The organism is Streptomyces sp. NPDC058457 (assembly GCF_042720695.1).
GTDB lineage: Bacteria > Actinomycetota > Actinomycetes > Streptomycetales > Streptomycetaceae > Streptomyces.
In genome coordinates this window covers 11,526-69,196 of sequence record NZ_JBHXLU010000017.1, presented here as the reverse complement: position 1 = coordinate 69,196, position 57,671 = coordinate 11,526, and the positions used below count along the sequence as shown (strand labels likewise).

Below are 57,671 nucleotides of genomic sequence, written 5' to 3'. Positions count from 1 at the left end.
GGCGCGTACATCTGCGGTGAGGAGACCGCACTGCTGGACTCGCTCGAAGGCCGCCGTGGTCAACCGCGGCTCCGTCCCCCCTTCCCTGCCGTCGAAGGGCTCTACGCCTGCCCGACTGTTGTGAACAACGTCGAGTCCATCGCCTCGGTTCCCGCCATCCTGCACAAGGGCAAGGAATGGTTCAGGTCGATGGGGAGCGAGAAGTCGCCCGGCTTCACGCTGTACTCCCTCAGCGGCCATGTCGCGAGCCCCGGCCAGTACGAGGCGCCGCTCGGCATCACCCTGCGCCAGCTCCTCGACATGAGCGGCGGGATGCGCCCCGGCCACCGTCTGAAGTTCTGGACCCCGGGCGGCTCCTCGACACCGATGTTCACCGACGAGCACCTCGACGTCCCCCTCGACTACGAAGGAGTGGGCGCCGCCGGTTCCATGCTCGGCACCAAAGCACTCCAGTGCTTCGACGAGACCACCTGCGTCGTCCGCGCCGTCACCCGCTGGACCGAGTTCTACGCCCACGAGTCCTGCGGCAAGTGCACCCCCTGCCGCGAAGGCACCTACTGGCTGGTCCAGCTGCTCCGCGACATCGAGGCCGGCAAGGGCGTGATGTCCGACCTCGACAAGCTGAACGACATCGCCGACAACATCAACGGCAAGTCCTTCTGCGCCCTCGGCGACGGCGCAGCGTCCCCGATCTTCTCCTCGCTGAAGTACTTCCGTGAGGAGTACGAACAGCACATCACGGGCCGGGGCTGCCCCTTCGACCCGGCCAAGTCGACGGCCTGGGCGGACCGCCCGGAGGTGAACGCATGACCGTGACCACGAGTTCCCCCTCATCGGGGGGAACGGCGGCGGTCCCGCCGGAGGACCTCGTCACGCTGACGATCGACGGCGTCGAGATCAGCGTGCCCAAGGGCACCCTGGTCATCCGCGCCGCCGAGCAGCTCGGCATCGAGATCCCGCGCTTCTGCGACCACCCCCTGCTGGACCCGGTCGGCGCCTGCCGCCAGTGCATCGTCGAGGTCGAGGGCCAGCGCAAGCCCATGGCCTCCTGCACGATCACCTGTACGGACGGGATGGTGGTGAAGACTCACCTCACCTCACCCGTGGCCGAGAAGGCCCAGCACGGGGTGATGGAGCTGCTGCTCATCAACCACCCGCTGGACTGCCCGGTCTGCGACAAGGGCGGCGAGTGCCCGCTGCAGAACCAGGCGATGTCGCACGGCAACGCCGAGTCCCGCTTCGACGGCCGCAAGCGCACCTACGCGAAGCCGGTCCCGATCTCCACCCAGGTGCTCCTGGACCGCGAGCGGTGCGTGCTGTGCGCGCGCTGCACCCGGTTCTCCGACCAGGTCGCCGGCGACCCGATGATCGAGCTCCTGGAACGCGGCGCACTCCAGCAGGTCGGCACCGGCGAGGGCGACCCGTTCGAGTCGTACTTCTCCGGGAACACCATCCAGATCTGCCCGGTGGGCGCGCTGACCTCGGCGGCGTATCGCTTCCGCTCCCGGCCCTTCGACCTGATCTCCTCGCCGTCGGTGTGCGAGCACTGCTCGGGCGGCTGCGCCACCCGCACCGACCACCGGCGCGGCAAGGTCATGCGGCGGCTCGCCGCCAACGACCCCGAGGTCAACGAGGAGTGGATCTGCGACAAGGGACGCTTCGCGTTCCGGTACACGCAGCAGAAGGACCGCCTGGAGACCCCGCTGGTCCGCAACTCCCTGGGCGTGCTCGAACCCGCCTCCTGGCCGGAGGCCCTCGAAGCGGCCGCCCAGGGCCTGGCCGCCGCCCGCTCCCGGGCCGGCGTCCTCACCGGCGGCCGGCTCACCGTCGAGGACGCCTACGCGTACAGCAAGTTCGCGCGCGTGGCCCTCGACACCAACGACATCGACTTCCGCGCGCGCGTGCACAGCGGTGAGGAGGCCGACTTCCTGGCCGCACAGGTGGCGGGACGCGGCCGAGACCTGGACGGTACGGGCGTCACGCACACCTCCGTGGAGAAGGCACCCGCCGTCCTCCTGGTCGGGTTCGAGTCGGAGGAGGAGGCCCCCGGCGTCTTCCTGCGGCTGCGCAAGGCCTGGCGCAAGCGCAAGCAGCAGGTGTTCTCCCTCGCCACGTACCCCACGCGCGGACTGGAGAAGGCCGGCGGCACGCTGCTGCCGGCCGCTCCCGGCACCGAGACCGAGTGGCTGGACGCCCTCGCGAGCGGCGTCGGCCTGGAGGAGCCCGGCTCCCGGGCCGCCGAAGCGCTGCGTGCCGACGGTGCGGTGATCGTCGTAGGAGAGCGGCTGGCATCGGTCGCCGGCGGGCTCACCGCCGCCGTGCGGGCCGCGACCGCCACCGGCGCCCAGCTGGTGTGGATCCCGCGCCGGGCCGGTGAGCGTGGCGCGGTCGAGGCCGGTGCGCTGCCGTCGCTGCTGCCGGGCGGCCGTCCGGCCACCGACCCACGCGCGCGTGAGGAGGTCGCCGCCGCCTGGGGCGTCTCCGAACTCCCGCTCCGCTACGGTCGCGACACCGGCCAGATCGTCGAGGCCGCCGCCCGCGGCGAAGTCTCCGCCCTGCTGGTCGCGGGCGTCGAGGTCGCCGACCTGCCCGACCCGGCACGCGCGCGTACGGCGCTCGAAGCCGTCGGCTTCCTGGTCTCGCTGGAGCTGCGGCCCAGCGAGGTCACCGAACACGCCGACGTCGTCCTGCCGGTCGCCGCGGTCGCCGAGAAGGCCGGCACCTTCCTCAACTGGGAAGGCCGGGCGCGTCTCTTCGAGGCCGCCCTCAAGCCCGAGCAGATGACCCGGCGGCTCCCGCCCACCGACGCGCGCGTGCTGCAGATGCTCGCCGACGCCATGGACGTCCACCTGGGCCTGCCCGACCTGCGCACCGCGCGGGCGGAGCTGGACCGGCTCGGCGCCTGGGACGGGCCCAAGGCCTCCGACCCGCTGGAGACGGCGGCATCGCTGCCCAGGCCCGCGGCCGGGGAGGCCGTGCTCGCCGGGCACCGGCTCCTCCTCGACCAGGGCGTCCTCCAGGAGGGCGACGAGGCGCTGGCCGGCACCCGGCACGCCGCCCACGCGCGCGTGTCCGCGGCGACCGCCGCCGAGGCGGGCGTCGAGAACGGCGGCCTCATCGCCGTCACCGGAGGCTCCGGCTCCGTCGAACTCCCGCTCCGGATCACCGAGATGCCCGACCGCGTGGTCTGGCTCCCGCTGAACTCGGTCGGCGGCGGCGTCGCCTCCGACACCGGGGCACTGCCCGGCTCACTCGTCCGCATCGGTCCGGCGGCCACCGCCGGCGAGGCCCCCAAGGAGGTGGAGGCATGAGCCCGTACTTCGCCGCTGAAGACCTCTCCATGTTCGGCCGCGACCCCTGGTGGCTGGTCGTCATCAAGGCGGTCTTCTGCTTCGCCTTCCTGATGGTGACCGTGCTGATCTCCATCGTCATGGAGCGCAAGGTCGTCGCCTGGATGCAGCTGCGCGTCGGCCCCAACCGGCACGGCCCCTGGGGCATGCTCCAGTCGCTCGCCGACGGCATCAAGCTGATGCTCAAGGAAGACGTCGTCGTCAAACGCGCGGACAAGGCCGTCTACATCCTCGCGCCGATCGTCGCCGCGATCCCGGCGTTCATGGCCATCGCGGTCATCCCGTTCGGCCCGGCCGACAACGAGATCTCCATCTTCGGCCACCGCACCACGATGCAGCTCACCGACCTGCCGATCGCGATGCTCTACATCCTCGCGGTCGCCTCCGTCGGCATCTACGGCATCGTCCTCGCCGGCTGGAGCTCCGGCTCCACCTACCCGCTCCTCGGCGGCCTGCGCTCCTGCGCCCAGATGATCTCCTACGAGATCGCCATGGGCGCCGCGTTCGCCTCCGTGTTCCTGTACTCCGGGTCGATGTCGACGTCCACGATCGTCGACCAGCAGCAGGGCCGCTGGTACATCCTGCTGCTGCCGGTCTCGTTCATCATCTACGTCGTCACCATGATCGGCGAGACCAACCGGGCCCCCTTCGACATGCCCGAGTCCGAGGGCGACCTGGTCGGCGGCTTCAACACCGAGTACTCGTCGATCAAGTTCGCGATGTTCATGCTCGCCGAGTACGTCAACATGGTGACGGTCTCGGCCGTGTCGACCACCCTGTTCCTCGGCGGCTGGCGGGCCCCGTGGCCGATCAGCACGGTCTGGGCGGGCGCCAACCACGGCTGGTGGCCGATGCTCTGGTTCGTCGCCAAGGTCGTGCTGCTGCTGTTCGGCTTCGTCTGGGTGCGCGGCACGCTCCCGCGCGTGCGCTACGACCAGCTGATGAAGCTCGGCTGGAAGGTCCTCATCCCGGTCTCCGTCGTCTGGCTGATGCTCGTCGCGACCGTCCGGACCCTGCGCAACCAGAACTACGACTTCGCCGACATCGCCCTCTACGTCGGCGGCGGAGTCCTCGCCCTGCTGCTCCTGTCCTTCGTCGTCGACATCTTCCGCGACAAGGGCAGGGAAGCCCCGCAGCCCGCGGCCGAGGAGGCCGCGTTCGACCCGATGGCGGGCGGCTTCCCCGTACCGCCGCTGCCCGGACAGGAACTGCCGCCGGTGCCCCGGCGCAGCCCCCGCCGGGAGCGGGAGCTGATTGTCAGTGGCGGACCCGACACTGTCAGTGACGGACCTTCGGATGGAAAGGAGGCGTCCGATGGCTGAGGAGCCCAAGGAGACCAAACCCGGTTTCCAGAACCCCGTGGCCGGCTTCGGCGTGACCTTCAAGGCCATGTTCAAGAAGCGGCTGACCGAGCAGTACCCGGAGCAGAAGAAGACCACGGCCCCGCGGTTCCACGGACGGCACCAGCTCAACCGCCATCCGGACGGCCTGGAGAAGTGCGTCGGCTGCGAGCTGTGCGCCTGGGCCTGCCCCGCCGACGCCATCTACGTGGAGGGCGCCGACAACACCGACGAGGAGCGCTACTCACCGGGCGAGCGCTACGGGCGCGTCTACCAGATCAACTACGCCCGCTGCATCCTGTGCGGCCTGTGCATCGAGGCGTGCCCCACGCGCGCGCTGACGATGACCAACGAGTTCGAGCTGGCCGACAGCAGCCGCGCCAACCTCATCTACACCAAGGAGCAGCTGCTCGCCGGTCTCGAAGAGGGCATGGTCGACACCCCTCACTCGATCTTCCCGGGGACCGACGAACAGGACTACTACCGGGGCCTGGTCACCGAGGCCGCGCCCGGGACCGTACGCCAGGTGGCCGTCTCCAAGGGCGAGAAGCCCGAGGACCAGGACCAGGGGGTGGAGGCATGAGCCCGCAGCTCGCCGCCTACGCCACCTCCACCGGCGAGGCCTTCCAGTTCTGGGTCCTCGGTACCGTCGCGGTGATCGGCGCCCTGTCCACCGTCTTCATGAAGAAGGCCGTGCACAGCGCGCTGTCGCTCGCCGGAACCATGATCGTCCTGGCGGTGTTCTACCTCGCCAACGGCGCGTACTTCCTCGGAATCGTGCAGATCGTCGTCTACACCGGCGCGATCATGATGCTGTTCCTCTTCGTGGTGATGCTGGTCGGCGTGACCGCCGCCGACTCCCTGCAGGAGACCATCAAGGGCCAGCGCTGGCTCGCCCTTCTCTGCGGGGTCGGCTTCGGCGTCCTGCTCCTCGCGGGCATCGCCAACGCCTCCCTGAAGAACTTCGAAGGCACCGGCCAGGCCAACGCCAACGGCAACGTGGAGGGCCTCGCCGCCCTCATCTTCACCAAGTACGTCTTCGCCTTCGAGATCACCGGCGCCCTGCTCATCACCGCCGCCGTCGGCGCCATGGTGCTCACCCACCGGGAGCGCACCGAGCGCCCCAGGACCCAGCGCGAGCAGTCCGAGCAGCGCGTCCGCGACGGCAAGCACCTGCCGCCGCTGCCCGCCCCCGGCGTCTACGCCCGGCACAACGCCGTGGACATCGCCGGCCTGCTCCCCGACGGCACCCCGTCCGAGCTCACCGTCAGCAAGACGCTCCGCGACCGCGGCCAGCTCCGTGACGTGTCCGCGGAGGCGCTGGGCGACCTGCGGGCCCTGGAACAGCGCTCCGAGGAACGCCTGGAGCGGACCCCGGTCGAGCCCGCGAACTTCAAGCGCAGCGAGGAGGCGTCGAAGTGAACCCCGTCTACTACCTCTACCTCGCCGCCCTGTTGTTCACGATCGGCGCCACCGGTGTGCTGATCAGACGGAACGCGATCGTCGTCTTCATGTGCATCGAGCTGATGCTGAATGCCTGCAACCTCGCGTTCGTCGTCTTCTCCCGGATGCACGGCAATCTCGACGGCCAGATCATCGCCTTCTTCACGATGGTCGTCGCCGCCGCGGAGGTCGTGGTCGGGCTCGCGATCATCGTGTCGCTGTTCCGTACCCGGCACTCGGCCTCGGTCGACGACGCCAGCCTGATGAAGCTGTAAGGGGTCGCTGAATCGTGGAGAACCTGATTGCGCTGCTGATCGCGGCGCCCCTGCTCGGAGCGGCCGTCCTCCTGGTCGGCGGCCGCCGCCTGGACGCCGTAGGACACTGGGTCGGCACGCTCCTGTCGACGACGTCCTTCGTGTTCGGCGTGATCCTCTTCGCCGACCTGCTCGGCAGGAACGCCGACGACCGCACCCTGATGCAGCACCTGTTCACCTGGGTCCCGGTGGCCGGTTTCCAGGCGGACGTCACCTTCCGCCTCGACCAGCTGTCGATGACGTTCGTCCTGCTGATCACCGGCGTCGGTTCGCTCATCCACCTGTACTCGGTCGGGTACATGGAGCACGACGAGCGCCGCCGCTTCTTCGGCTATCTCAACCTGTTCCTCGCGGCGATGCTGCTGCTCGTCCTCGCCGACAACTACCTGCTGCTGTACGTCGGCTGGGAGGGCGTCGGCCTCGCGTCGTACCTGCTGATCGGCTTCTGGCAGCACAAGCCCAGCGCGGCGACGGCGGCCAAGAAGGCCTTCCTCGTCAACCGCGTCGGCGACATGGGCCTGTCGATCGCGATCATGCTGATGTTCACGACGTTCGGCACGTTCGCCTTCGGCCCGGTGCTCAGCCACGCCACCGACGCCTCCGAGGGCAGGCTGACCGCGATCGGCCTGATGCTGCTGCTCGCCGCCTGCGGCAAGTCCGCCCAGGTGCCGCTGCAGTCCTGGCTAGGGGACGCCATGGAGGGCCCGACCCCGGTCTCCGCCCTCATCCACGCGGCGACCATGGTGACCGCGGGTGTCTACCTCATCGTCCGCTCCGGAGCGATCTTCAACGCGGCCCCGGACGCCCAGCTCGTCGTCACCGTCGTCGGCGCCGTCACCCTCCTCTTCGGTGCGATCGTCGGTTGCGCGAAGGACGACATCAAGAAGGCCCTCGCCGGCTCGACCATGTCGCAGATCGGCTACATGGTCCTCGCAGCCGGCCTCGGACCGATCGGCTACGTCTTCGCGATCATGCACCTGGTGACGCACGGCTTCTTCAAGGCCGGGCTGTTCCTCGGCGCCGGCTCGGTCATGCACGGCATGAACGACGAGGTCGACATGCGCAAGTACGGCGGCCTGCGCAAGTACATGCCGGTCACCTTCATCACCTTCGGCCTCGGCTACCTCGCCATCATCGGCTTCCCGGGCCTGTCCGGCTTCTTCTCCAAGGACAAGATCATCGAGGCGGCGTTCGCCAAGGGCGGCACCGAGGGCTGGATCCTCGGCACCTGCGCCCTGGTCGGCGCGGCCATCACCGCGTTCTACATGACGCGCGTGATGCTGATGACCTTCTTCGGCGAGAAGCGCTGGCAGCCCGACGAGCACGGCCACGAGCCGCACCCGCACGAGTCCCCGAAGGTCATGACCATCCCGATGATCGTCCTGGCGATCGGCTCGGTCTTCGCCGGTGGCTTCTTCAGCATCGGCGACCGCTTCCTGCACTGGCTGGAGCCGATCACCGGCCACAGCGAGGGCGACTCCCCGCTCAGCGCGGCGACGGTCACCGGCGCCACCATGGTGTGCCTGATCATCGGCGTCGGCATCGCCTACCTCCAGTACGGCCGCCGTCCCGTCCCCGCCGTCGCCCCGCGCGGTTCGCTGCTCACCCGCGCGGCCCGCCGCGACCTCCTCCAGGACGACTTCAACCACGTCGTCCTGGTCCGTGGCGGCGAACACCTCACCCGCTCCCTTGTATATGTCGACCACACCCTGGTTGACGGGGTCGTCAACGGCACGGCGGCGGGCTTCGGCGGGCTCTCCGGCCGACTGCGCAAGCTGCAGAACGGCTACGCGCGCTCGTACGCGGTCTCGATGTTCGGCGGCGCTGCCCTCCTGGTCGCCGCGACCCTGCTGATGAGGGCGGTCTGATACCGATGTCCTTTCCTCTGCTGACAGCGACGGCGGTCCTCCCGGCCGTCGGCGCGGTCGCCACGGCAGCCGTACCGGCCGCCCGGCGCACCGCCGCCAAGTGGCTCGCACTGCTGGTCTCGCTCGCCACGCTCGCCCTGGCGATCGTCGTCATGGTCCGCTTCGACCCCGGCGGCGCCCGCTACCAGCTCACCGAATCCCACGCCTGGATCAGTGACTTCGGCGTCCGGTACGAACTGGGCGTGGACGGCATCGCGGTCGCCCTGCTCGCCCTGACCGCCCTGCTGATGCCGTTCATCATCCTGGCCGGCTGGCACGACGCCGACCCGCTGGAGACCGGCAGCAAGCGGTGGCGGCCCACCCAGGGCTTCTTCGCCCTGATCCTGGCCGTCGAGGCGATGGTGATCATCTCCTTCGAGGCCACCGACGTCTTCCTCTTCTACATCTTCTTCGAAGCCATGCTCATCCCGATGTACTTCCTCATCGGCGGCTTCGGGGACCGCGCCCACGCGCAGGGCGAGGAAGCGGCGTCGACGCAACGGTCGTACGCCGCAGTGAAGTTCCTCCTCTACAACCTGGTCGGCGGCCTGATCATGCTGGCCGCGGTGATCGGCCTCTACACGGTCGCCGGGAACTTCTCCCTCACCGAGATCGTGCAGGCCCGCGCGAACGGCACGCTGCACATGGCGACCAGCACCGAACGCTGGCTGTTCCTCGGCTTCTTCTTCGCCTTCGCGGTGAAGGCGCCGCTGTGGCCGCTGCACACCTGGCTGCCCAACGCCATGCAGGAGTCCACCGCCCCCGTCGCCGTCCTCATCACCGCGGTCGTCGACAAGGTCGGCACGTTCGCGATGCTCCGCTTCTGCCTCCAGCTCTTCCCGGAGGCGTCGAAGTGGGCGACGCCCACCATCCTCGTGCTCGCCCTGATCAGCATCATCTACGGCGCACTGCTCGCCGTAGGACAGCGCGACATCAAGCGACTGGTCGCCTACGCGTCCATCTCGCACTTCGGGTTCATCATCCTGGGCATCTTCGCGATGACCAGCCAGGGCCAGTCCGGCGCCACCCTCTACATGGTCAACCACGGCATCTCGACCGCCGCGCTGATGCTGGTCGCCGGCTTCCTGATCTCCCGGCGCGGCTCCCGGCTCATCGCCGACTACGGCGGCGTGCAGAAGGTCGCCCCGGTACTCGCCGGCACCTTCCTGATCGGCGGCCTGGCCACCCTGTCCCTGCCCGGACTCGCCCCCTTCGTGAGCGAGTTCCTGGTCCTGGTCGGCACGTTCACGCGCTACCCGGTGATCGGCATCATCGCCACCTTCGGCATCGTCCTCGCCGCGCTCTACACCCTCGTCCTCTACCAGCGGACGATGACGGGCCCGGTGAAACCGGCGGTCTCCTCGATGCCCGACCTGAAGCCACGCGAACTCCTCGTGGTCACCCCGCTGATCGTCCTGCTGATCTTCCTGGGCGTCTATCCGAAGCCCGTCACGGACATCGTCAACCCGGCGGTCAAGCAGACCATGTCGGACGTACACAAGACCGATCCGAAGCCCGCAGTGGAGGCGGCCAAGTGAGCGCAGTAGCCGTCCACAGCCTGTGGACAACCGCGGCCGAGCCGATCTCCAAGATCCCGGCACCGAAGATCGAATACGGACAGTTGTCGCCCACCCTGATCGTCGTCGGCGCGGCGATCGTCGGGGTGCTGGTCGAGGCGTTCGTCCCGCGCAAGTCGCGCTACTACGCCCAGGTGTTCGTCTCCGCCGTGGCCCTGTGCGCCGCCTTCGCGGCAGTCGTCGCCCTGGCCGCCGACGGATACGGCACCACCAAGGCACACATCGCCGCCATGGGCGCCATCGCCGTCGACGGACCGTCCCTGTTCCTGCAGGGAACGATCCTGCTGGCCGGCCTCGTCGGCCTGTTCACCTTCGCCGAACGCCGCCTCGACCCCGAGGCCCACGGCAACCGCGTCGACTCCTTCGCCGCCCAGGCCGCCTCCGTGCCCGGCAGCGACAGCGAGCAGGCCGCGGTGAAGGCCGGCTTCACCACCACAGAGGTCTTCCCGCTCCTGCTCTTCGCCATCGCCGGCATGCTGGTGTTCCCCTCGGCCAACGACCTGCTGACGCTCTTCGTGGCCCTGGAGGTCTTCTCCCTCCCGCTCTACCTGCTGTGCGCCCTGGCCCGCCGCAAGCGCCTCATGTCACAGGAAGCCGCCGTCAAGTACTTCCTGCTCGGCGCCTTCGCCTCCGCGTTCACCCTGTTCGGCATCGCCCTCCTCTACGGCTACGCCGGCTCGGTGTCGTACGCCACCATCGCCCAGGTCGTCGACGGCTCCGTCACCAGCGTCGACCCGGCCCTCGCCGACACCATGGGCAACGACGCGCTGCTCCTGATCGGCGCCGCGATGGTCGTCATGGGCCTGCTCTTCAAGGTCGGCGCCGTCCCCTTCCACATGTGGACACCCGACGTCTACCAGGGCGCGCCCACCCCGGTGACCGGCTTCATGGCGGCCGCCACCAAGGTCGCCGCGTTCGGCGCACTCCTGCGACTGCTGTACGTCGTCCTGCCCGGCATGCGCTGGGACTGGCGGCCGGTCATGTGGGGCGTCGCGATCATCACCATGCTGGGCGGCGCGATCGTCGCGATCACCCAGACCGACATCAAGCGGCTCCTCGCGTACTCGTCGATCGCACACGCCGGATTCATCCTCGCCGGTGTCATCGCGACGTCGAAGGACGGCGTGTCGTCGGTCCTCTTCTACCTGGCCGCCTACTCCTTCGTGACCATCGGAGCGTTCGCCGTCGTCACCCTGGTGCGCGACGCGGGCGGCGAGGCGACCCACCTGTCCAAGTGGGCGGGGCTCGGCCGCCGCTCACCCCTCGTCGCAGCCGTCTTCGCCGTGTTCCTGCTGGCCTTCGCCGGTATCCCACTGACGTCCGGCTTCGCCGGGAAGTTCGCCGTCTTCAAGGCGGCGGCCGAGGGCGGCGCGGTCCCGCTGGTCGTGATCGGTGTGATCTCGTCGGCGATCGCCGCGTTCTTCTACATCCGCGTGATCGTGCTGATGTTCTTCAGCGAGCCCAGGCCCGAGGGCCCGACGGTCGCCGTGCCGTCACCGCTCACCATGGCGGCGATCGGCGTCGGCGTGGCGGTCACCCTGGTGCTCGGTGTGGCACCGCAGTACTTCCTGAACCTGGCGAGCCAGGCGGGAGTGTTCGTGCGCTGACCCGTCGTCCCGTACGGCCGCGGACCCCGGTTCCTCGCGGAGGAGCCGGGGTCCACGCGTGCGTGCCTGACCCGGGACCACGGGCCGGGACCACGGGCCGGGACCACGGCCGGGACTACGGGCACGTCACCGTCGGGTTCCACGGCGCGAACAGACCGCTCGGATTGTCCTTCCAGATCCAGGCGCGCAGCGTGTACACGGGCCCCGTGACACCCGGAACCGTCGTCGGCCCCTGGAACGACTGCCCGAACAGCGTGGGCGCGGTGGTCCCGGTGCCCGCTCGTACGATCCACTCCACCGCGACCAGGGCACGGCCGCCGCCGGCGTCGCTCTCGTAGAGGAGACCCGCGGGCTCGGCCGGGTCCAGACTGCCGAGGCCGGCGGTCCTGACGTAGTGGTAGCCCGCGCCTCCCTTGCCGTTCTGGGTGTCCTTGTCGCAGGTGTCGGACCGGGCGTACCCGTCCGTGACCGCGAACGGCTCGTACTGGTAGTCCGCCGTCGCCGTGTACGTCGGGGTCAGATCCGTCCACACGAACGGGTCGGGATCGGGGACGGGAGCCGCGTCGGCGGGCACCGCGGCCAGAGCGAACGGCACGGCAAGCGCCAGAGCGGCGCCGGCAGTGCGGGACCTGAGAGACATCCTGATGCTCCTTGGGGCGGAAGAGGCACGCGAACGCGGCGCCTCCGTACAACGCGGGCCTCCCCGGTCCCGCCCGTGCAGCATGGCCCGCGCGGCTTCCGGGCCGCCACGCGAAGACCGCCAAAGGGCTGAGGACACCGCCGGACGACAAAGGGCTGAGGACACCGCCGGACGGGGGAACCCCACATCCGCGCCCCTCCCGGGCGGGGGAACCCCGTACCCGTGCCCTCTCCCGGGCGGACAGCCTGTGGATAACTCCGGCGCTGTCGGTCCGGACCCCTATCGTGGTGGCAGTGGTCGACGGACGACGTACGGGGGGCACGACGATGGGCGGGACAGGCGGAACCGACGAGATGCCAGGGACGACCGAGACCCCGGGGGCGCAACAGACGCCCGGACCGGCGGACAGCGAGGCACTGGCCACGCTGCACCGGGTCTTCGGGTACGACGCCTTCCGGGGCGAGCAGCAAGCGATCATCGAGCATGTGGTGGCGGGTGGCGACGCCGTCGTCCTCATGCCGACCGGCGGCGGAAAATCACTGTGCTACCAGATCCCCGCCCTGGTCAGACCCGGTACGGGCATCGTGGTCTCACCGCTCATCGCCCTCATGCAGGACCAGGTGGACGCCCTGCGCGCCCTCGGCGTCAACGCCGGGTTCGTCAACTCCACCCAGGACTTCGACGAGCGGCGCGTGGTGGAGGCCCAGTTCCTCGCGGGCGAACTCGACCTGCTCTATCTCGCCCCCGAGCGGCTCCGGCTGGACTCCACACTCGACCTGCTCACCCGTGGCAAGATCGCCGTCTTCGCCATCGACGAGGCGCACTGCGTCTCCCAGTGGGGCCACGACTTCCGGCCCGACTACCTCGCCCTGTCCCTCCTCGGCGAGCGCTGGCCCGACGTCCCGCGCATCGCGCTCACGGCCACCGCCACCCACGCCACCCACGAGGAGATCACCCAGCGGCTGCACATGCCGGCCGCCCGGCACTTCGTGGCCAGCTTCGACCGGCCCAACATCCAGTACCGCATCGTCCCCAAGGCCGACCCCAAGAAACAGCTCCTCACCTTCCTCCGCCAGGAACACGACGGCGACGCGGGCATCGTCTACTGCCTGTCCCGCAAGTCCGTCGAGTCCACGGCCGAATTCCTGACCCGAAACGGCATCGACGCCGTCCCCTACCACGCCGGCCTCGACGCGGGCACCCGCGCCACCCACCAGTCCCGCTTCCTGCGCGAGGACGGCCTGGTCGTCGTCGCCACCATCGCCTTCGGCATGGGCATCGACAAACCCGACGTCCGCTTCGTCGCCCACCTCGACCTGCCCAAATCCGTCGAGGGCTACTACCAGGAGACCGGCCGCGCCGGCCGCGACAGCCTGCCCTCCACCGCCTGGATGGCCTACGGCCTCAACGACGTCATACAGCAGCGCAAGCTCATCCAGTCCGGCGAGGGGGACGAGGCCTTCCGCCGCCGCGCCCAGGCCCACCTCGACTCCATGCTCGCCCTGTGCGAGACCGCCCAGTGCCGCCGCGGGCAGCTCCTGAACTACTTCGGCCAGGACCCCGACCCGGCGGGCTGCGGCAACTGCGACACCTGCCTCACCCCGCCCGAGACCTGGGACGGCACCGTCGCCGCCCAGAAGGTCCTCTCCACCGTGGTCCGGCTCCAGCGCGAACGCGGACAGAAGTTCGGCGCCGTCCAGATCGTCGACATCCTGCTCGGCAAGCGCACGGCGAAGGTCATCCAGTTCGACCACGACCAGCTGTCAGTCTTCGGCATCGGCACCGACCTCGACGAAGGCGAATGGCGGGGCGTCGTCCGGCAGCTGCTCGCCCAGGGGCTGCTCGCTGTCGAGGGCGAGTACGGCACCCTGGTGCTGACCGAGGCCAGCGGGACGGTACTGCGGCGCGAGCGGGAGGTCCCGCTGCGGAAGGAGCCGGAGAAGCCGGCGGTCTCACGGGCGGCCGGGGGCTCCGGGTCCACCGGGTCCACCGGCAAGGGCAAGGCGAAGGCGGCCGTGGCAGCGCTGCCCGAGGAACTGCTCCCCGCCTTCGAGGCCCTGCGCGCCTGGCGTGCCGAGCAGGCCCGTGAACAGGGCGTACCCGCCTACGTGATCTTCCACGACGCCACCCTGCGGGAGATCGTCAGCCGGTGGCCCGAGTCCATCGCGGAACTCGCCACCGTCGGTGGCGTCGGCGAGAAGAAGCTCATGACGTACGGAGAGGGCGTACTCGGGGCGCTGGCCGCCCTGAAGACACCTACCGCCCCGGCTCCGACCGCCCCGGCTCCGACCGCGCCGGCTCCGACCGCGCCGGCTCCGACCGCCCAGGCTCCGGCGGCGCCGGAGGGCGGGTACGAGGACCACTGGCCCGAGATGGACGCGGAGCCGGAACCGGAGGACTGGATATAGGGCACGCGGTGGCGGGGGAGCCGCTCACGGCCCCCTCGCCGATCCACCCGCAGCGTCCTAACCGAGTGCGGTCAGCCCCGGTGCGAACGCGATCAGGAGCGGCACCAGGGGGACCAGGGCGGCCACCGTCGTCGTCAGGGCCCGCTGGCGGCGCAGCAGCCGCGGTGGCGGTTCCAGCAGGCGGTCGACCCGCTCGCCCAGCAGCCGGCGGCTCGACGCGCAGGACAGGACCCCGCGGTGCTGGTTCAGTTCGATCAGGGCCAGCGCGGTGGTGAGGTGGCCGCAGCGCCGGGACGCCGTGTCGTCCGCGGCGAGTTCGACGAGCCGGTGGGTCTGGTCGCAGAAGTGGGAGAAGAGCGGCACGCGCGGAAAGCCGGTGGCCAGGGCGCTGGACAGGTGGAGCAGCCAGTCGTGGTGGGCGCGGGCGTGGCCCCGTTCATGGGTGAGGACGGCGTCGAGCTGGTGGTCGGTGAGGCGGTGCAGCGCCCCCGTCGTCACGACCAGCTGCGGTGGATGGCCCGGCATCCACCATGCGTCCGGGTACTCGTCCTCGAGCACCAGCATCGGCCCACGTGCCGCGGGCAGCCCCGCCGGCAGTTCGGGTGCCCGCTCGCGCAGGTGTGCGCGGGTCAGGTCGCGGCGCCGCCGGGCCTCGACCAGTTCGCGGGCGAGCATCGCCGTGGTCCACGCAGCCCCGCACGCCAGCAGCACCGTGAGGGCGACCGCCCACAGGGGTGCGACGGAGAGGTCGTAGGCGGCGGTGACCGCGGGTGGCGCCGACGCGAACACCCGGTCGCGCACGGTGTGGAAGACGGCCGCCGCGCCCAGGGTCAGCGCGGCCAGGCAGCACATCAGGACGGTGGCGACCAGGCACTGCCACACCCAGAGCGCGACCACCGGTTCCCGCTCCGGCCACAGGGACTGCACCAGCGCGCGCGGCGCGGGTACGGCGGCCGTCAGGGCGACGACGGTCAGCAGGAGCAGGCAGACGGTCATGCCGGGGCTCCGTTTCCTGATCGGAGAGGTGTGCGGGTGGCGGGTGGTGCGCGGTGATACGCCGTCGCGTGACATGGCGCGTGCGCCGGCGCACGCATCACCTGAGGTGTGCGCCGACGCCTCGCATGGTGCGCGTGCGGGCGCATCGCATGGTGCGTGTCCCGTCAGTATGACGGTGCCGGGTGCCCCGAGTCAGGCGTCGACGACGATCCGGTCGCCCCGCTTCCCGGCCCGGCTGCTCACGGGCCGCCCCCGCTCCCGCGCCGTCCGCCGCGCCGTCCGGTCTTCCCCCTCACCCCGTCCGGTCTTCCCCCTCACCCCGTCACGATCTGCCCCCTGACCTCCCCGAGCCCGACCCGGCTGCCGCCCGGCCCGGGGGCCCACCCCGACAGCGTCACCACGTCGCCGTCCTCCAGGTACGTCCGCTTCCCGTCCGGGAGTTCGAGCGGATCGCGACCGTTCCACGTCAGCTCCAGCAGCGACCCGCGTTCCCCGGGCTCCGCGCCGCTCACCGTGCCGGAGCCGTACAGGTCGCCGGTGCGCAGTGACGCGCCGTTGACCGTCAGGTGGGCGAGTTGCTGGGCGGCGGTCCAGTACATGGTGGAGAACGGCGGCTCGGACACCGTGTGTCCGTTGATCGCGATCGAGATCCGCAGGTCGTAGCCGGCGGGCTCCTCCGTGGCGTCGTCGAGGTACGGCAGCAGCGGGTGCGTCCGCCTCGGCGGGGCGACCCGCGCTTCCTCCAGCGCGTCCAGCGGGGTGATCCACGCCGAGACCGAGGTGGCGAACGACTTGCCGAGGAACGGGCCGAGCGGGACGTACTCCCAGGCCTGGATGTCCCGCGCCGACCAGTCGTTCAGCAGGCACAGGCCGAACACGTGCTCCCTGAAGTCGCCCAGCGCCACCGGACTGCCCTGCTGCGACGGCGTGCCGACGACGAAGCCGACCTCGGCCTCGATGTCCAGCCGTGCCGACGGACCGAACACCGGTGCCGGGTCCGACGGCGCCTTCCGCTGTCCCGAGGGCCGTACGACGTCCGTCCCGGACACCACGACCGTGCCCGCGCGGCCGTGGTAACCGATCGGCAGGTGCTTCCAGTTGGGGGTGAGCGGGTCGGCGGCGTCGGGGCGGAAGATGCGGCCGGCGTTCCGGGCGTGGTTCTCGGAGGCGTAGAAGTCGACGTAGTCGGCGACCTCGAAGGGAAGGTGCAGGGTCACCTCGGGCAGCGGATGCAGGAGGGGAGCGAGTGTCTCGCGGTGCGCGGGCACGGTCACCCAGGCGGTCAGGGCGCGCCGTACGTCCGACCAGGCGGTGCGGCCCGCGGCCAGCAGCGGGTTGAGGGTCGGGCGGGCGAGCAGGGAGGCGTACGGGGAGCCGAGTGCGAGGGCCGCGGCACCGGCGTCGAGTACGTGGTCGCCGAGGCGGACGCCGACCCTCCGTTCCATGCTCCCGGAGGTCGAGAACACGCCATACGGAAGGTTGTGCGAGCCGAAGGGGTCGCCCTCGGGGACCTCGAAGGGGGTCAAGGGGGGCATGGGGTGACTGCCTCGCTCTCATCCGTGCCGCGCGGGGGACGACCATGTGGCGACGTCACTATGGCGTTGCGCGGCATTCCATGTGGTCGCGCCACACGTTACGGGTGAGTTGGCTGTCGTGGCAGTGTCTAAAGAGTTCGCAATGTCCTAATAGCCCTTGTCGGAGGGGGCAATTCCGGCTTAGCGTCCTTTGGGGGACACGGACGGGGTGGGTCCGGTCCGTAGAGGGGGACACGTGGGGGGACCCGTGGCCAGGAATGCCGTCAGCGTGCCGTTCGAGGCGGACCGCGACGTGCCGGGCCTGATCGTCAAGTTCGGCGACTATCCGCTGCATCACGGCGGGGTCGGCGCTATTCGCAGTCTGGGCCGCCTGGGCGTTCCCATGTACGCGATCACGGAGGACGCGTACACGCCGGCGGCCTCGTCGCGGTATCTCAGACGGGCGTTCGTGTGGCCGACAACAGGCGCCGAGGAACCGGACCATCTCGTCGAGGGACTGCTGCGCATCGGCCGCCGTATCGGCCGTCCGACCGTGCTGATCCCCACCGACGAGGAGGCCGCCGTCCTGATCGCGGAGCACCAGGACGCGCTCGGCGACCGCTTCCTCTTCCCACGCGTGGACCCGGAACTGCCCCGCCGGCTGGCGAGCAAGCAGGGCCTGCACGAACTGTGCGTGGAACACGGCATCCCGAGCCCGGCGGCAGCCTTCCCGGACTCGTACGACGAGATCGTCGACTTCGCGGAGAAGGCACGCTTCCCGATCGTGGCCAAGAACCGCGAGGCGTTCGTCCGGCGCAGGCAGCCCGCCGTCAACGGAACGACGCGGATCGCCACCCGGGAGGGACTGCTCACCCTCGCCCGTGACTGGGGCACCCATCCGGGTGTCATCCTCCAGGAGTACCTCCCGAGGGAGGAGGCCGAGGACTGGATCGTGCACGCCTACTTCGACGCCGACTCCAATCCGCGCGCGCTGTTCACCGGCGTCAAGGTCCGCTCCTGGCCGCCGCACGCCGGCATGACCGCGAACGCCTACGTCGTCGACAACCCGGAACTCGCCGACCTCGCCGCGCGTTTCATCAAGCAGATCGGCTTCACCGGCATCATCGATCTCGACCTGCGCTTCGACCGGCGCGACGGGCAGTACAAGCTGCTCGACTTCAACCCGCGCATGGGCGCCCAGTTCCGGCTCTTCGAGAGCGAGTCGGGGGTCGACGTCGTCCGCGCCATGCACCTGGACCTGACCGGACGCCGCGTTCCGGAGGGGGAACAGCGCGCCGGCCACCGGTACGTCGTGGAGAACATCGACCTGCCCGCCCTCCTCGCCTACCGCCGCAGCGGCTATACGACGCCGCACGCGCCGAAGCGGCCGAGCGGGACCGAGCTGGCCTGGCTGGCGGGTGACGACCCGCTGCCGTTCGTCACGATGCTCGCCCGCTTCGTGCGTCCGGGCGCGAAGCACCTCTATCAGCTGTGGCGCACCAACCGCCGCGGCTCCAGCACCGCCACGAAGTAGGGCACCACGTTCCTGGGGAGGGACTTCGTGATCGAGCCGGTAGCAGTCATAGGTGCCGGGCCCTTCGGCCTGTCCACCGCCGCCCATCTGCGGGCGCGCGGCATCCCCGTCCGGGTCTTCGGCGATCCCATGGTCAGCTGGCGCGACCACATGCCGGCCGGGATGATCCTGAAGTCCACCCCGGCCGCCTCCAGCCTGGACTGCCCGCAGCGCGGGCACACCCTCGCCGACTACTGCGACGCGGCGGGCATCCGCCGGCTGGTCACCGACGAGGACATCATCCCGGTGGAGACCTTCATCGGCTACGGCGAGTGGTTCCAGCAGAAACTGGTGCCCGCGCTGGAGCGGGTCCGGGTGGTCTCCGTGGACCGGCACAAGGCCGAAGGCCCGGCGCGCTTCGAACTGAAGCTGGACTCGGGGGAGTCGTTCACGGCCCGCGCGGTCGTCGTCGCCACCGGCCTGTCCGGGCTCGCCCGCCTTCCCGCCGAGCTGGCCGGGGCGGGCGCGGACGGACCGGCGGGGCCGGTCTCGCACAGCTCCCAGCAACACGACCTGACCCGCTTCTCCGGTAGGGAGCTGATCGTCGTCGGTGCCGGGCAGTCCGCGCTGGAGACGGCGGCCCTCGCCGCCGAGGCGGGCGCCCAGGTGCGGGTGGTCTCGCGAGGGCGCGGCCGGGTCGCCTTCGGCGCCCCGCCCTGGGACCAGCCGAAGCTCCGCCCCGAGTCGCCGTTCGGCCGGGCCTGGTCCCTGTGGGCGCTCAGCTACTACCCGCACCCCTACCGCTACCTTCCGGCAGGGGTCCGCCACTACCTGGTCCGCCGGGTGCTCGGCCCGCTCGGCGCCTGGTGGCTGCGCGACCGCTTCGAGGGCAAGGTCCAGGTCCGCGAGGTCGCCGCCGTGACCGGCGCCGACACCTCGGGCGGCGCCCCGGTCCTCGCCGTCCGCACCCACGAAGGCGGCACCGAGCGCCTCACCGCCGACCACGTCATAGCCGCCACCGGCTACCGCGTGGACATCGCCGCGATGGACTTCCTCGGCCCCGGGCTGCGCACCCGCGTCGCGGCCAGCCGAGGTGCCCCGGTACTCGGCGCCGGATACGTCTCCTCCGTACCCGGCCTCTACTTCACAGGGCTCCCGGCGGCGGCGTCGTACGGCCCGGTCATGCGGTTCGTGTGCGGTACGGAGTTCGCCTCACCGCGCCTGGCCGGCCACCTGGCGGCGGCCCACGCCTGACACCCCGGGCCGGGCCGCCACCCGGTCCCGAGGGGCTACGCCTCCTCCTCGGCCGCGCGCTGCCAGGCCAGGAACTCCTCGACCGGCTAGGGCGGGTTGGCCGCCTGCGTGGCCTCGATCTCCCAGCCCGAGCAGTACATGCAGTACATGTCGAAGACCACCACCGGCAGCGGCCGCCCGAGGGCCTTCCCGATCCTGCCGCCGGCGTGCGGGTCCCGGGCCGGCCGGACGCGCACGCCGGCGAAGCGCAGCCCCAACAGCTCGCGCGCCGCGTCCAGTTCGGCGGCGTCGTCGTCCCCGTCGAACCAGAGTCCGAGCCGCCGGACCTCCTCGGCGTACAGCGCACCGTCGGCCGGGTCCTCGGGGCAGTTGCCGAGCATCTCGAAACCGTCCAGGAGCCGGCACGCGTAGTTCCAGCGGGCCTCGCCCGGGTCCTCGGGGCGTCTTTCGGCCTCGTACCGGCTCTCCGTGTTGTAGCCGATCGCCACATATGGTCTGCGGTCGTCGTCGTCCACCCGCCGGATACGGGACGACAACGCGTAGATCTCCGGCCGCAGTTCCTCCGGGAAGCGCTCCAACACCCCGGTCGCCGCCTCCAGCGGATACGCCCGGAAGTCCCCCCGCCCGGCCGTCAAGACCAGCACCCCCGTCGGATCAGTGAAACCGGCTCACCGAAAACGTAACGCCCGCCACTGACAACGGCCCCATCACGGAGGCGGCGGGCGCCACTTGAGGCCGAAACGCACAGTGAGTCCCAGCGGCGTGCTGTCCGTATTCTCTGATCATGGTCGCACCCTCCCCGTACTCACTGATCGCCACCGACCTGGACGGCACGCTGCTGCGCGACGACGACACCCTCTCGGAACGGTCGCTCGCAGCGCTCGCGCGGGCCGGCCGGGCCGGTGCCCGGCACCTCGTGGTGACCGGCCGTCCCGCGCCCAGAGTGCGCCCGCTCCTCGACGACCTCGGCTGCACGGGACTCGCGGTCTGCGGCCAGGGCGCGCAGGTGTACGACGCCGGCGCGGACCGGCTGCTGTGGTCGGTCACCCTGGACCGGGAGCTGGCGGAGACCGCGCTCGGCAAGATCGAGGCCGAGGTCGGCCAGGTGTACGCGGCGGTCGACCAGGACGGCGTGGACGGGCTCACGCTCATCGAGCCGGGCTATCTGATGCCCCACCCCACTCTGCCCGCGCTGCGCGTCGCTCGGCGTGACGACCTGTGGTGCGCGCCCATCAGCAAGGTGCTGCTGCGCCACCACACCCTGTCCGACGACGAACTGGCGACGACCGCCCGCTCGGTGGTCGGGTCGCTGGCGACGGTCACCATGTCGGGACCGGGGACCGTCGAACTCCAGCCCTGCGGGGTGACCAAGGCGACCGGGCTCGCGCTCGCGGCCGACCATCTTGGGCTGAGCCCCGGACAGGCCATCGCCTTCGGCGACATGCCCAACGACATCCCGATGTTCGAGTGGGCTGCCTACGGGGTGGCGATGGCCAACGCCCACCCCGAACTCAAGGCGCTGGCCGACGAGATCACCACGTCGAACGAGGACGACGGCATCGCCGTCGTCCTCGAAAGACTCTTCGACTGACGTGGCACGTCGGTCAGGTCAGTACGCGCCGTGGACGTTGTCGATCGAGCCGTACCGCGCGGCGGCGTAGTTGCAGGCGGCGGTGATGTTCGCGACCGGGTCGTAGATGTCGAACGACGTCCCGGCCACGTGGTAGGCGTTGAACGTCGGGTCGATGACCTGGAGCAGGCCCTTGGACGGGATGCCCTTGGCCGCGTTGGAGTCCCAGAGGTTGATGGCCCGCGGGTTGCCGGAGGACTCCCGCATCAGGTTGCGGTAGATGCCGTTGTAGGTGCCCGGGATTTTCTTCTCCCGCATGATCGCGAGCGACTCGCGGATCCAGCCGTCGAGGTTGTTCGGGTATCCGGCGAGGGTGGTCGAGGCCGTCGTGGTGGAGGACCCGGCGGCGGAGGCGGCGGTCGCCCCGATGAGCGGGAGGGCGAGGACGGCGGCGCCGGTGCCGGCGACGACGAGCGTGCGGATGATGCGGTTACGGCGGGGAGTGCGGTGCTGGGCGGCAGCAAGCATGGCGTTGTTCCTCTCCGTCGCCTGCGAGGTGAGCTGTCGGGTTCGGGCCCGGGGAGTGCCCGGCCGCAGCGCCCGAAGACGATGCGACTTCACCCCATAGCCGTTCCGGAACGACGTCTGTCCGTTGACGTCGGCCGCCCGGTCCGGCGACTTACCTGGGTCCCCCGCTCCTGCCGTGCGAATGAACTCGTCGATGGGTTACGACGGGCGGCGGCAGGATTCGGCGTCCGCCCGGCGAGCGGGAACGTATGCGAGGGCACATGTCCGGAACAAGTACCTGATTCATGCAACACGCCGATTGAGCTTGTAGTGAGGCGTATGGGGTACTTGATCCTTTGCAGCTGCCAACCCTCAACTGGCCCGCAGGGAAAGGGAAGGAAGGGTCGCCTTACGTGCCTTGCGCCACCTGGTGCGCGTGACCTACTTCACGAAATCGCAATAGCGGCAAATCGGGCATGAGGGATTCCTGGAATCCGCCTTTTTCCTGGTTCGACGGAAAACTCTTTCGTTTCTATTCGGATGGATTGCCCCAGTCGAGGGTGGTGGAGTGGGTGCTAATGTGCATGATTTAAACGAGTAGTCCGAATTGTCTGATCGGGTGCCTCTTCGGTGACCGGGCGTCGTCCCGTCGGTCAAGGGGGTGACGGTCGAGTGGGCGCCGATCGGGGGAATGCGGATCGAGGGGGCGCGGAGGTCGTCGTGCGCGGTCTCGCGGCGGGGGTACACCCGGGCAGGTGACGTCGGCCGGAGGGGGCGGGGCTGTTTCCGGGCGGCGGTCGGGTGGGAGGCTTGCCGCCGGTGTGTGACACGGCCTATGCCCTGGTTCGGGACAAGTGCCCGCACTTCCTGTTAAGTCAGTGGATGTCAGGTCGTATCGGCTGATCAAAAACATAACGGTCGTGATCCGATAGCGCCCGGGGTGTAACCGTGGGCGCTATCGGTGATCGAAACCCGACCGGATACGCTGACTTGAGTGAGGGCAGCGACCTATCGACAAACCGCGTAATCGCCAGTAGACACCAGCAGACAGGAGACCCCTCGTGACCGTCGTCGGGCCGTTCGGGCTGAGCGTGCGGGACCAGGCTCTGGAAGCCGATGTCCAGGCCGGATTGACGGCTGTCGAGGAAGGCTTGCTAGAAGCCACCAAGAGCGAGGTCCCGTTCATCACGGAGGCCGCGCAGCACCTCGTGCGGGCCGGGGGGAAGCGGTTCCGCCCGCTGCTGGTGATGCTCGCCGCGCAGTTCGGCGACCCGTACGCGCCCGGTGTCGTGCCGTCGGCCGTCGTCGTCGAGCTCACCCACCTGGCCACGCTGTACCACGACGACGTCATGGACGAGGCGTCCGTGCGGCGCGGTGTCGACAGCGCCAACACCCGCTGGGGCAACTCGCTCGCCGTCCTCACCGGCGACTTCCTCTTCGCCCGCGCCTCCCAGATCCTCGCCGACCTCGGTCCCGAGGCGGTCCGGGTCCAGGCCCTCGCGTTCGAACGGCTGGTGACCGGTCAGATCCTGGAGACGGCCGGCCCGTCGGACGGCCGTGACCCGGTCGACCACTACCTCGACGTGCTCAGCGGCAAGACCGGCTCGCTGGTCGCTGTCTCCTGCCGCTTCGGCGCGATGCTGTCCGGCGCCGACGAGACGGTCGTCGACGTCCTCACCCAGTACGGCGAACGGCTCGGTGTCGCCTTCCAGCTCGCCGACGACGTCCTGGACATCGCCTCCGACTCCCACGAGTCCGGGAAGACTCCGGGGACCGACCTCCGTGAGGGCGTGCCCACGCTGCCCGTGCTGCGGCTGCGGGAGCTGGCCGCCCGGTCGGGGCTGGCCGAGGACATCGCGCTGTGCGAGCTGCTGGACTCCGACCTCACGGACGACGTACGGCACGCGGAGGCCCTGGCGGCGCTGCGGGCGCATCCGGCGCTGGAGCTGGCCCGCCGGGACGCGGTCCGGTACGCGGAGGAGGCGCGGGCCGCGCTGGCTCCGCTGCCGGAGTGCGACCCGAAGGTCGCGCTGGTGGAGCTGTGCGACGCGGTGGTGCACCGAGCCGGATAGTCCGATATGTGACCCAGGTCACATAATTGGACTGAGTCCAATCCGGGACGTGTTCCGTACTCCTCCCCAGAAGCCGACGCAGGGGGCGTCGGCTGACACGGGGGGAGAAAACGGAATCATGGTCATCGACGCAACGCGCCGCAAGAGCCTCGTCGCCGCAGCCATCACCGTCACCGCTCTAGGCGGTGCCGCCGTCCCGGCGTCCGCCGCCGCCAGCCACGGCTCCGCCGCCGGCCACAGCTCCGCCGCCTCCGTCGTCCTCGCCGCCAGCCTGCGCGGTGCCAACGAGGTGCCCGTCGCCGGTGGGCCCGCCGTCGGGGACAAGGACGGCGCCGCGCTGGAGTTCATCCAGGTCAAGGGGGACAAGGTGACCGTCGCCGTGACCTGGCGCGGCACCGGCAGGCCCACCGACCTGCACATCCACCAGGGCGCCAAGGGCGCCAACGGTGGCGTCAGGATCGACTTCGGGAAGCTGCTGAAGAAGGCCAAGGCCCACAGCGTCACCGGCAGCGTCAAGGTCACCGACAAGGCCCTGCTCAAGCAGCTCACCACCGACCCCGGCGCCTTCTACGCCAACCTGCACACCGCGGAGTTCCCCGGCGGAGCCCTCCGCGGCCAGCTGCACGCCGTCACCACCGTCTCCGACCTCAAGGAAGGCGGCTTCCAGGCCTCCGTCGTCACCGGCAAGCAGATCTACCAGTGCAAGCCCGCCGACGGCGGCGGCTACGCCTTCGCCCAGCGGGACGTCAGCGCCAAGCTCGGCGGCGGCATCCGGCACTCCTTCGTCGCACCGAACTCCGGCACCCCGCAGTGGGTCGCACCTGACGGCAGCGCGGTCATCGGAGCCGTCGTGACCAAGACGGCGAACGGCACCGGCAACATCCCCGAACTGGACCTCAGGACCGCCCGGTCCGGCAAGAAGCACGGGCTGCTCGCCCACACCGGCGAGATCCTGCGCCTCAACACCGTGGGCGGCGTCGCCCCGGCCGGCTCCTGCACCCCGGGTGCCGTCGTCGGTGTCCCCTACTCGGCGGACTACGTGTTCGTGCAGCACTGAGCGGGCGCGGCAACGGACCCTGCAACGGCCACAGCAGCGGACACGGCCCGTGAAATGACCGGACACGGCCCGTGACAGGAGGCGCCTTCGCCGCCCGACCCCTACGGGTCGGGGAAGGCGCCTCCACCCTTGTGTCATACCGCAGGTGTACACGGAGTTGGCTCCGTGGTCTGACGCTTCCCCGCCCCCGATTTGGTGAGATGGAAACCACGGAAATCACCACCACTCACCGATTCGGGTGAGAATGGCGGCTCAGGGTGGGACACGTGCGAGGACGGCCGCCGCCGACGACGGAGGTAGGGCACACATGGCACCGTACGAATCCGACGACAGCACGGGGGCCGCGCAGGCCGACGACGAGCTGCGCGCCGAGTTGCGCGCCGAGCGGCGGCGCAAGGCCGCACGGTACGTCGTCCCGGTCGCGGTGGTGGGCGTGGCCGCGGCCACGATCGGCCTGGTCCCGGCACTCGCCGACTCCGGCGACCCCGACCTGCCGAAGATCACCGCGCAGGAACTCATCGACAAGATCGCCAAGTCGGACGTGCAGCAGCTGTCCGGCACCGTGAAGATCAGCACTGACCTCGGCCTGCCCGACCTCGGCGGTCTGGAGAGCAGCCTGCTGTCCGGCGCGACGCAGGGCAGCGGTGACGGCTCGTCGGCCGATCCGACCAGCAAGCTCACCGAACTGGCCTCCGGCACGCATACCCTGCGGGTGGCCGCCGACGGCCCCGAGAAGCAGAAGGTGTCGGTGCTGGAGAGCGGCGCCGAGTACAGCCTCATCCACAACGGCACCGACGTGTGGGGCTACGACAGCAAGTCCAACGAGGTCTACCACTCCACCGCCGCCGACTCCGGCAAGGCCGAGCAGCACGAAACCCCGGCCACGCCCAAGGACTTCGCCGACGAGGTCCTCAAGTCGGTCGACGACACCACGTCGGTGACGGTCGACGGCACCGCCCAGGTGGCCGGCCGGGACGCCTACCGGCTCGTCATCAAGCCCAAGCAGTCCGGTACGACGGTCGGCGCGATCAGCATCGCGGTGGACGCCAAGACCGGCACGCCGCTGAAGTTCACGCTCACCCCGTCGAGCGGCGGCGCGGCCGTGGTCGACGCCGGCTACACCCAGGTCAGCTTCGCGAAACCGGCCGCCTCCACCTTCGACTTCACCCCGCCCAAGGGAGCCAAGGTCACCGAGGGCGACAAGGCCGGCAAGGACAGCAAGGCCGACGGGTGGGACAAGGGCGGCAACGCCTCCGAGAGGCCGGGCCACGGCTCCGCCAAGGACCTCGACAAGTCCGGCTTCGACGTCCTCGGCAAGGGCTGGAACTCCATAGCCGTCCTCGACACCGGCAGCAAGGGCGGGCTGCCCACCGGCTCCGGCTCCGCCTCCGGCTCCGCCTCCGGCGGCGACCTGAGCGGCTTCCTCGGCTCGCTCGGCGACCCCGTCTCCGGCAAGTTCGGCAAGGGCACCGTCTTCTCCACCCGGCTGATCAACGCCCTGATCACGGACGACGGCAAGGTGTACGTCGGCGCCGTCGACAAGGCGGCGCTGCTGAAGGCGGCGAACGCGGGCTAGTCCGGGGTGGCACGGGTGCGGTAAGCAGCCTTTGCCGCACGACGAATCGAGGGAGCCGATGGACCGACCGCCCGCCACGGAACGGGAGCCGGAAGGCCCGGAGACCCCCGGGGAGCCGGGAGATCCCGGGAACCCGGGGGACCGCGCTCCGGTGGGAGCGGGTGTCATCGACACCCGCGGCCTCACCAAGCGCTACCGCGGCGGACAGCTCGCCGTGGACGGTCTCGACCTGACCGTCCCGGCGGGCAGCGTCTTCGGCTTCCTCGGCCCGAACGGCTCCGGCAAGACCACCACCATCCGCATGCTGATGGGCCTGATCGCGCCCACCTCGGGCACCGCCCGCGTCCTCGGCCACCCGATGCCGCGCGCCTCCCGCGTCGTGCTGCCCCAGGTCGGCGCCCTCATCGAGGGCCCGGCGCTGTACGGCTTCCTCTCCGGCCGTGACAACCTGCTGCGGTACGACGCCGCCGACCCGGCCGCCGACCCCCGCACCCGGCGTGCCCGCGTCGAGGCCGCGCTGGACCGGGTGGGCCTCGCGGCCGCCGCGGCGAAGAAGGCGAAGGCCTACTCCCTCGGCATGAAGCAGCGCCTGGGCCTTGCCGCCGCGCTGCTCCAGCCCCGCAAGCTGCTGGTGCTGGACGAGCCGACCAACGGCCTCGACCCGCAGGGCATGCGGGAGATCCGCACCCTGGTCCGGGAACTGGCCGGGGACGGCACGACCGTGTTCCTCTCCTCCCACCTCCTCGACGAGATCGAGCAGGTCTGCACCCACGCGGCGGTGATGGCGCAGGGCCGGCTGATCGCCCAGGGCGCGGTGGCCGACCTGGTGGCCGGGGCCCGCGGCCGGCTCGTGGTGACCACCCCGGACCCCGGGGAGGCGGCCCGGGTGCTCAAGGAACAGGGCGTCGCGGACGTCGTCGTCGCCGAGGACCGGGTGACCGGCGAGCCGCCCGAGCACGATCTCGCCGAGGTGAACGCGGCGCTCGTCACGGCGGGCGTCCGGGTCCGCGGCTTCACCGTGGAACGGGCCTCGCTGGAGGACGCGTTCGTGGCACTGACCGGAGAGGGCTTCGATGTCGCAGGCTGACCTGGCCGTCGTCGAGACAGCGGCCGTGCGGCCGAACCCGCTGTGGAGCCTCGGTCTGCTGCGCAGCGAACTCGTCACCACGTTCCGGCGCTGGCGCACCCTCGCTCTGCTGGGCGTCCTGGCGGCGGTGCCGATCCTCGTCGGTGTCTCCGTCAGGATCGAGACGCGGGGCGGCGGGCAGGTCGGCCGCGGCGGCGGCGAGGGCCCGGCGTTCATCGCCCAGGTCACCAACAACGGACTGTTCCTGGTGTTCACGGCGCTGGCCGCGACCCTCCCGTTCTTCCTGCCGATGGCCGTCGGGGTGGTGGCCGGGGACGCGGTCGCGGGCGAGGCCGACGCGGGCACCCTGCGCTATCTGCTGGTAGCCCCGGCGGGCCGCACCCGCCTCCTGCTCGCCAAGTACGCGACGACGATGGCCTTCTGCCTGGTCGCGACCCTGGTGGTGGCCGCCTCCGCGCTCGCCGTCGGCGCGCTCCTCTTCCCGCTCGGCGACCTGACGACGATCTCCGGAACCCGGATATCCTTCGCCGACGCCCTCGGCCGCGCCCTGCTGATCGCCCTGGTGGTCGCCGTGTCGCTGGCCGGCATCGCCGCTCTCGGCCTGTTCGTGTCCACCCTGACTAACAGTGGCATCGCGGCGATGGCGACGACCGTGGGCCTGCTCATCACGGTCCAGATCCTCGACCAGATCCCCCAGCTGCATGCGCTCCAGCCGTACTTCTTCTCCCACTACTGGCTGTCCTTCGCCGACCTGATGCGCGACCCCGTCTACTGGGACGACCTGGTCAAGAACCTGGAGCTGCAGGCCCTGTACACGGCGGTGTTCGGATCGGCGGCCTGGGCGCGGTTCACGACGCGGGACATCACCGCCTAGGCCCGGCGGGGGTACGTACGTTCGTGCACGTTCGTACGTCCGTACGGTCCGGGTCCGCCGCGCCCCGCCGGGCGTCCCTTCCTGGTGCGAGGCTGTGACGTCGCGGTGACGTGGGAGCCGCGCCGAGCGGCGAGACTGGACCGTACGCACGAGTACGACCGGACGCACGACCGGATGGTGACGCCGGGGGAATGAGGGCCGATGTCCCGACTCAGCCGCGAGGAGAAGCGGGAAGTCCAGCAGGAGGGGCACCTGGTACCGGTCGACGTCCGGGTGACGGGCGCGACCGCGTCCGTGGACGGCGTACCGCTGCTCACGGGCCCCGGTGAGGAACCCCAGCAGGCGGTCCTCAACCACCTTCAGCGCCTCGCCCGCGCCGCCGGCCGCCCGGTCCTCGCGACCGTCCACGACACCCGCATCGGCTACGTCGTCCCCCTCCAGGTGGACCTGGACGGCTCCAGCAGTTTCACCGGCGACCCGGTACGGCTGGCCGCACCGGCCGCCGAGCCGAAGGGGCGGTCCGTGCCGAAGGAACCCGCGCCGGAGGCGGCGCCGGCGTTCCCCCTGCAGGCGTTGCCCCTGCAGGCGGTACCGAAGCCGCTCGCCGTCCCGCCGGCAGCGTCCGTGCCGCCGGCACTGCCCCTGCCGCCCGCGCCGGGCACCGTCCAGCCGCCCACCGGCGTCTTCGGCCCGCCGCCCGTGATGAGCACCCCGGCCCTGGCCCCAGCCCCGGCTCCGACCCCGGCCCCGGCCCCTGAGACGGCCCCCGTCATCGCCCTCGTACCCGAAGAGCCGTCGGCCGACCGGGACCTCGACCTCCGGTTCACCCCGACACCCACCCCCGCCCGAGGATTCGACGCGGTCGCCGAGGAGGTGCTCGGGGACGAGCCCGTGACGCTGACGGCGGAAGGGGCCGCGCTGCTCACCGAGCCGGTGTCGCGGATCAACGAGGCTGTCCGGACGGGCCGTATCGAAGCGGCGGCCGAGCTCGCGGAGCGCACCGTCGCCGAGGCGGCCGCGGTCCTCGGCGACGACCACACCGAGGTGCTGCACCTGGGCGAGCTGACCGCGTACATCTCCTACCTGGCGGGCGACCCGGAGCGGGCCTTCCACCTCTCCCTCGACCTGGCCCGGCAGCGCCGGCACGCGCGGGACGGCGAGGCGGCGTACGGGAACGTGCGGAGCGCGGCGACCGCCTGGCGCGCGGTACGCGACCCCGAGCACGGGCTGAGCCTCGGCCGCGAGCTGATCGACCTGTGGTCGCGGCTCACCACCGAGGACGGTCCGGCGGCCGACGACATCGAGGAACTGGAGTCGGCCCGCGCGCGGATGGCCCGGCTCACGGAACGCGCCCGCCGAGCCGCCCGGAACGCCTGAGCGCCGTCGTCACTGCACCGTCGTCACTGCACTGTGGTCACTGCGCCGTCGTCACTGCACGCAGAACTCGTTGCCCTCCGGGTCGGCCATCACGGTCCACGCGCCGGCCGGCTCGGAGACGTGCCGCAGCACGGTCGCGCCCAGCGCCTCGATGCGTGCCACCTCGTCCGCCCGCTTCCCGTCCCCGGCGTGCAGGTCGATGTGGAGCCGGTTCTTCCCGGACTTCGCCTCCGGCACCCGCTGGAAGAGCAGCCGCCGCCCCAGCCCCGTCCCGCGCTCCTCGTCGTACGGATCGTCCGGGTGCCGTACGGCGATCAGGTCACGGAACGCGGCGCGGCCGTGGTACTCCAGGGTGGCCGCGCCGGGCAGCGCGCCCAGCTCCAGGAGCCGTTCGACGAGCGCGCTGTTGTCCTCGGCCACGTAGTGCAGCGCGGCGGCCCAGAAGTCGGCCTGCGCGTGCGGGTCGCGGGCGTCGACGACGAGCTTCCAGTGCAGGGGTGCGGGCGTCTGCGTCATGCCGCCCACTTATAGCCGACGGCTCTGACAGTCACACCTGACTTGCGGGAGTCTCCGCGACCGGGGCCGCCGGCCGTGGTACGGGCGCCGCCGCGAGTGCCCGCGCGGCCCGGTGGGCGGTGCGCAGCGCGTCCCAGGTGAGCAGGGCGAGGGCGAGCCAGACCAGGGCGAAGCCGGCCCAGCGCTCGGCGGGCATCGCCTCGTGGAAGTAGAGGATGCCGAGCAGGAACTGGAAGACCGGCGCCAGGTACTGCAGCAGGCCGAGCGTGGAGAGCGGGACGCGGATCGCGGCGGCGCCGAAGCAGACCAGCGGGACGGCGGTGACGATGCCGGTGGAGGCCAGCAGGGCCGCGTGCCCGGCGCCGCCGTCGACGAAGCTGGACCCGCCGTGGCCGGCCAGCCACAGCAGATAGCCGAGCGCGGGCAGGAACTGGATCGCGGTCTCCGCCGCGAGTGACTCGATGCCGCCGAGGTTGACCTTCTTCTTGACGAGCCCGTAGGTGGCGAAGGAGAAGGCGAGGACGAGGGAGATCCACGGCGGCTGCCCGTAGCCCACGGTCAGTACGACGACGGCGGTGAAACCGACGCCCACCGCCGCCCACTGCGCGGGCCGCAGCCGTTCCTTCAGCAGCAGCACGCCCATGGCGATGGTGACGAGGGGGTTGATGAAGTAGCCGAGCGAGGCCTCGACCACGTGCCCGGCGTTCACGGCCCAGATGTAGACGCCCCAGTTGACGGTGATCACGGCGGCGGCGACCGTCACCAGGGCCAGCCGGCGCGGCTGCCGCAGCAGCTCACCGGCCCAGGCCCAGCGCCGTACGAAGACGAGTGCGACGGCGACGAAGACGAGGGACCACACCATCCGGTGGGCCAGGATCTCCATCGACCCGGCGGGCTTCAGCAGCGGCCAGAACAGGGGGACCAGCCCCCACATCCCGTAGGCCGCGAAGCCGTTCACCAGCCCTGTCCGCCGCTCACCCTTCGATATGTCGGCCACCGGCCCTCCTCACGCCCAGTTTCTTCAGCACACCGGGATGAAGGTAGCGCCGAGCACCCCGGTCTGTCATGGCCGTATCGGCATACGGTCATGACAGGCCGGGGTGCTGTCACCTCGGGCCGGTGCGGCCTACTTGAGCGCGGCGGTGATCGCCTCGGAGATCGGGGAGGTCGGGCGGCCGGCCAGGCGGGAGAGGTCGCCCGAGTCGACGACCAGCTCGCCCTTGGCGATCGACGCGTCGACGTCGACCAGGATCGCGGCGAACGGCTCCGGCACGCCGGCGCCCGTCAGGATGCCCTGGAGCACCTCGCCGGGCACGGAGTTGTAGGCGATCTCCTTGCCGGTCTGCTTGGTGAGCTCGGCTGCGTACTCGGCGAAGCCCCAGGCGACGTCGCCGCCCAGCTCGTACGTCTGGTTCTCGTGGCCCTCGCCGGTCAGCACGGCGACCGCGGCGGCCGCGTAGTCGGCGCGCGAGGCCGAGGAGACCCGGCCTTCGCCGGCGGCCGTGACGACGGCGTCGTGCGCGAGGACCGGGGCGAGGTTCTCGGTGTAGTTCTCGTGGTACCAGCCGTTGCGCAGCAGGGTGTACGGCAGGCCGGAGGCGAGCAGCACCTCCTCGGTGGCGCGGTGGTCGTCCACCAGGGAGGCGTGCAGGCTGCCCGGGGCGCTGGTGTACGCCAGCAGGGCCACACCGGCCGCCTTGGCGGCGTCGATGACGACCTTGTGCTGGGCGGGGCGGCCCTTGTCGAACTCGTTGCCGGAGATCAGCAGCACCTTGTCGCCGGCGGCGAAGAGACCGTCGAAGGTCTCGGGGGCGTTGTAGTCCGCGACGGCGATCTTCACGCCCGCGGCGGCGAAGTCGGCGGCCTTGGCCTCGTCGCGCACGACGGCGGTGATCTGCTCGGCCGGGACCTTGTCCAGCAGCTGCGTCACGACGTGACGGCCGAGGTGTCCGGTGGCTCCGGTGACAACGATGCTCATGGTGTGCGATCTCCTTGTGGGGTTCCGATGCCACTAACCCTAGGAGGTGCGCTAACCAGAAGAAAGTACCCACTTTGAAGTAAGGTACTGGCATGCCCGTAAGCGCTGCTGAAGTGGAACCGAAGGCCGGGACGTATGTCGTCGGCGTGGAGATGTGCCCGTACCGTCTGGTCCTGGAGCACGTCACCAGCCGCTGGGGCGTCCTGGTGCTGATCCAGCTGCTCGACCGTTCCCACCGCTTCAGCGAACTGCGCCGGGCGATCGGCCGGGTCAGCGAGAAGATGCTCACCCAGACCCTGCAGACCCTGGAACGCGACGGCCTCGTCCACCGGGACGCCAAGCCCGTCATTCCGCCCCGCGTCGACTACTCCCTCACCGACCTCGGCCGCGAGGCCGCCCAGCAGGTGCGGGACCTGGCGCTGTGGACCGAGCGGCGGATGGCGGACGTGGAGCGGGCCCGGACGGCGTACGACGACGCGAAGGGCGCCTGAAGCACGTCTGAGGCGCGCCTCGGGGCCCTGAGGACACGAGTGGCAGGCCCCTGAGGACACGAGTGGGGCCCGGACGCACCGTCCGGGCCCCACTCACGGCTTTCCGACTCGCGGCTTCCCCGGGTCAGCCCACGACCGTCCAGGTGTCCCCGCCGGCCAGCAGCGCCGCCAGGTCGCCCTTGCCGTGCTGCTCGACCGCGGTGTCCAGCTGCTCGGACATCTGGACGTCGTAGACGGGCCGTTCCACCGAGCGGAAGACGCCGAGCGGCGTGTGGTGCAGGGTGTCGGGGTCGGCCAGCCGGGACAGCGCGAACGCCGTGGTGGGGGAGGGGGAGTGGGCGTCGTGGACGAGAACCTCGGACTCGTTCTCCGTGGTCACGTCGACCACCTTCAGGTCCCCGGTGAGCCGGTCCCGTACGACGCCGCGCGCGCCGTCCGCGCCGAAGCGGATGGGCTGCCCGTGCTCCAGGCGGATCACCGCCTCGTCCGCCGACTGCTTGTCCTTGAGGGTGTCGAAGGCGCCGTCGTTGAAGATGTTGCAGTTCTGGTAGATCTCGATCAGGGCCGTGCCCGGGTGGGCGGCGGCCGCGCGCAGCACCTCGGTCAGGTGCTTGCGGTCGGAGTCGATCGTGCGGGCGACGAAGGACGCCTCCGCGCCGATCGCCAGCGACACCGGGTTGAACGGGGCGTCCAGCGAGCCCATCGGCGTCGACTTGGTGATCTTGCCGACCTCGGACGTCGGTGAGTACTGCCCCTTCGTCAACCCGTAGATCCGGTTGTTGAACAGCAGGATCTTCAGGTTGACGTTCCGGCGCAGGGCGTGGATCAGGTGGTTGCCGCCGATGGACAGCGCGTCACCGTCACCGGTCACGACCCACACGGACAGGTCCCGCCGGCTGGTGGCGAGCCCGGTCGCGATCGCGGGGGCGCGGCCGTGGATGGAGTGCATGCCGTACGTGTTCATGTAGTACGGGAAGCGCGACGAGCAGCCGATGCCCGAGACGAAGACGATGTTCTCCTTCGCCAGCCCCAGCTCCGGCATGAACCCCTGCACGGCCGCCAGGATCGCGTAGTCACCGCAGCCCGGGCACCAGCGGACCTCCTGGTCGGACTTGAAGTCCTTCATGGACTGCTTGGCCTCGGCCTTGGGGACGAGCTGCAGCAGTCCGTCGGTGGCGTCGGTCATGGCGTCAGTCATGGATGGCCTCCTCGAGCGCCGTGGCGAGCTGCTCGGCCTTGAACGGCATGCCGTTGACCTGGTTGTACGAATGCGCGTCCACCAGGTACTTCGCCCGGATGAGGGTGGCGAGCTGACCGAGGTTCATCTCGGGGATCACCACCTTGTCGTAACCCCTCAGCACAGTGCCGAGATTCCTCGGGAACGGGTTGAGGTGCCGCAGATGCGCCTGTGCGATCGGCTCGCCGGCCGCGCGCAGCCGCCGTACCGCCGCCGTGATCGGCCCGTACGTCGACCCCCAGCCCAGCACCAGGGTGCGTGCCCCGTCCGGGTCGTCCACCTCGATGTCGGGGACGTCGATGCCGTCGATCTTGGCCTGCCGGGTGCGGACCATGAAGTCGTGGTTGGCGGGGTCGTAGGAGATGTTGCCCGTGCCGTCCTGCTTCTCGATGCCGCCGATGCGGTGCTCGAGGCCGGGCGTGCCCGGGATCGCCCACGGCCGGGCGAGGGTCTGCGGATCCCGCTTGTACGGCCAGAAGACCTCGGTGCCGTCGTCGAGGGTGTGGTTGGGCCCGCTCGCGAACTGCACCCGCAGGTCGGGCAGCTCCGCCGACTCCGGGATCCGCCAGGGCTCACTGCCGTTGGCCAGGTAGCCGTCGGAGAGCAGCATCACGGGGGTCCGGTACGTCAGCGCGATCCGGGCCGCCTCCAGCGCGGCGTCGAAACAGTCGGCCGGCGTCCGCGGGGCGATGACCGGGACCGGTGCCTCGCCGTTGCGGCCGAACATCGCCTGGAGCAGGTCGGCCTGCTCGGTCTTGGTCGGCAGCCCGGTGGACGGCCCGCCCCGCTGGATGTCGATCACCAGCAGCGGCAGCTCCAGCGAGACCGCGAGCCCGACCGTCTCCGCCTTCAGGGCGACACCCGGACCGGACGTCGTCGTCACCGCCAGCGAACCGCCGAACGCCGCGCCCAGCGCCGCGCCGATGCCGGCGATCTCGTCCTCCGCCTGGAAGGTCCGCACACCGAAGTTCTTGTGCTTGGACAGCTCGTGCAGGATGTCGGAGGCCGGGGTGATCGGGTACGACCCGAGGAACAGCGGCAGATCCGCCTGCCGCGACGCCGCGACCAGGCCGTAGGCCAGCGCCAGGTTCCCCGAGATGTTCCGGTACGTGCCCACCGGGAATGCCGTCGTCGCCGGAGCGATCTCGTACGAGACGGCGAAGTCCTCGGTCGTCTCGCCGAAGTTCCAGCCCGCCCGGAAGGCCACCAGGTTCGCCTTCATGACCTCGGGCTTCTTGGCGAACTTCTGCTGGAGGAATCTCTCCGTGCCCTCGGTCGGCCGGTGGTACATCCATGACAAGAGGCCGAGCGCGAACATGTTCTTGCTGCGCTCGGCCTCTTTGCGGCTGAGGTCGAATTCCTTCAGTGCCTCCACGGTCAGGGTGGTCAGCGGCACCGGGTGGAGGCTGTAGCCGTCGAGTGACCCGTCCTCCAGCGGCGAGGTGTCGTAGCCGACCTTCTGCATCGCCCGTTTGGTGAACTCGTCCGTGTTGACGATGATCTCCGCGCCGCGCGGCAGGTCCCCGATGTTCGCCTTCAGCGCGGCCGGGTTCATGGCCACCAGTACGTTCGGCGCATCGCCCGGGGTGAGGATGTCGTGGTCGGCGAAGTGCAACTGGAACGACGAAACCCCCGGCAGCGTGCCTGCGGGGGCCCGGATCTCGGCCGGGAAGTTCGGCAGGGTCGACAGATCATTACCGAAGGACGCGGTTTCCGACGTGAACCGGTCACCGGTGAGCTGCATACCGTCACCCGAGTCCCCCGCGAACCGGATGATCACCCGATCCAGGCGCCGGACGGCCTTCACACCGCCCGGCTTGCGCTGTTCTCCCACGACGGTTCCGTCGGCCTGTTCCGTTGTCCTGCTGACCTGGCTGGTCACTGAACTGGACCTCCTTCGAGGCGGCTGTCCGAGAGCGGTCGTCCCACGGACCATCCCGTAATCAACCCTACGTCGGTTAGGGTCGCCTTCCCGTGCCCGCTCGCATGCTGGACGGAGTTCTGAGACGACCTGTCGCCCTGACTTGTCACGATTTTCCCTCCCCCTGGCCGCCTTCCGGTGCCGACACGGTGCCGTCGGCCCGTCAGGAGTTCAGATACGTCAGAACGGCCAGAACACGCCGGTGGTCACCGTCGCTCTGGGAGAGCCCGAGCTTGAGGAAGATGTTGCTGACGTGCTTCTCGACGGCCCCGTCGCTCACGACCAGCTGCCGCGCGATCGCCGAGTTCGTCCGCCCCTCGGCCATCAGCCCCAGCACCTCCCGCTCCCGAGGGGTGAGGCCCGCAAGGACGTGCTGCTTACGACTCCGCCCGAGCAGCTGCGCCACCACCTCCGGATCGAGCGCCGTACCACCCTCGGCGACCCGCACCACGGCGTCCACGAACTCCCGCACCTCGGCGACCCGGTCCTTCAGCAGATACCCCACGCCCCGGCTGGAACCGGCCAGCAGTTCGGTGGCGTAGCGCTCCTCCACGTACTGCGACAGCACCAGCACCCCGAGCCCCGGATGAGCCTTCCGCAGCCGTACGGCGGCCCGCACACCCTCGTCGGTGTGCGTCGGCGGCATCCGCACATCCGCGACGACGACGTCCGGCAGCGCGTCCTGCGCATCCAGCTCGGCAATGGTCTTGACCAGCGCCTCCGCGTCCCCGACGCCCGCGACGACGTCATGCCCCCGGTCGGTCAACAGCCGGGTCAGTCCCTCCCTGAGCAGCACGGAATCCTCGGCGATGACCACCCGCACCCTGTCCTCCACGATCTCCCGGCCCCCCACACCCCGTCCGGCGTACATGCCTGCCCTGTCCGAAAGTCCAGCATTCCAGCATTCGGATCAGAGTGCGTGCGGGTAACGAGAGGAGGCGAACCAAATCAGGCCGCGGGACGCCCGAGAACGAAAGCCACTCCGCACCTCCTCCAGCCCGTCCGCCGTCCGACGCCGAAGACCGGCCGGCACCACTCTCCAGCCCGTCCGCCGTTCGAGGACTCCCGCACAACTCAGCCCGTCCGCCGTTCGAGGACGAGAACCGGTCCGCACCCCCACCCTCCAGCCTGTCCGGCGTTTGCGGACGGGAGCCGGTCTGCACCCCCACTCTCCAGCCCGTCCGGCGTTTGAGGACGAGGCCGTTCAGGCCGATGCGGGGGTGCGGGGGCGGCAGCCCCCGAAGCGGGCGGTCGAAGGGGGTCCACCCCCTGGAGGATGGGACGGGTAGGGGCGGCGGGGGCGAGAACCCGCCCTCAGCCACGCCAGGGCAGCTCCGCCGTCACCCGCGTGGGCCCACCCACCGGCGAGTCCACCACCAGAATCCCGTCGACCGCGTCGAGCCGCTCGGCCAGCCCCGCCAGCCCCGACCCCCTCGCCGTGTCCGCACCCCCCACCCCGTCGTCCACGACCTGCAGCATCAACCGGTCCTCGCTCCGCCACACATCCACCACCGCCCCACTCGCCCGCGCATGCTTGCTGATGTTCTGCAGCAACTCGGACACCGTGAAGTACGCGATCCCCTCGATCGCCGCCGCCGGCCGCTCCACCAGGTCGACCTCCACCCGCACCGGCACCGTGCAGCGCGAGGCCACCGAGGACAGCGCCGCGTCCAGCCCCCGGTCGGTCAGCACGGCGGGATGGATCCCGCGGGCCAGATCCCGCAGCTCCTGCAGCGCGGTCTTCACCTCACCGTGCGCCTCGTCCACCATCCGCGCCGCGGCCTGCGGATCCTCCCGCAGCTTCTCCTTCGCAAGGCCCAGATCCATGGCCAGCGCCACCAGCCGCGCCTGCGCCCCGTCGTGCAGATCCCGCTCGATCCGCCGCAGGTCGGCGGCGGCCGCGTCCACGACGATCCCCCGGTCGGACTCCAGCTCCACCACCCGCGACGCCAGCTTCGACGGCCCCAGCAGCCCGCGCACCATCACCCGGTCCACCAGCGTCAGCGCCCGTACGATCCACGGCGTGGCCAGCGTGAACACCAGTCCCACCAGCGCCGTCACGGTGATCTCGAAGGGGTTGTCGAGGTACACGCTGTGGTGCGCGTCGCCGTACAGCTGGAGCCCGCCCTGCCCGGCCCACACCGGGAACACCCAGAACCACAGCGGATACGTCAGCAGGGCCCACCCGTACGCCCAGAAGTTGAGGGCGACGACGAAGGAGAACATCGACCAGGGGAACTGCACGACCGCGTACAGCAGATGACGCCAGGACGTGCCGCTCTTCAGCACCGCGCCGACCCAGGGGAAGAACCCCGGCTTGCGCATCCGCAGCGGTTCCGGGTCGGCCACCTCCAGCTTCAGCAGCCCACGCGCGCGTGCCCGTTCCAGCGCCCCGAAGCCACGGCAGCCGGCGAGGGCCACCGCCAGCAGCGGGATCCCGATGAAGGTCACCAGCAGACCGACGCCGAGGGACAGCATCGTCACGGCCCACACGAACAGCGTGACGCCGACCGGCAGACCCAGCAGGACATAGCCGAACTCACGCCAGCTGCGCGCCTCGAACGGCGCCCGCAGCACGGCCGGCACCCGATGCCGACGCTCACCGTACGGCTCGTAGCCGTACCCCTGCTCCTGCGCGTACCCGTGTCCGTACTCCGTGGCCATCGGCGCCGTCCCGTCTCGTCCTGTCCCAGTCTCACCGGCCCTGTCCTGCCGTACCTCCACTCTGCTGTGCCGCAGGTCGAGGGACCATGGAGGCCATCGGCATCTTGAGAGGGGGGTTTTCCCCACCCTCTGCAACGGCGCTACGCCCGGTCGCGCCAGGGCAGCTCCGCGGTGACCGTCGTGGGACCGCCGTCCGGTGAGTTCACGACGAACAGGCCGTCGACCGCGCCCAGCCGCTCCGCGAGCCCGCGCATCCCGGAGCCGCCGTCCAGGCTCGCCCCGCCGCGCCCGTCGTCCTGTACCTGGATCAGCAGCCGGTCGTCGGCCCGCCACACGTCCACCGAGGCGGTATGCGCCCCACTGTGCTTGCTGATGTTCTGCAGCAACTCGGAGACGGTGAAGTAGGCGATGCCCTCGATCGCGGGCGCCGGTCTGGACGGCAGGTCGGCGCTCACCTGCACCGGCACCGTGCAGCGCGAGGCGACCGACGACAGCGCCGCGTCCAGCCCCCGGTCGGTCAGCACCGCCGGATGGATGCCCCGGGCGAGATCCCTGAGCTCCTGCAGCGCCAGCTTCACCTCGCCGTGCGCCTCCTCGACCATCGCGGCGGCCGCGTCGGGATCCTCCAGCAGTTTCTCCTTCGCCAGGCCGAGCCCCATAGCCAGATTGACGAGCCGGGCCTGCGCGCCGTCGTGCAGATCCCGCTCGATACGCCGCAGGTCGGCGGCGGCCGCGTCGACGACCACCCCCCGGTCCGACTCCAGCTCGGCGATCCGGCGCTCCAGCTCGTCGGAGGGCGACAGCAGCCCGCGCACCATCGCCCGGTCCACGTTCGCCAGCCCGCGCGCGACGAACGGCAGCACCGGCCACAGCACGAACAGCGAGACCAGAGTGAGGCAGAAGGTGAGGACGCCCCACGGCAGCCGGATGAAGTCGTACAGCAGCGTCCGCCAGCCCACCGGGTCCTTCAACGTCATCCACAGCCGCCTGGTGCCCGCACCGCGCCTGGTCCACGGCAGCGGGGTCGGTTCCTCCACCCGCACCCCGAGCAGCGCACGCGCGCGTGCCCGCTCCAGCTTCCCCAGCTGCCGGGCGCCCAGCAGGGTCGCGGCGAGCACGGGTATGCCGATCACCGTCAGCGTCAGGACACCGCCCACCCACACCGTCGTGGTGACGTACACGAAGCCGAAGAGCGACACCGGCAGGTTCAGCAGGAGGTGCGAGATCTCCTTCCAGGTGTGAACGTCGTAGGCGAAGCGCACGGGCGGCAGTCGCTCGCGGTCTTCCTCGCCGTCGGCGAGGCCGGGGGATCGGGGTGCTGGTGCGGTCATATGCGCCAGCGTGCCGTGTGCCATGGCGCGACGCCATGGAGTTCGCCGCCCGGGCCGCCCTGGGGAAAACCCCACCAGCCGGCCCCGGTCTCGCGTCCCACTGTGTCCCACCGTGTGACGGCCCGCTTACCGTGTCTTTATCAGGGCCTAGACTCCCGTGCGTACAGATCGTCGAATCAAGAGTTGACTGAGGTCACGGCACCGGGCCGGTCGGGCCTGTGGTCTGTCGAGGGAGTGAGGGACGGGCGATGCGGGAGACGGTGGGCGGTGAACCGACCGCGGTCGTCGCCGCGGACTACTTCGCGTCCTACTCGGTCGTGGGACTGCTGGCACTCGTCGGCGTGCTCTTCGTCGCCGTCGCCTTCGGCGCCGGCCGGCTGCTGCGCCCGGTGGTCCCCACGCCCGAGAAACTCCTCACCTACGAGTGCGGTGTCGACCCCGTCGGCGAGGGCTGGGCCCATACCCAGGTCCGCTACTACGTCTACGCCTTCCTCTACGTCATCTTCGCCGTCGACTCGATCTTCCTGTTCCCCTGGGCGACGGTCTTCGCCGCCCCCGGCTACGGCGCGACCACGCTCGTCGAGATGTTCATCTTCCTCGGCTTCCTCACCGTGGGCCTGCTGTACGCATACAAGAAGGGCGTCCTGACATGGACGTGACGCTGGAGCCCGTGCCGCTGCCGGAGCCGCAAAGGCTGGGCGCGCTCGCCCGCCTCGCCCCCGAACCGATGAAGATCGTCCTCAACTGGGGCCGCCGCTACTCGCTCTGGGTCTTCAACTTCGGCCTCGCCTGTTGCGCGATCGAGTTCATCGCCGCGTCGATGGCCCGCCACGACTTCATCCGCCTCGGCGTGATCCCCTTCGCGCCGGGCCCTCGCCAGGCCGACCTGATGGTGGTCTCGGGCACGGTCACGGACAAGATGGCCCCGGCGGTCAAGCGCCTGTACGAGCAGATGCCCGAGCCGAAGTACGTCATCTCCTTCGGCGCCTGCTCGAACTGTGGCGGCCCCTACTGGGACTCCTACTCCGTCACCAAGGGCGTCGACCAGATCATCCCCGTCGACGTCTACGTCCCCGGCTGCCCGCCGCGCCCCGAGGCGCTCCTCCAGGGCATCCTCAAACTCCAGGAGAAGATCGCCGCGGAGTCCCTGGGCGAGCGCTACGGCACCCCCCGCCCCTCCGCCGCGGCCCTCCAGAGCGGCCTGGTCCGTCCGCCCGTCCCCACGGTGAACGAGGGCGAGGGGGACGCGCGATGACGGCCCCGACCGTCTGGCTGCCGGCACCGGTCGAGGAACTCTTCGGCACCGACGCCACCGCCGACGAGTCCTACGACGTCCTGACGGTCGACGTCCCTCCCTCCTCCTGGCTCGCCGCCCTGGAGATCGCCCGTACGACCCTCTCCTGCACCTACTTCGACTGGCTGAGCGCGGTCGACGAACCCGGCACCGGCTTCCGCGTCTGTGCCCACGTCGTCGCCCTCGCCCCGGTCCGCCGCCTGCTGCTGCGCACGACCGTCCCGCACGCCGCCCCCGAACTCCCGTCCGCCGTCGGCGTCTTCGCGGGCGCCCGCTGGCACGAACGCGAGACCCACGAGATGTTCGGCGTCCGTTTCACCGGCCACCCCGGCCTGGACCACCTCCTCCTCCCGGAGACCTTCGAAGGCCACCCCCTCCGCAAGGACTTCGTCCTCGCGGCCCGCGTCGCCAAGGCCTGGCCCGGCGCCAAGGAACCGGGCGAGTCCGACCACGGCGGCCCCAAGCGCCGCCAGATGCTCCCCCCAGGCGTCCCCGACCCCAACGAGTGGGGCCCCCTCAAGGGCCAGCTCCCGGCAGCCCCCGCCCGCCCGGCGCGAGCCGCAGCGGGCCGCGCCGCCGGCGACCGCCCGGCCCGTGCGACCGGCGAACGCCCGGTACGCCGCTCACGTACGACCGCGGAGGGCTCGGCGAGCCAGGCGACCGGGACGACCGAGCCGACCGAGGTGGCCGGGACGACCGAGCCGACCGAGGTGGCCGGGACGACCGAGGTGGCCGGGACGACTGCCGAGGGTGCTGCGGGGCCGACGGCCACGCCACGCCGGGCACGGAGCGCGAGCGAGGGATCCGCTACGCAGCGGACGGCCTCCGGTGCGGAGAAGGCGCCCGCCGAGGGGAGCGCCGCGGAAGGTACCGGTGCGGAGGCGACCGCTCCTGCCGCGGGGCCGTCGGCCGCTCCCCGGGGGCCGCGCCGGGCACGTACTGCCTCGGGTGGCTCCGCTTCGCAGCGTGCGCAGGAGACGGAGACGCCGGCGGTGCCGGCCACCCCGGCCCGCCCCGCAACCTCCCGCAGCTCGGACGCGCCGTGGCACCACGCCCGTCCGGCCTTCGAGGAGTCGGGGACGGGAGAGCCGGCGGCACCGCGGACGGGGGAGCCGACGGCACCGGGACCGGCTGAGTCGAGCCCTGCCGCGCCTCAAGAGCCCGAGTCGGGCCTGGCCGCGCCGGAAGAGTCCGAGTCGGACCCGGCCGAACCTGAGGCACCCGAGGAATCCGGCCCTGAACCATCCGGCTCCGAGGCCCCTGCTTCCGACGCCCCGCCCAACCCCGACGCGCCGACCTCCCCCTCCGCCCCCGAACACCCCGCCCCCCACGACGACCCCTCAGGAGGCCCGCAGTGAACGACGCTCTGGACGTCGCCCTGCGACTCCTCGTCGTGTTCGTCGTCTTCCTCACCTTCCCTCTGATCGTCGGTCAGACCGAGCACAAGGTGATGGCCCATATGCAGGGCCGCCTCGGCCCGATGTACGCCGGTGGATTCCACGGCTGGGCCCAGCTGATCGCCGACGGCGTGAAGTTCGCGCAGAAGGAGGACGTGGTCCCGGCGGGCGCAGACCGCCGTGTCTTCCAGCTGGCCCCCGCGGTGGCCCTCCTCCCGTATCTACTGGTGCTGCTCGCCATCCCGATCGGCCCCGGCGAAGGCGCGGTCGGCCAGGTCCTGGACGCGGGTGTGTTCTTCGTGCTGGCCGTGATGGGCATCGGCGTCCTCGGCTCGCTCATGGCCGGCTGGGCCAGCGCCAACAAGTTCTCCCTCCTCGGCGGCCTGCGCACCGCCGCCCAGCTCCTCTCCTACGAACTCCCGATGCTGCTCGCCGCCGCCTCCGTGGCGATGGCAGCCGGTACCGTCTCCCTGCCGGGCATCGTGAGCTCCTTCCACTGGTGGTGGCTGCCCTGGCAGATCACCGGCGGCCTGATCTTCTTCGTCGCCGGCCTCGCGGAACTCCAGCGGCCCCCGTTCGACATGCCCGTCGCCGACTCGGAGATCATCTTCGGCGCGTACACCGAGTACACCGGCCTGCGCTTCGCCCTGTTCCTGCTCGCCGAGTACGCCGGGATCGTCGTCCTGTGCGGCCTGACCACCGTCCTCTTCCTGGGCGGCTGGCACGGCCCGTGGGGTGCCGACGGCCTCGGCTGGCTGTGGACCCTCCTGAAGACGGCCCTCCTCGCCTTCGTGGTCATCTGGCTCCGCGTGACCTACCCCCGGCTGCGCGAGGACCAGTTGCAGAAGTTCTCCTGGACCCTCCTGGTCCCCCTTTCTCTCGCCCAGATCGCCCTCACCGGCATCGTCAAGGTGGTGATCTCCTAACCGTGGCTCCCCTTCCCGGCAGTGGCCTCGCCAAGGGCCTGGCCGTCACCCTGCGCACGATGACCCGGAAGTCGGTCACCGAGCAGTACCCGGACGCCCTTCCCGACCTCCCGCCCCGCACCCGCGGTGTGATCGGGCTGTTCGAGGAGAACTGCACGGTCTGCATGCTCTGCGCCCGTGAGTGCCCCGACTGGTGCATCTATATCGACTCCCACAAGGAGACCGTCCCGGCGGCGACCCCGGGCGGCCGCGAACGCAGCCGCAACGTCCTGGACCGCTTCGCCATCGACTTCTCCCTGTGCATGTACTGCGGTATCTGCATCGAGGTCTGTCCTTTCGACGCGCTGTTCTGGTCCCCGGAGTTCGAGTACGCCGAGACCGACATCCACGAACTCACCCACGAGCGAGACAAGCTCCGCGAGTGGATGTGGACGGTCCCGGCCCCACCCGCCCTCGACCCCGGCGCGGAAGAACCGAAGGAGATCGCCGCCGCCCGCAAGACCGCCGAGAAGCTCGCCGCCGCTGAGGCCGAGCAGACTGCGCAGGACGAGTCGGCCGCCGCCCCGGCCGAGCCGCAGGAGGGGGAGCAGTGACCCCTCTCGCCCAAGCACCGCACGGCTTCCTGTCGCCGACGGGTGTCGAAATCGCCTTTCTCCTCGTCGGCCTGGTCACCTTCGGCGCCGCCCTCGTCACGGTCACCACCCGCCAGCTGGTGCACGCCGCCCTGTGGCTGGTGGTCGCCCTCGGCGGGATCGCCGTCGAGTACCTGCTGCTCACCGCCGAGTTCATCGCCTGGGTGCAGGTGCTCATCTACGTGGGTTCCGTCGTCGTCCTCCTTCTCTTCGGTCTGATGCTCACCAAGGCCCCGATCGGCCGCTCCCCGGACGCCGACTCCGGAAACCGCTGGGTCGCGCTGGCTGTGGCCGTCGCCGCCGCGGCCGCCCTGGTCTGGGTGGTCGTGGACGCCTTCCGCACCACCTGGATCGACCTGGACGGCGCCGCCGCCGGCTCGACGAAGGTCACCGGCGCGAGCCTCTTCCAGAACTGGGTCCTGCCCTTCGAGGCCCTCTCCGTCCTCCTCCTCGCGGCCCTGGTCGGCGCGATCGTCCTGTCCCGGAAGGCGAAGGCGGAGTCGGCCCCGCCCCCTGTGAACGGCCGGGCCGTCACGCAGAGTTCCCCATCCGTCACAGGTTCCGGGATTCACCCGATCGAGCAACGGACCGAGCAGGACCCCGAGCGGAAACCCGAGCGGAAACCCGAGCAGGAAGGCGCCCGCTGATGCATCTCGCCTATCCCGCCGTTCTCTCCGCTCTCCTCTTCTGCACCGGCCTGTACGGCGTTCTCGCCCGCCGCAACGCGATCCTGGTCCTGATGTCGGTCGAGCTGATGCTCAACGCCGTCAACCTCAACCTCGTCGCCTTCGACGTCTGGCTGAGCAAGGCAGCCCGGGACGCCCTGCACTCCGGCCAGGCCCTGACCCTGTTCACCATCGCCATCGCCGCCGCCGAGATCGGCATCGGCCTGGCGATCGTCCTCGCCGTCTACCGCAACCGCGGCACCTCCGACATCGACCGGCTCCGCGACACCGCCGAGGGCCACGAGGACGGCACGCCCCCGGACGAGGCGGCCGACGAGAAGGCTGAGGCCACCGCGTGACCACGACCACCCTCGCCGTCCTCGTCCCCCTCCTGCCGTTCCTCGGCGCCGCCGCCGGTCTGCTCCTGGGGCGCACCGCACCCGGGTTCGTCCGTCCGCTCGCGGTCCTGCCGACGCTCGCCGCACTGGCCCTCGCCTGCACGGTCGCCGCCGACCAGGGCGGCGGCCAGGCCGTGGACGCCCACACCGAGCTCACCCCGACCGGCTCGGTCCCCATCGAGCTCGCCCTGCACATCGACGGCTTCGCCGCCCTCGTCGCCGTCCTGGTCGCGTTCGTCGCCACCTGCGTGCAGATCTACTCCACCGGCTACCTGCGCGACGACCCGCGCTACCCCTCGTACGCCGCCCTCGTCTCCCTGTTCACCTCCGCGATGCTGCTGGTCGTCTACTCCGGCGACCTGATCGTGCTGCTGGTCGGCTGGGAAGTCATGGGCATCTGCTCCTACTTCCTGGTCGGCCACTACTGGGAGACCCCCGAGGCGCGCGCCGCCTCCATCAAGGCCTTCCTGGTCACCAAGCTCGGCGACGTGCCGTTCCTGATCGGCCTGTTCGCGCTGGCCACCGACGCCGGGTCGTTCCGCATCACCACGGTCCTCGGCACCGTCGCGAACGGCGGGCTGCACCATCCCACCCTGGTCGGCCTGCTGCTCCTGTGCGGCGTGGCCGGCAAGTCCGCGCAGTTCCCGCTGCACACCTGGCTCCCCGACGCCATGGCCGGCCCGACCCCCGTCTCCGCGCTGATCCACGCCGCGACGATGGTCGCCGCCGGTGTCTACTTCGTCGCCCGTCTCCTCCCGGTCTTCGAGGCCAGCGCGGCCGTGATGGTCGTCCTCGCTGTCATGGGTGCGGTCACGATGGTCGGTTCGGCCGTCGCCGCGCTCGCCCAGGACGACATCAAGCGCGTCCTCGCCTACTCGACGATCGGCCAGCTCGGTTACATGACCGGTGCCCTCGCCGTCGGCGACCGCGGTGCCGCCGTCTTCCACCTCCTGTCCCACGGCGCCTTCAAGGCGCTGCTGTTCCTCGCGGCCGGAGTGATCATCCACGCCGCCGGCACCAACTCACTGGCCGTCATGTCCCGCACCTCGGGCCTGCGCGACCGTGTCCCGGACGCCTACTGGACGATGACCGTGGCCCTGCTCGCGCTCGCCGCGATCCCTCCCTTCAGCGGCTTCTTCTCGAAGGAGTCCGTCCTCGGCGCCGCCGAGCACGTCGCCACCGGCCACACCGAGCACGCCCCCGGCAGCGCCGGCTGGATCGTCCTGGTCGCGGGCCTGGCCACCGCCCTGCTCACCGCCGCGTACGCGACCCGGCTGTGGCTGCTCACCTTCCGGGGCCGGGGGGCCGAGGCGCCCGACCACGGCAGGCAGCCGCGGTCCATGACCGTGGTCCTGTGGGTCCTGGCCGTGCCGTCCCTCGCGTTCGGCGGGTTCGCCTACCGGTCGCTGCCCGGCTGGTTCGACGGCCGCGCCCTCACCCCGACCCTCAACACGTCGGTCCTCGGCACCGGCCTCGCCCTGGTCGGCGGACTCGTCACCTACGGCGCCTGGCAGCGCACCAGGGCGCTGGCCGCTCGCGTCCCCCTCGGGGCGGTCGTCACCCACCCCGAGGCCGAACCCGGGCTCGTCGAGGCCGAGGCCATCGCCGCTCACAAGCAGGTGTTCGGCGATGTGGCCTACGCACCCGACCCGGCGGACCCCGGCCGGCTGCTGCTCGGCCCGCTGCACCGGCACGCGGCCGAAGGCTTCCACCTGGACGCCGTCTACGACGCGCTGTTCGTCCGCCCGGTGCTGGCCGCCGCGAGCCTCGTCCAGTTCCTCGACCGCGAGGTCGTCGACACCTACGTCCGTGGGGCGGGCGCACTGCCCCGCCTGCTCGGCGCCGCCGTACGGCGAGCCCAGACGGGCAACGTCCAGACCTATGTGAGCGCGCTGCTCGCCGGCACCGTCGTCCTGGCGGTCGCCGTCCTCCTCGTCGCCACGGGAGCGTGAGCAGGCGTGATCGATATCAGCGAGTCCGTGATGCAGTTCCTTCTGGCATTGATCGTCGTCGGCCCGCTTCTCGGCGCCGTCGCCGCCCTGCTGCCCGCCCCGCCCGGGCTGAAGGGGAAGTCGCCCGAGCAGGCAGTGCTCCGCCACGGCGTGACCGTGACCGGCGCGATCCTCATCGCCGCGATCGTCCTCGCGCTCGGCTTCGACCAGGACCATCCGTCGAGGATGCAGGCCACCACCGACATCAGCTGGATCCCCGCACTCGACGTGCGCATCCACCTCGGCATCGACGGCATCTCCCTCCCCCTCGTGGTCCTGACCGCGCTGCTGACCTTCCTCTGCGCGCTCTACTCGTACTTCAACCCGCCCGCGGGCCCGTCCCCGAAGGCCTTCGTCGCACTGATCCTCGTCCTGGAGTCCGGCACCCTCGCGAGCTTCACCGTCCTCGACCTGCTGCTGTTCTTCCTCGCGTTCGAGACGGTGCTCATCCCGATGTACTTCCTCATCGCCCGCTGGGGCGGCGCGGGGCGGACCCGGGCCGCCTGGAAGTTCATCCTCTTCACCCTGCTCGGATCCGTCGTCATGCTGCTCGGCCTGCTCCTGATCGGAATCAAGGCGGGCACGTTCGACATGGTGGCACTCGCCACTGACAACGGCCGGTCGCTGACCACATCCGTGCAGGTAATCGCCGTTCTGGCGATCGGGATCGGGCTCGCGGTCAAGACTCCGATGTGGCCCCTGCACAGCTGGCTGCCGGACGCCCACACCGCCGCGCCGACCGTCGGCTCGGTCCTGCTCGCCGGTGTCATGCTCAAGATGGGCACCTACGGGTTCGTCCGGATCCTGCTGCCGGTCGCGCCGGACGGATTCCGCACCTTCGCGCCGTACCTCGCCGCCTTCGCGGTCGTCGGGATCATCTACGGGTCCCTGGCCTGCCTGAACCTGGCCAAACGGGGCGCGAAGGGCGACCTCAAACGGCTGATCGCCTACTCCTCCGTCGGCCACATGGGCTTCGTCCTGCTCGGCATCGCCACCATGACCCCGACCGGCGTCAACGGCGCCCTGTTCGCCAACATCGCCCACGGCCTCATCACCGGCCTGCTGTTCTTCCTGGTCGGCGGCCTGAAGGACCGTACCGGCACCACCGACCTCGACACCCTGGCCGACAAGACCGGCGCCGCGCTGTACGCCAGGGCACCGCGCCTCGGCGGACTGCTCGCGTTCGCCGCCGTCGCCTCGCTCGGCCTGCCCGGACTCGCCGGGTTCTGGGGCGAGATGCTGGCCCTCTTCGGCGCGTTCGAGCCCGCCGCCGGCCTCAGCCGCCCGGCCTTCCTGACCTTCATGGCGATCGCCGCCTTCGGCACCCTGCTGACGGCCGCCTACATGCTGGCCGTGGTCCGCCGCGTCTGCATGGGCGCCGTACCGCACGACACACCGGAACTCGCCGACGTCCGCACCTACGAGTTCGCGGCCTGGACCCCGCTCGTCGCCCTCACCGTCGTCGCCGGACTGTGGCCGAAGGCCCTGCTCGGCCTGACCGACCCGGCCGTGCAGCAGCTCCTCGCAGGAGGCACCCGATGAGCGCCCTGGCCCAGCCACTGGCCGCGAACCTCGTCCAGTCCGTCGACTGGCTCGCCATCGCCCCGCCCACCCTCACCGCGGTCGTCGGCCTGGTCGTCCTGGTCGCCGACCTGTTCGTCCCCGAGACCAGGAAGCCGCTCCTCGGCTGGGTCTCTGTCGCCGGACTCGCCGCGGCCGCCCTCCTGCTGCTTCCGCTCCTCGGCCACGACCGCAGCACCTTCTGCCTGACCGGCACCACGCACGCGTGCAGCTACACGGCCGACCGGTTCACCCTGGTCGTGCAGTTCCTCGTCCTCGGCGGCGCCCTGCTCACCGCCCTGCTCTCCGTCACCACCCTCAAGGACGGCAACCGCAGCTACCCCCAAGGCGAGTTCTGGTTCCTGCTGCTCTCCTCGGCCGCCGGCGCAGCCCTGCTGCCCGCCTCCCGCGACCTCGCCACCCTGATCGTCGCCCTGGAAGTAGCCTCCCTGCCCGCCTTCGCCCTCGTCGGCATCCGTCACGGCGACAAGAGGTCCTCCGAAGCGGCCCTGAAGTTCTTCCTGTCCTCGGTGACCGCGACCGCCGTCAGCCTCATGGGCGTCAGCTTCGTGTACGCCACCACCGGCAGCCTCTACCTCACCCAGGTCGCCGACCGGATCCAGCACGTCGACGGACAACTGCACACGCTCGCCCAGACGGGTGTCGTCCTCACCCTCGTGGGTTTCGCGTTCAAGACGGCCGCCGTCCCCTTCCACTTCTGGGTGCCCGACACCTACGTCGGCGCCCCGCTCCCGATCGCCGCCTACCTGTCGGTCGTCGGCAAGGCCGTCGGCTTCTCCGGCCTGATCCTGGTCACCGTCGTCGCCTTCCCGTCGTACGCCGACGTCTGGGGACCCGCGCTCGCCGCCCTGGCCGCCCTCACCATGAGCGTCGGCAACGTGGCGGCCCTGCGCCAGCAGGCCACGCGCGCGTACAGCGCGGTACGACTGCTCGCCTGGTCGTCGGTGGGCCAGGCCGGCTATCTGCTGGTGCCGATCGCCGCCGCCGGATACACCGAGGACGCCCAGAAGGCCGTCGGCTCCACCGTCGCCTACGCCCTCATGTACGCGGCCGTGAACCTCGGCGCTTTCGCGGTGGCCGCAGCCGTCGCCCGTACCGCGCGGCTCAACCGGATCTCCGACTACCGCGGCCTGTACGCCAGGAACCCGCTCACCGCGCTGCTCCTCGCGTTCTTCCTGCTGTGCCTCGCCGGACTCCCGCCCGGCATCGTCGGCCTGTTCGCCAAGGTCACCGTCTTCTCGGCGGCCGTCGACGCCGGCCTCGGCTGGCTCGCCGTCGTCATGGCCGTCAACGTCGTCATCGCCCTCTACTACTACCTCCAGTGGACGGCCCTGCTGTTCCGCGCCCCCGAGGGCGAGCCCGCCAGGCACCGCCTCCCGGCCCCCCTCACGGCCGCGCTCGCCCTCACCGGCACCCTCGGCGTCGTCCTCTCCGGGGCACCGCAGCTGGTGCTCCGCTTCGCCGCCACCGGCCTGTTCTGACGCCCAGCACGCGCGCGTGGTGGACACCCTGCACGCGCGCGTGCCGACCGTCGGGCGGGCCCGGTGCGGCTCTCACCCGGACGGCTCACGCGGCGCACAGCGGACACAAGGGAACTAGTGGCCGCCGCCTGGCGTTGACCAGTGCGAAAGGGTCCACTGGACGTGACACCACGACACCGGTGGCATCGCAGATCGGAAGGCAGCACCGCAGGCAAAGGGTTCCCCTGCCGCACGACTTGGAGGGCGTACCGTGCACCGCCGGCACAACGGGCTCAGGACCGCAGTTCTCCTCGGGGGACTGTCGGCACTCATCATCGTCATCGGCAGCTTCTTCGGCCGAACGGGTCTGATCGTCGCGGTCCTCGTCGCCCTCGGCACGAACGCGTACGCGTACTGGAACAGCGACAAACTGGCGCTACGCGCGATGCGCGCGCGCCCGGTGAGCGAATTCGAGGCCCCGGCCCTGTACCGGATGGTCCGCGACCTCTCCACCCAGGCCCGCCAGCCCATGCCTCGCCTGTACATCTCCCCGACGGAGGCACCGAACGCCTTCGCCACGGGCCGCAATCCGCGCAACGCCGCCGTGTGCTGCACGGAGGGCATCCTGCGCATCCTGGACGAGCGGGAACTGCGCGGTGTCATCGGCCACGAACTCAGCCACGTCTACAACCGCGACATCCTCATCTCGTCGGTCGCCGGTGCCCTCGCCTCGGTGATCATGTTCCTGGTCAACTTCGCCTGGCTGATCCCGGTCGGCCGTTCGGACGACGATGACGGCCCAGGATTCCTCGGCCTGTTGCTGATCATGATCCTGGGCCCGCTCGCCGCCAGCCTCATCCAGCTCGCCATCAGCCGCTCCCGGGAGTACGAGGCGGACGCCTCCGGCGCCCAGCTCACCGGTGACCCGCTCGCCCTCGCCAGCGCCCTGCGCAAGCTGGACGCCGGCACCAAGCAGCTCCCGCTGCCCCCCGAGCCCCGGATCGAGACCGCGAGCCACATGATGATCGCGAACCCCTTCCGCCCGGGCCAGGGACTGTCCAAGATGTTCTCGACGCACCCGCCCATGGCGGAACGGATCGCCCGGCTAGAGAAGATGGCAGGTCGCCCGCAGTGAAGACCATCCTGAACATCATTTGGCTCGTCCTGAGCGGCTTCTGGCTGTTCCTCGGCTACCTGCTCGCGGGCGTGATCCTCTGCATCACGATCATCGGCATCCCGTTCGGGATCGTCCCTCAGGGTGCAGCATCGCGCTCGGGTCGACTCGCCCTTCGATGATCATCGGCGGTAGGAGCTGAAGTTCAGGAAGAGGGACCTGTTCCACGTCCGACAGCGCGGCGTTCACGCGGGTCCACGTGTCATCTGATGTCCACGCATTGAAGTGCTTCGAGGCCTGGATGGTGGCGCCAGTGTCCTTGAGTACTTCAGGCCACGATTTGCCGGTACGCGCCTTGTAGAAGATGGCGTCCACGGAGCGGCGGACGGTGCCCCTGCGCCCCTTCGGCAGTAAGAGAGTGACCTTCGCCCATTCCTCGTCGGAGAGGCCGGCGGCCGGGATGCCGAGGCCATTGGCGGCGTACCAGGCCCGCACGGTGCAAGGAACACCGCCGCGCCGATCGTCCGGGACGGGCCCGGTGACCGTGACCTTCAACTCCAGCATGGACAAGATGGCCGCTTGCTGCTCCGGGGCCATGTCCGGGAACGACTTCTTCGCCATGGCAGCCAGGGCGATCAGATCACGCGCACGCTGGTCCGACTCCTCCATCTCAGCCAGCCAATCGGCCGCTTCGTCGCGCAGATTCTGAAGCTGCTGGAGTTCCTCGTTCAGCACCGCCGCGGCCGTCTCGATGGCATCCGCTGACTTGCTCTGTTTGGCGGTGGCCACGATGACGGCGGCAATCGACGCGTTCATGCCCTCGATCTGCCGATCAAGGTCGGCGATCCGGTCGCCCAGAGCGGCGGTGTCCCCCTCGGTCATCCCGATCCACTCGGCAGCCAGCGTCTGAAGTTTTTCGCTGTCGCTCGCGATTTCAGTGACGCGGGTCCAGACATGCGCCTCAAGAGCGGCAGCGTCGATGCGCGAGCAACCGCAGGACTTCTGGCTGAGATCCCTGGGCGCGTTTCCGGTGCACCGGTAGAACCGGGCGCACTCACGTTCCGATGCAAAGCTGATTCCTGAGTACGTCCTCTGGCAGAGGCTCACGATCCGGCCACTCAGCGGATAGAAGGAACGCTGCCCGCTGCTGTGCTTTGCGGTCTCGGCAACCTTGCGCCGTAGCTCAGCGCTCTGTTCCTCGGTCAGGATCCGAGGAAGCTCGATCCTGATCGAGTCGCCCCAGAGAGTGGTGCTGTCCTCGTCGGTCTTGGCGTGCTTCCCGCGGAAGACGAGCACGGCATCGAGCACCGGCGTCGATATCACTCGATCACGGAGGTTGTCACGCGTCCAGGACTTGCCCGTACGGGATTTGATTCCCTCCGAGTTCAGGCGGATCGTTGCTTTCCGAAGGTTGAGGCCCTCGCCAACGACCAAGTCGTACACGTGCCTGATGACCTTCGCTTCATCCTCGTCGACCACGAGGTGTGAGCCGGGAGTTCCCTTGTTGGCGATGCGGTAGCCGTAGGGAGGACGCCCACCGATGTGCGCAGCCGGCGTGAGTTCTGCCTTCTCCTGCAACCCGCCCTGTGTGCGGTCTCGGATCGTCTCCCACTCGGTCTCTGCGTAGTCGGCATCGCGGCGCATCTTCTTGCGCCCTTCGGCCGTCGTGTTGTCGTAGTCGTCGACCACGACAGCGACGTAAACGCCGATGTCTTCGAGGGCCCATACCCAGCGCCAGAAGGCGCGGCCCTTACGACCGATCACACGGCCGTCCGGCACCACCACGATGTCGAAGGGACGCGGAGTCTGCTGAGCGTCATCCATGAGGCGCTTGAGATCACCCCGGTCAGCAGCTTCCAGGGACCCGGAGACGCCCTCGTCCTTGTAGGTCCCGACATGCGCCCACTGCTTGAGGGCGATGTGTCTTGTTGTCTTGCGGCTTTGCCTGGCTACGCCGTAGCCCTTCTTCTGCTCCTCGGTCGAGACACGGAGGTAGTCGACGGCACGCAGCGTGCGTGTGCCGACCACCCGAGCAGCGGTCTCGATGAGTGAGGACAGGGCTGTGCTTTTATTGGACACGTCGACTCCCAATCAGTCGGCCAGCCCCGGGGCGGTGCCAGCCGCTGCCGGGGCGTCTGTCTCTAACTCCACTTTACTGCAACGTACTGACGTCTCATCAGGTCTTTGATTACTTCGTAGACACCGGGTTCGGGCCCCGAAGAGGATCCGCAGCAGTAGAGCCCGCTCAGCCGCAGAAAGTGCCTTGTCGGGCGTCCAGATCACCGTTGTCTGAGGCATCAGATCCACCCCAGACCAGACGCGGCCTCCCGACTCCATTCGCGGTTGATGGCTAGATCTTCAGCAACTCCGGTCGCGATAAGGGCAGCGCCGGGGGAGTGGCCCGAGCCCACGTAGCGCCATTGCCGGTCGGTTATCGCAGTTGGTATGACGGCGTGCCCCATGTGGTGGGCGTGTTCGGCGCGGAGCGCCGCGTAGGTGGTGGAGTAGGCGCGGGATTTGGTGAGGATGTGGCCTCGGTAGCCGAGGGTGTGTGTCCAGGAGCGAGGGCGAAGGGTCGCGAATTCGGAGAGGCCGCCGAGGCGCCAGTAGGTGCGCAAGCCGTGCAGGCAGCGATCACCGCCGGTGCAGAACTATTCAACTGACCAGCCATATCCGGCGAGTGGAGCTTCCATCCTGACCTCGGTTCACGCGTAAGAGCAGTCCTCCTCATGTGGTACATCTGAGAAATCGTTGACTCCAGGTCGTGAGACAATCTCAGTGAATGCTGATCACGCAGGTCGTCGACGATGTGCGCCCCTATAAGGCCCTCACGCGCCAGCCGCCACATCGCAGCTACCTCCCTGCGCGCCGAGGGAAGGTACTCAACTGAACGGGCGATGTGCGCGATCACGGGCCCGAAGGGGAGTAGGGAGCGGGCGTTCTCTCCAAGTCTGATCGGCTCCGAGCCAGTGGTATCAAGTCGAGCAGCCCGGCAGGGGGGTGCCATCACCCGAGCCGCTCTGACCGATCCCTGAGCAGCGCCAACCGACGTACTTTGATGACGCAAGACCGGCATTCGAGCGTCGCTTCGTCAGTACTCTGGATCCCCTGTGGGGAAGTGATATGTACGTTGGGGGCGGGGGCATGCACATCCAGGTATTGGCTGAGGGCGACGAGCAGGCACTGACGGATCTTGGTTCTTGGCTAGGTCGTGATCCCGGCACAGCCGGGCTGGCCGTAGAGCCGGTGACGGGTGATGGGCCGACTATGGGGGTGCTGGAAGCGCTCGACGTGCTTCTCGGTAACGCCACCAATATCGCGAACTTTGCCGTGGCCTACGCGACCTGGCGTACCACCCGGCCCAGTAGCACGGCCGGCGGGGCGAGGACACTGGTGCACGGCGGCAGCACGATTGACATCGGCCACCTCTCAGCGGGGGAACTTGCCGAACTGCTGCGGCGCCTGAACGATGACGGAGACAGGACGACCCCGGGGGCCTCCTGATGGCGCTTGAGCAGTCCGGGCCCCGCGCGGTCCTGTTCGGGGTCCACGCCTACCAGCATCTGCCAGCGCTGGACGGCGTCCGCCACAACGTGCCCGCCCTTCGGGACCTGCTGACCGCGAAAGAGGTAGGGGGGCTCGCTGGCGAACACTGTGTGGCGGTACCCGCCAACAGCGCACCGACAGTTCTGCTGGATGCCGTGCAGGACGCCGCGGAGCACGCGCGTGATCTGCTGCTGGTGTACTACGCCGGGCATGGGCACTTCGGCCGTGACGGTCGGACCTTGTCACTGGGTACCCAGGCTTCCCGCCCGGACCGGCCGCACCACTCGGTTGCCTACGACGAGATACGGGCGATCGTGGCCCGTTCCCAGGCCCGGCACCGCGTCGTGATCGTCGACTGCTGCTTCAGCGGTGCCGCCCTACACATGAGCGGGCAGGAAGGCAGCCGGGCAGCACCAGATTTCGAGATCGAAGGCGCATGCGTGCTGACCTCATCCGCTGACACCGAACGGTCGTTGTGCCTGCCGGACGGGAGCGTCTTCACCCGCGAGCTGATCCTTCTTCTGCGCGACGGCCTGTCCGGGGAACTTTCCGACGGCCGACGCGGCGAACACCTCTCGGTGCTGACCATGGCCGATGTCTACGAAGCCCTGTGCGAGCGATTGAAGGGCCGCAAGGTGGAAGGCCACCGGGTGCCGCTCCCCCGGATGAGTACCCGGGACAGCGGCCACCGTATCCCTCTCGCCGCCAACCAGGCCCATGCTCCGCAAGCATCGACCCAGCAAACCTCGACTTCAGAAGCCTCCGCCCCCGGTGAGCCGATTACGGTGCACACTGCCTACGCGACCACCCGGTATTTCACCGGCCGCCAGGACGAACTGGCAGCAATGGCAGAAGCGGCCGGGCAGCCAGCTGCGGTCTGCATCGTGCATGGGCGCGGCGGCCAGGGCAAAACCGAGCTGCTTCGGGCCGCAGCAGCCCGCATCGCCCATCTCTTCCCCGGTGGCTGTCTGGAAATCGACCTACGTGGCTGGACACCCGACGAACAGCCCCGTGACCCCTACATGGTCATCGCCGAGCAACTCCACCACATGGGCTACAGCACCGAGCACATCCCAGCAGATGTGACCGCGCGCGCTGAAACCTGGCGCCTGTTCCTGAAACAGCACCCGGTGCTACTCCTGCTGGACAACGCCCGCAACGCCAGACAATTGGCCCCTCTCCTGCCCTCCGCCGGATCGCCGAGCATGGTCCTGATCTCCAGCCGCGCCGAACTAACGGATCTCGACGCCCACTGGCGCTGCGACCTCCCCCCTTTGCCCCCTGCGGACTGCGTAAATGTCTGGTACAAGATGGGGATCCCCCAGGACGCCGGCCACCTCGGTGAAATCGCCCGTCGAATCAACGGCAATCCCCTGGCCCTGGGTCCAGTCGGCACCCGCCTGTTGCGCGGCGCCTCCCCTACCGCCCTGCTGGCCTCCCTCGCCGGCCCGCACCGCTACACCACTTTGCCCAGCGTTGACGCCGCGGAACGCACCGCCTTCACCGCCGCCTACACAGCCCTGGACACCGACCTACGCGACATCATCCACCAGTGCGCCTGGCACCCGGGCCCCGACTTCGGCCCTGACTCCCTGGCAGCCATGGCCCAGCGCCCCGAATATGAGGTGGAGGTCCGACTGACCGAGATCGAACAACTCCTGATCCGCAAGAACGGCCGCTACAGCCTCCACGACCTCAGTCTCACCTACGCCCGTGAAACAGCCACGCGCCACGCACCCCAAGGCGAGGAACAGGCCAGCAGGCAGCGGCTGTACCACCATCTGTACACCGGGCTCACGCGGGCCCGAGACGCCATAAATGCCAACGCGGCCGGCGGTGAACAGGAAATACGCGAAGCACGCCAGTGGCTCGATACACACTCCCAAGAACTCCAGACCGCGGCACGCACCGCCAGCACGGACAGCTGGCTCCAAACGGCCGACTTCCTACAAGCCATCGGCACATGGCTCTACCTAGACGATCGATACATCGAAGCCCAGGAGCTCTTCCAAACAATCTTGAACACCGCATCACCTCATTCCCTTCAGCAGGCCGACGCCACCCAAGGCCTCGCCAAGACCCACCGCTTGCTGAGCCGGTATGACGAGGCCACCACCGCCTACCAGGACGCCCTGGCCATCTACCGGACCATCGGCGACCGCCGCGGCCAGGCCAACGCCATCAAAGGCCTCGCCGACACCCATCTGGAATTGAACCGGTATGACGAGGCCACCACCGCCTACCAGGACGCCCTGACCCTCTTCCGGACCATCGGCGACCGCCTCGGCCAGGCCAACGCCACCCAAGGCCTCGCCGACACCCACCACATGCTGAGCCGGTATGACGAGGCCACCACCGCCTACCAGGACGCCCTGGCCATCTACCGGACCATTGGCGACCGCCTCGGCCAGGCCAACGCCACCCAAGGCCTCGCCGAGACCCATCTGGAATTGAGCCGGTATGACGAGGCCACCACCGCCTACCAGGACGCCCTGGCCATCTACCGGACCATCGGCGACCGCCGCGGCCAGGCCAACGACATCAAA

At 70.2% G+C, this 57,671-nt stretch carries 48 protein-coding genes, 1 pseudogene and 1 riboswitch (1 of these 50 only partly in view); of the genes and pseudogenes, 34 read left to right on the top strand and 15 right to left on the bottom strand.

Annotation, left to right across the window (positions count from 1 at the left end):
- The 9 genes in view from nuoF to nuoN are tightly spaced (at most 14 nt apart) and all read left to right on the top strand, a layout consistent with a single transcriptional unit that may run on beyond the window.
- On the top strand, nucleotides 1–810 hold the 3' portion of the coding sequence (nuoF, locus tag ACFWPS_RS16555; protein WP_383705535.1) for an NADH-quinone oxidoreductase subunit NuoF. It extends 537 nt beyond the left edge of the window; the window shows 810 of its 1,347 coding nt (coding positions 538–1,347); its start codon lies off the left edge, out of view; its stop codon occupies nucleotides 808–810.
- The gene (locus ACFWPS_RS16550) at nucleotides 807–3,311 is read left to right on the top strand and encodes an NADH-quinone oxidoreductase subunit G (RefSeq protein WP_383705532.1); all 2,505 of its coding nucleotides are present in this window, start codon (nucleotides 807–809) and stop codon (nucleotides 3,309–3,311) included. Before nuoF ends, ACFWPS_RS16550 begins: the two co-directional genes overlap by 4 nt.
- On the top strand, nucleotides 3,308–4,672 hold the full coding sequence (gene nuoH / locus ACFWPS_RS16545) for an NADH-quinone oxidoreductase subunit NuoH (RefSeq protein WP_383705529.1): 1,365 nt from the start codon (nucleotides 3,308–3,310) through the stop codon (nucleotides 4,670–4,672). Before ACFWPS_RS16550 ends, nuoH begins: the two co-directional genes overlap by 4 nt.
- Nucleotides 4,665–5,273 (top strand): NADH-quinone oxidoreductase subunit NuoI, encoded by a 609-nt coding sequence (gene nuoI / locus ACFWPS_RS16540; RefSeq protein ID WP_383705527.1) that lies wholly within the window; start codon nucleotides 4,665–4,667, stop codon nucleotides 5,271–5,273. The genes nuoH and nuoI overlap by 8 nt, the downstream gene beginning before the upstream one ends.
- The gene (locus ACFWPS_RS16535) at nucleotides 5,270–6,112 is read left to right on the top strand and encodes an NADH-quinone oxidoreductase subunit J (protein WP_383705524.1); all 843 of its coding nucleotides are present in this window, start codon (nucleotides 5,270–5,272) and stop codon (nucleotides 6,110–6,112) included. Before nuoI ends, ACFWPS_RS16535 begins: the two co-directional genes overlap by 4 nt.
- A complete protein-coding gene (gene nuoK / locus ACFWPS_RS16530) occupies nucleotides 6,109–6,408 on the top strand; it encodes an NADH-quinone oxidoreductase subunit NuoK (RefSeq protein WP_046726439.1) in 300 nt (99 codons plus the stop codon). The genes ACFWPS_RS16535 and nuoK (ACFWPS_RS16530) overlap by 4 nt, the downstream gene beginning before the upstream one ends.
- Nucleotides 6,409–6,422: 14 nt before the next feature.
- Nucleotides 6,423–8,315, top strand: a complete 1,893-nt coding sequence (gene nuoL / locus ACFWPS_RS16525) for an NADH-quinone oxidoreductase subunit L (RefSeq protein ID WP_383705521.1) — start codon at nucleotides 6,423–6,425, stop codon at nucleotides 8,313–8,315.
- A 5-nt stretch (nucleotides 8,316–8,320) separates the two neighbouring features.
- Nucleotides 8,321–9,892 (top strand): NADH-quinone oxidoreductase subunit M, encoded by a 1,572-nt coding sequence (locus ACFWPS_RS16520; protein WP_383705519.1) that lies wholly within the window; start codon nucleotides 8,321–8,323, stop codon nucleotides 9,890–9,892.
- Nucleotides 9,889–11,538: an NADH-quinone oxidoreductase subunit NuoN gene (gene nuoN, locus ACFWPS_RS16515; protein WP_383705517.1), complete on the top strand. Its 1,650-nt coding sequence runs from the start codon at nucleotides 9,889–9,891 to the stop codon at nucleotides 11,536–11,538. The genes ACFWPS_RS16520 and nuoN overlap by 4 nt, the downstream gene beginning before the upstream one ends.
- A gap of 115 nt (nucleotides 11,539–11,653) precedes the next feature.
- On the opposite strand, the gene ACFWPS_RS16510 is transcribed toward nuoN, so the two are convergent.
- Nucleotides 11,654–12,178, bottom strand: a complete 525-nt coding sequence (locus ACFWPS_RS16510; RefSeq protein WP_383705515.1) for a hypothetical protein — start codon at nucleotides 12,176–12,178, stop codon at nucleotides 11,654–11,656.
- Nucleotides 12,179–12,504: 326 nt separating this feature from the next.
- Between ACFWPS_RS16510 and recQ the strand changes: the two genes are divergently transcribed.
- Nucleotides 12,505–14,586, top strand: coding sequence for a DNA helicase RecQ (gene recQ, locus ACFWPS_RS16505; RefSeq protein WP_383705727.1), 2,082 nt, complete (start codon nucleotides 12,505–12,507; stop codon nucleotides 14,584–14,586).
- A gap of 57 nt (nucleotides 14,587–14,643) precedes the next feature.
- On the opposite strand, the gene ACFWPS_RS16500 is transcribed toward recQ, so the two are convergent.
- Both ACFWPS_RS16500 and fahA read right to left on the bottom strand, forming a co-directional pair.
- Nucleotides 14,644–15,582, bottom strand: a complete 939-nt coding sequence (locus tag ACFWPS_RS16500; RefSeq protein ID WP_383705512.1) for a M56 family metallopeptidase — start codon at nucleotides 15,580–15,582, stop codon at nucleotides 14,644–14,646.
- Nucleotides 15,583–15,896: 314 nt separating this feature from the next.
- Complete coding sequence (gene fahA / locus ACFWPS_RS16495; RefSeq protein WP_383705725.1) at nucleotides 15,897–17,108, bottom strand: fumarylacetoacetase; 1,212 nt, start codon at nucleotides 17,106–17,108, stop codon at nucleotides 15,897–15,899.
- Nucleotides 17,109–17,385: 277 nt separating this feature from the next.
- Between fahA and ACFWPS_RS16490 the strand changes: the two genes are divergently transcribed.
- Nucleotides 17,386–18,630 carry an ATP-grasp domain-containing protein gene (locus tag ACFWPS_RS16490; RefSeq protein ID WP_383705723.1) on the top strand — a complete coding sequence of 415 codons (1,245 nt, stop codon included), beginning with the start codon at nucleotides 17,386–17,388 and terminating at the stop codon, nucleotides 18,628–18,630.
- A gap of 27 nt (nucleotides 18,631–18,657) precedes the next feature.
- Nucleotides 18,658–19,863 carry an FAD-dependent oxidoreductase gene (locus ACFWPS_RS16485; protein WP_383705510.1) on the top strand — a complete coding sequence of 402 codons (1,206 nt, stop codon included), beginning with the start codon at nucleotides 18,658–18,660 and terminating at the stop codon, nucleotides 19,861–19,863.
- 86 nt (nucleotides 19,864–19,949) lie between these two features.
- Here ACFWPS_RS16485 and ACFWPS_RS16480 read toward each other — a convergent pair whose 3' ends face one another.
- A complete protein-coding gene (locus ACFWPS_RS16480; protein ID WP_383705507.1) occupies nucleotides 19,950–20,507 on the bottom strand; it encodes a hypothetical protein in 558 nt (185 codons plus the stop codon).
- A 140-nt stretch (nucleotides 20,508–20,647) separates the two neighbouring features.
- On the opposite strand from ACFWPS_RS16480, the gene ACFWPS_RS16475 reads away from it, so the two are divergent.
- On the top strand, nucleotides 20,648–21,454 hold the full coding sequence (locus tag ACFWPS_RS16475; RefSeq protein WP_383705504.1) for an HAD family hydrolase: 807 nt from the start codon (nucleotides 20,648–20,650) through the stop codon (nucleotides 21,452–21,454).
- A gap of 18 nt (nucleotides 21,455–21,472) precedes the next feature.
- On the opposite strand, the gene ACFWPS_RS16470 is transcribed toward ACFWPS_RS16475, so the two are convergent.
- The gene (locus ACFWPS_RS16470) at nucleotides 21,473–21,961 is read right to left on the bottom strand and encodes a transglycosylase SLT domain-containing protein (protein WP_383705502.1); all 489 of its coding nucleotides are present in this window, start codon (nucleotides 21,959–21,961) and stop codon (nucleotides 21,473–21,475) included.
- Between the two features lie 5 nt (nucleotides 21,962–21,966).
- A riboswitch (cyclic di-AMP (ydaO/yuaA leader) is annotated at nucleotides 21,967–22,164 on the bottom strand.
- An 837-nt stretch (nucleotides 22,165–23,001) separates the two neighbouring features.
- Here ACFWPS_RS16470 and ACFWPS_RS16465 point away from each other — a divergent pair.
- From ACFWPS_RS16465 to ACFWPS_RS16440, 6 genes are all read left to right on the top strand, one after another.
- Entirely contained in the window at nucleotides 23,002–24,012 is a 1,011-nt protein-coding gene (locus tag ACFWPS_RS16465; protein ID WP_383705499.1) for a polyprenyl synthetase family protein, read from the top strand.
- Between the two features lie 118 nt (nucleotides 24,013–24,130).
- Nucleotides 24,131–25,069, top strand: coding sequence for a CHRD domain-containing protein (locus ACFWPS_RS16460; protein WP_383705497.1), 939 nt, complete (start codon nucleotides 24,131–24,133; stop codon nucleotides 25,067–25,069).
- Between the two features lie 307 nt (nucleotides 25,070–25,376).
- Complete coding sequence (locus ACFWPS_RS16455; protein ID WP_383705495.1) at nucleotides 25,377–26,645, top strand: outer membrane lipoprotein carrier protein LolA; 1,269 nt, start codon at nucleotides 25,377–25,379, stop codon at nucleotides 26,643–26,645.
- Nucleotides 26,646–26,703: 58 nt separating this feature from the next.
- Nucleotides 26,704–27,732, top strand: coding sequence for an ATP-binding cassette domain-containing protein (locus ACFWPS_RS16450; RefSeq protein ID WP_383705493.1), 1,029 nt, complete (start codon nucleotides 26,704–26,706; stop codon nucleotides 27,730–27,732).
- Nucleotides 27,719–28,606 carry an ABC transporter permease gene (locus tag ACFWPS_RS16445; RefSeq protein ID WP_383705491.1) on the top strand — a complete coding sequence of 296 codons (888 nt, stop codon included), beginning with the start codon at nucleotides 27,719–27,721 and terminating at the stop codon, nucleotides 28,604–28,606. The genes ACFWPS_RS16450 and ACFWPS_RS16445 overlap by 14 nt, the downstream gene beginning before the upstream one ends.
- A gap of 201 nt (nucleotides 28,607–28,807) precedes the next feature.
- Complete coding sequence (locus ACFWPS_RS16440; protein ID WP_383705489.1) at nucleotides 28,808–29,983, top strand: tetratricopeptide repeat protein; 1,176 nt, start codon at nucleotides 28,808–28,810, stop codon at nucleotides 29,981–29,983.
- A 51-nt stretch (nucleotides 29,984–30,034) separates the two neighbouring features.
- On the opposite strand, the gene ACFWPS_RS16435 is transcribed toward ACFWPS_RS16440, so the two are convergent.
- The 3 genes from ACFWPS_RS16435 to ACFWPS_RS16425 form a co-directional block, all read right to left on the bottom strand.
- On the bottom strand, nucleotides 30,035–30,499 hold the full coding sequence (locus tag ACFWPS_RS16435) for a VOC family protein (RefSeq protein WP_383705486.1): 465 nt from the start codon (nucleotides 30,497–30,499) through the stop codon (nucleotides 30,035–30,037).
- Nucleotides 30,500–30,530: 31 nt separating this feature from the next.
- Entirely contained in the window at nucleotides 30,531–31,496 is a 966-nt protein-coding gene (rarD, locus tag ACFWPS_RS16430; protein ID WP_383705484.1) for an EamA family transporter RarD, read from the bottom strand.
- 129 nt (nucleotides 31,497–31,625) lie between these two features.
- Nucleotides 31,626–32,477, bottom strand: coding sequence for an SDR family oxidoreductase (locus ACFWPS_RS16425; RefSeq protein WP_383705481.1), 852 nt, complete (start codon nucleotides 32,475–32,477; stop codon nucleotides 31,626–31,628).
- A gap of 92 nt (nucleotides 32,478–32,569) precedes the next feature.
- On the opposite strand from ACFWPS_RS16425, the gene ACFWPS_RS16420 reads away from it, so the two are divergent.
- On the top strand, nucleotides 32,570–32,968 hold the full coding sequence (locus ACFWPS_RS16420) for a winged helix-turn-helix transcriptional regulator (protein WP_383705479.1): 399 nt from the start codon (nucleotides 32,570–32,572) through the stop codon (nucleotides 32,966–32,968).
- A gap of 124 nt (nucleotides 32,969–33,092) precedes the next feature.
- On the opposite strand, the gene ACFWPS_RS16415 is transcribed toward ACFWPS_RS16420, so the two are convergent.
- The 5 genes from ACFWPS_RS16415 to ACFWPS_RS16395 form a co-directional block, all read right to left on the bottom strand.
- Complete coding sequence (locus ACFWPS_RS16415; protein WP_383705721.1) at nucleotides 33,093–34,154, bottom strand: 2-oxoacid:ferredoxin oxidoreductase subunit beta; 1,062 nt, start codon at nucleotides 34,152–34,154, stop codon at nucleotides 33,093–33,095.
- 4 nt (nucleotides 34,155–34,158) lie between these two features.
- Nucleotides 34,159–36,087 (bottom strand): 2-oxoacid:acceptor oxidoreductase subunit alpha, encoded by a 1,929-nt coding sequence (locus ACFWPS_RS16410; RefSeq protein WP_383705476.1) that lies wholly within the window; start codon nucleotides 36,085–36,087, stop codon nucleotides 34,159–34,161.
- Nucleotides 36,088–36,289: 202 nt separating this feature from the next.
- Nucleotides 36,290–36,997, bottom strand: coding sequence for a LuxR C-terminal-related transcriptional regulator (locus ACFWPS_RS16405; protein WP_383705473.1), 708 nt, complete (start codon nucleotides 36,995–36,997; stop codon nucleotides 36,290–36,292).
- A gap of 443 nt (nucleotides 36,998–37,440) precedes the next feature.
- Entirely contained in the window at nucleotides 37,441–38,790 is a 1,350-nt protein-coding gene (locus ACFWPS_RS16400; protein ID WP_383705471.1) for a sensor histidine kinase, read from the bottom strand.
- A 140-nt stretch (nucleotides 38,791–38,930) separates the two neighbouring features.
- Nucleotides 38,931–40,121 (bottom strand): sensor histidine kinase, encoded by a 1,191-nt coding sequence (locus tag ACFWPS_RS16395; RefSeq protein WP_383705468.1) that lies wholly within the window; start codon nucleotides 40,119–40,121, stop codon nucleotides 38,931–38,933.
- Between the two features lie 248 nt (nucleotides 40,122–40,369).
- Here ACFWPS_RS16395 and ACFWPS_RS16390 point away from each other — a divergent pair, with 248 nt between their 5' ends.
- From ACFWPS_RS16390 to ACFWPS_RS16335, 12 genes and pseudogenes are all read left to right on the top strand, one after another.
- Nucleotides 40,370–40,780: an NADH-quinone oxidoreductase subunit A gene (locus tag ACFWPS_RS16390; protein ID WP_383705466.1), complete on the top strand. Its 411-nt coding sequence runs from the start codon at nucleotides 40,370–40,372 to the stop codon at nucleotides 40,778–40,780.
- The gene (locus tag ACFWPS_RS16385; RefSeq protein WP_383705464.1) at nucleotides 40,771–41,376 is read left to right on the top strand and encodes an NADH-quinone oxidoreductase subunit B; all 606 of its coding nucleotides are present in this window, start codon (nucleotides 40,771–40,773) and stop codon (nucleotides 41,374–41,376) included. The genes ACFWPS_RS16390 and ACFWPS_RS16385 overlap by 10 nt, the downstream gene beginning before the upstream one ends.
- Nucleotides 41,373–42,773: an NADH-quinone oxidoreductase subunit C gene (locus ACFWPS_RS16380; protein ID WP_383705462.1), complete on the top strand. Its 1,401-nt coding sequence runs from the start codon at nucleotides 41,373–41,375 to the stop codon at nucleotides 42,771–42,773. Before ACFWPS_RS16385 ends, ACFWPS_RS16380 begins: the two co-directional genes overlap by 4 nt.
- The gene (locus ACFWPS_RS16375; protein ID WP_383705459.1) at nucleotides 42,770–43,738 is read left to right on the top strand and encodes an NADH-quinone oxidoreductase subunit H; all 969 of its coding nucleotides are present in this window, start codon (nucleotides 42,770–42,772) and stop codon (nucleotides 43,736–43,738) included. Before ACFWPS_RS16380 ends, ACFWPS_RS16375 begins: the two co-directional genes overlap by 4 nt.
- Nucleotides 43,739–43,740: 2 nt before the next feature.
- Nucleotides 43,741–44,331, top strand: coding sequence for a NuoI/complex I 23 kDa subunit family protein (locus ACFWPS_RS16370; protein ID WP_383705457.1), 591 nt, complete (start codon nucleotides 43,741–43,743; stop codon nucleotides 44,329–44,331).
- Entirely contained in the window at nucleotides 44,328–45,017 is a 690-nt protein-coding gene (locus ACFWPS_RS16365) for an NADH-quinone oxidoreductase subunit J (protein ID WP_383705454.1), read from the top strand. Before ACFWPS_RS16370 ends, ACFWPS_RS16365 begins: the two co-directional genes overlap by 4 nt.
- On the top strand, nucleotides 45,017–45,394 hold the full coding sequence (gene nuoK / locus ACFWPS_RS16360) for an NADH-quinone oxidoreductase subunit NuoK (RefSeq protein WP_383705451.1): 378 nt from the start codon (nucleotides 45,017–45,019) through the stop codon (nucleotides 45,392–45,394). The genes ACFWPS_RS16365 and nuoK (ACFWPS_RS16360) overlap by 1 nt, the downstream gene beginning before the upstream one ends.
- Nucleotides 45,391–47,385 carry an NADH-quinone oxidoreductase subunit L gene (locus tag ACFWPS_RS16355; protein ID WP_383705449.1) on the top strand — a complete coding sequence of 665 codons (1,995 nt, stop codon included), beginning with the start codon at nucleotides 45,391–45,393 and terminating at the stop codon, nucleotides 47,383–47,385. The genes nuoK (ACFWPS_RS16360) and ACFWPS_RS16355 overlap by 4 nt, the downstream gene beginning before the upstream one ends.
- A gap of 6 nt (nucleotides 47,386–47,391) precedes the next feature.
- On the top strand, nucleotides 47,392–48,966 hold the full coding sequence (locus ACFWPS_RS16350) for a NuoM family protein (protein ID WP_383705447.1): 1,575 nt from the start codon (nucleotides 47,392–47,394) through the stop codon (nucleotides 48,964–48,966).
- Nucleotides 48,963–50,486 carry an NADH-quinone oxidoreductase subunit N gene (locus ACFWPS_RS16345; protein WP_383705444.1) on the top strand — a complete coding sequence of 508 codons (1,524 nt, stop codon included), beginning with the start codon at nucleotides 48,963–48,965 and terminating at the stop codon, nucleotides 50,484–50,486. Before ACFWPS_RS16350 ends, ACFWPS_RS16345 begins: the two co-directional genes overlap by 4 nt.
- Before the next feature lie 250 nt (nucleotides 50,487–50,736).
- On the top strand, nucleotides 50,737–51,600 hold the full coding sequence (gene htpX / locus ACFWPS_RS16340) for a zinc metalloprotease HtpX (RefSeq protein WP_089099496.1): 864 nt from the start codon (nucleotides 50,737–50,739) through the stop codon (nucleotides 51,598–51,600).
- A pseudogene (locus tag ACFWPS_RS16335) lies at nucleotides 51,597–51,755 on the top strand (YccF domain-containing protein); the annotation flags it as partial. The gene htpX and the pseudogene ACFWPS_RS16335, both read left to right, overlap by 4 nt.
- Here the strand turns inward: ACFWPS_RS16335 and ACFWPS_RS16330 are convergent.
- Nucleotides 51,691–53,658, bottom strand: coding sequence for a recombinase family protein (locus ACFWPS_RS16330; protein ID WP_383705442.1), 1,968 nt, complete (start codon nucleotides 53,656–53,658; stop codon nucleotides 51,691–51,693). The pseudogene ACFWPS_RS16335 and the gene ACFWPS_RS16330 overlap by 65 nt on opposite strands.
- A 218-nt stretch (nucleotides 53,659–53,876) precedes the next feature.
- Entirely contained in the window at nucleotides 53,877–54,197 is a 321-nt protein-coding gene (locus tag ACFWPS_RS16325; RefSeq protein ID WP_383705440.1) for a replication initiator, read from the bottom strand.
- Between the two features lie 526 nt (nucleotides 54,198–54,723).
- Here ACFWPS_RS16325 and ACFWPS_RS16320 point away from each other — a divergent pair.
- Nucleotides 54,724–55,083 carry a hypothetical protein gene (locus ACFWPS_RS16320; protein WP_383705438.1) on the top strand — a complete coding sequence of 120 codons (360 nt, stop codon included), beginning with the start codon at nucleotides 54,724–54,726 and terminating at the stop codon, nucleotides 55,081–55,083.
- On the top strand, nucleotides 55,083–57,671 hold a 2,589-nt coding region (locus tag ACFWPS_RS16315; RefSeq protein ID WP_383705436.1), incomplete at its 3' end, for a tetratricopeptide repeat protein. The genes ACFWPS_RS16320 and ACFWPS_RS16315, both read left to right, overlap by 1 nt.

Excerpts from the sequence above, each read along its gene's own strand:
- ACFWPS_RS16500 (WP_383705512.1), bottom strand. The coding sequence starts at position 15,582 with ATGACCGTCTGCCTGCTCCTGCTGACCGTCGTCGCCCTGACGGCCGCC.
- ACFWPS_RS16435 (WP_383705486.1), bottom strand. The coding sequence starts at position 30,499 with ATGACGCAGACGCCCGCACCCCTGCACTGGAAGCTCGTCGTCGACGCC.
- ACFWPS_RS16425 (WP_383705481.1), bottom strand. The coding sequence starts at position 32,477 with ATGAGCATCGTTGTCACCGGAGCCACCGGACACCTCGGCCGTCACGTC.
- ACFWPS_RS16405 (WP_383705473.1), bottom strand. The coding sequence starts at position 36,997 with ATGTACGCCGGACGGGGTGTGGGGGGCCGGGAGATCGTGGAGGACAGG.
- ACFWPS_RS16380 (WP_383705462.1), top strand. The coding sequence starts at position 41,373 with ATGACGGCCCCGACCGTCTGGCTGCCGGCACCGGTCGAGGAACTCTTC.
- ACFWPS_RS16520 (WP_383705519.1), top strand. The coding sequence starts at position 8,321 with ATGTCCTTTCCTCTGCTGACAGCGACGGCGGTCCTCCCGGCCGTCGGC.
- ACFWPS_RS16440 (WP_383705489.1), top strand. The coding sequence starts at position 28,808 with ATGTCCCGACTCAGCCGCGAGGAGAAGCGGGAAGTCCAGCAGGAGGGG.
- nuoK (WP_383705451.1), top strand. The coding sequence starts at position 45,017 with ATGCATCTCGCCTATCCCGCCGTTCTCTCCGCTCTCCTCTTCTGCACC.
- ACFWPS_RS16345 (WP_383705444.1), top strand. The coding sequence starts at position 48,963 with ATGAGCGCCCTGGCCCAGCCACTGGCCGCGAACCTCGTCCAGTCCGTC.
- ACFWPS_RS16420 (WP_383705479.1), top strand. The coding sequence starts at position 32,570 with ATGCCCGTAAGCGCTGCTGAAGTGGAACCGAAGGCCGGGACGTATGTC.
- ACFWPS_RS16415 (WP_383705721.1), bottom strand. The coding sequence starts at position 34,154 with ATGACCGACGCCACCGACGGACTGCTGCAGCTCGTCCCCAAGGCCGAG.
- ACFWPS_RS16510 (WP_383705515.1), bottom strand. The coding sequence starts at position 12,178 with ATGTCTCTCAGGTCCCGCACTGCCGGCGCCGCTCTGGCGCTTGCCGTG.
- nuoH (WP_383705529.1), top strand. The coding sequence starts at position 3,308 with ATGAGCCCGTACTTCGCCGCTGAAGACCTCTCCATGTTCGGCCGCGAC.
- ACFWPS_RS16550 (WP_383705532.1), top strand. The coding sequence starts at position 807 with ATGACCGTGACCACGAGTTCCCCCTCATCGGGGGGAACGGCGGCGGTC.
- ACFWPS_RS16450 (WP_383705493.1), top strand. The coding sequence starts at position 26,704 with ATGGACCGACCGCCCGCCACGGAACGGGAGCCGGAAGGCCCGGAGACC.
- ACFWPS_RS16470 (WP_383705502.1), bottom strand. The coding sequence starts at position 21,961 with ATGCTTGCTGCCGCCCAGCACCGCACTCCCCGCCGTAACCGCATCATC.
- ACFWPS_RS16400 (WP_383705471.1), bottom strand. The coding sequence starts at position 38,790 with ATGGCCACGGAGTACGGACACGGGTACGCGCAGGAGCAGGGGTACGGC.
- ACFWPS_RS16455 (WP_383705495.1), top strand. The coding sequence starts at position 25,377 with ATGGCACCGTACGAATCCGACGACAGCACGGGGGCCGCGCAGGCCGAC.
- ACFWPS_RS16385 (WP_383705464.1), top strand. The coding sequence starts at position 40,771 with ATGGACGTGACGCTGGAGCCCGTGCCGCTGCCGGAGCCGCAAAGGCTG.
- recQ (WP_383705727.1), top strand. The coding sequence starts at position 12,505 with ATGGGCGGGACAGGCGGAACCGACGAGATGCCAGGGACGACCGAGACC.
- ACFWPS_RS16475 (WP_383705504.1), top strand. The coding sequence starts at position 20,648 with ATGGTCGCACCCTCCCCGTACTCACTGATCGCCACCGACCTGGACGGC.
- ACFWPS_RS16395 (WP_383705468.1), bottom strand. The coding sequence starts at position 40,121 with ATGACCGCACCAGCACCCCGATCCCCCGGCCTCGCCGACGGCGAGGAA.
- ACFWPS_RS16460 (WP_383705497.1), top strand. The coding sequence starts at position 24,131 with ATGGTCATCGACGCAACGCGCCGCAAGAGCCTCGTCGCCGCAGCCATC.
- ACFWPS_RS16390 (WP_383705466.1), top strand. The coding sequence starts at position 40,370 with ATGCGGGAGACGGTGGGCGGTGAACCGACCGCGGTCGTCGCCGCGGAC.
- nuoI (WP_383705527.1), top strand. The coding sequence starts at position 4,665 with ATGGCTGAGGAGCCCAAGGAGACCAAACCCGGTTTCCAGAACCCCGTG.
- ACFWPS_RS16535 (WP_383705524.1), top strand. The coding sequence starts at position 5,270 with ATGAGCCCGCAGCTCGCCGCCTACGCCACCTCCACCGGCGAGGCCTTC.
- ACFWPS_RS16445 (WP_383705491.1), top strand. The coding sequence starts at position 27,719 with ATGTCGCAGGCTGACCTGGCCGTCGTCGAGACAGCGGCCGTGCGGCCG.
- ACFWPS_RS16320 (WP_383705438.1), top strand. The coding sequence starts at position 54,724 with ATGCACATCCAGGTATTGGCTGAGGGCGACGAGCAGGCACTGACGGAT.